Genomic DNA, 53,400 nt, shown 5'->3' on the forward strand with positions numbered 1-53,400 from the left:
GCCGAACGAGGTGCCCTGCGCCGCCGCCTCGGTCAGCGCCGCCACCACCCGAGGATGGGCGTGCCCGAGGATCATCGGCCCCCAGGAGCAGACCAGGTCCACGTAGCGGTTGCCGTCGGCGTCGGTCACGTACGGCCCCTGCCCGGACACCATGAACCGGGGGGTGCCGCCGACCGCGCCGAACGCGCGCACCGGCGAGTTGACCCCGCCCGGCACCACGGCCCGAGCGCGTTCGAACAGCTCCTGCGACCTCTGGCTGCCCACCGGGCGCCCTCCGCTTCGCTCACTCACCGCACCAGGGTACGGCCCGCCCCCGGCGCCTCGGGATCGGTGCCCGGGCGGCGCGAGAGGCCCATGGGAGCCTAGTCGAGGGCGTCGGCGAGCCGGTCGAGCACCCGCAGCGGATCGGGCAGGGCCTGCCCGGCGGGCGGGCGCAGCCAGGCGACCGCGCCGCCGCCGGGCAGCGCGGACGGCGGGGCGAGCACGTAGCTGTCACGGCAGTGCCAGCGCAGCCCCGGCGTGTCGTCGATGGTCTCGGGGTCGCAGTCGAGCTGACAGGACCACCACTCGTCCTCGTCCTCCGGCGCGCCCCTGGTCGCGACGAAAAAAAGGACCCGGTCGCCTCTTTCGGCGACCGGGCCGGTGGGGACGCCCGCGGCGTCCATGCTCGCGAGGGCTTGCAGGCCGGCGGCGTGCGGCACGTCGAATACGTCGAACACCCTGCCGGTCGGCAGAATCACGTTCGCCTCGGGCTCGCGCTCCCACCACCGCCGCAGCACGGCCGGATCGGTCGTGGCCTGGAGGCTCCAGGCGGGCGACAGCGGGTGCGCGCCCGGGTCGGGACAGCCGACGCGGTCGCACGAGCAGGCCCGGCCTCCCTTGCGCAGCGGATGCGCACCCGGGATGATCGGCCAGCCCAGCTCGGCGTATTCGAGCACCGCGCGGCTGACCTCCGCCGACCCATGCCTGCGCCGTTTCGAACGACGAGTCAGCGGAACCCCCACCATGCACGCTCCTCCCCGAGCCTCCGCCGGCCCTCACTCCTCTACCGCGAGCACGGTCCTCAATCCGGCGGATGACATCAGGATAGGACCCGCGCCATCTCTGTGGCCCAGTAGGTCAGGATCAGATCGGCTCCGGCGCGGCGGATCGCGACCAGCGACTCCATGATCGTACGCTCGCGGTCGAGCCAGCCGTTGCGCGCGGCGGCCTCGATCATCGCGTACTCGCCGCTGACCTGGTAGGCCGCGACGGGCACGTCCACCTGGTCGCGGACCTGGCGGATCACGTCGAGGTAGGCCATCGCGGGCTTGACCATGACCGCGTCGGCGCCCTCGGCGAGGTCGAGCCGCACCTCGCGCAGCGCCTCCCCGATCGGCCCGGCGGAATCCTGCTGGTAGCCGCTGCGGTCGCCGAACTGAGGCGCGCACTCGGCCGCGTCGCGGAACGGGCCGTAGAACGCCGAGGCGTACTTGGCCGAGTAGGCGAGGATCGGCACGTGGGCGAAGCCGGCCCCGTCGAGCGCGGCCCTGATCGCCGCCACCTGGCCGTCCATCATGCCGCTCGGCGCGATCATCTGGGAGCCCGCCGCCGCCTGCGCCACCGCCGCGGAGGCGTAGCGTTCCAGCGTGGCGTCGTTGTCCACCTCGCCGGATTCGGTGAGCACGCCGCAGTGGCCGTGGTCGGTGTACTCGTCCAGGCAGGTGTCGGAAATGACGACCAGCGCGTCGCCGACCTCGGCCGCCAGGTCGCCGAGGGCGAGCTGCAGGATGCCCTCCGGGTCGTCGGCCGCCGAGCCGCGCGTGTCCTTCACCGCCGGTACGCCGAACAGGATGACGCCGCCGACGCCCGCCGACGCGGCCTCGTGCGCGGCCTTGCGCAGCGAGTCGCGGGTGTGCTGGACGACGCCCGGCATCGAGGCGACCGGAGCTGGCTCGGCGATGCCCTCCTTGACGAACATCGGCAGGATGAGCTGGGACGGGTGCAGGCGCGTCCCGGCCATCATCCGGCGCATCGGGGCGCCGCGGCGCAGCCGACGCGGTCGCGCGACCGGAAACTCGGCACTCATTCGAGCCTCTCCCTCACCTTTGTCGCTGGGTTTGTGGCTGGGTCTTGTCGCTGGGTTGGTGGCTGGGTTTGTGGCTGGGTACGGCTACTTGGCGCGCCGCCGGGCGCCCCGCCGCGTCTGGGACGGCCTGCGGGGCGTGTCCCCGGCGGCGAGGGCCGCCTGCCGCTGCTTGGCGCCGTACTCGGCCAGGGCCGCCGCCAGAGCCGCCGCGGACGGTTTGTCGGCCATCACATCGACCCGGAGCCCGAACTCCTCGGCCGTCTTGGCGGTCTGCGGCCCGATGACCGAGATGACCGTCACGTTGTGCGGCTTGCCGGCGATGCCGACGAGGTTGCGCACGGTGGAGCTGGAGGTGAACAGGACCGCGTCGAAGCCGCCGCCCTTGATCGCCTCCCGGATCGGCGCGGGCGGCGGCGCGGCGCGCACGGTGCGGTAGGCGGTGACGTCGTCGCACTCCCAGCCCATCTCGGTGAGCCCGGCCACCAGCGCCTCGGTGGCGATGTCCGCGCGCGGCAGCAGCACCCGGTTGATCGGGTCGAGCATCGAGTCGTACGGCGGCCACTCCTCAAGCAGGCCCTCGGCCGACTGCTCCCCGGTGGGCATCAGGTCCGGCTTGACGCCGAATTCGACCAGGGCGCGGGCGGTGGTCTCCCCCACGGCGGCGACCTTGAGCCCGGCGAAGGCGCGCGCGTCCAGCCCGTACTCGTCGAACTTCTCACGCACCGCCTTGACCGCGTTCGTCGAGGTGAACGCCACCCACTCGTAGCGTCCGTTGATCAGGCCCTTGATCGCCCGGTCCATCTGCTGCGGCGTACGCGGCGGCTCGACCGAGATCGTGGGCACCTCGACGGGCACCGCGCCGTAGGAGCGCAACTGCTCGGTGAGCCCGGCGGCCTGCTCCTTGGTACGCGGCACGAGCACCCGCCAGCCGAACAGCGGCTTGGTCTCGAACCAGGACAGCCGGTCCCGCCCGGCGACGGCGTCGCCGACGACGATGATCCCGGGCTCGGTCATCGCCGCGTGCTTGAGGTCGGGGCCGAGCCGGCCGAGCGTGGAGACGACGGTGCGCTGCTCGGTCGTGCTGCCGTCGACGGTCACCGCGACGGGCGTGCGGTCGGACCGGCCCCCGGCGATCAGCGCCTTGGCGATCGGCACCGCCTCGTCCACTCCGTGGTAGATCACCAGCGTGCCGTCGAAGTCCGCGTGCGCCGACCAGTCCTCCACCCGGGTCGCGTCCACGACGCGGAACTCCGGCGCCGTCGCCGCCGCCGGGATCCCGGCGTACACCGGCACGCCGGTCGCCGCGGGGACGCCCGGCACGATCTCGAACTCGATTCCCGCCTCGGCGCAGGCCGCGACCTCGTCGGTCACGTCGGAGAAGAACATGGGATCGCCCGAACACAGCCGGACGACCATGCGGCCCGCCTTGCCCGCCTCCAGCATCCGGGCGAACGCCGCCTCGGCGCCCTCGGCGAGGTCGGCGACCTCGACACCGGCTCGGCAGTGGCGCAGGTGCGCCTCCTGCGCGGCGCGGTCCAGGACCACCAGGTCGGCCTTGGCCAGCAGGTCCGCCCCACGCAGGGTGAGCAGGTGGGCGTCGCCCGGTCCCGCACCGACGAACGCGACGATCTGACTACCGGAGCTCAATGGTTCCGCTCCCCCATCAACGTGCCGGCCCCTTCGGCGATCATGGCCGCCGCGCAGGCGCGGCCCAGATCCATGGCCGCCTCGGCGGGTCCGGCGGTGGACTTGCGCACCGACCGCGTGCCGTCGATCGCGATCACGGCGGCGGTCAGGTTCAGTGGGTCTTCTCGGTGTGCTTGCCGTGCATCGTGTGCTTGCCGTGCATCGTGTGCTTCCCGTTCGAGATGTGCCTCTCGTTCGAGGTGTACTTCCCGTTCAAGCAGCGCGAATGCGCCCACCGGAGCGGCGCACCCCGCCTCCAGAGCGGCGAGCACGGCCCGCTCGGCCGTGACCTCGGCACGGGTCGCGGCGTCGTCGAGCACGCCGAGAAGCTCGATCAGGTCGGCGCGGCCGGCGAGGCACTCGACCGCCAGCGCGCCCTGCCCGGGGGCGGGCAGCATCTCGTCGACCTCGAAAATCTGGGCGATCTCGCCGTCCCGGCCGAGGCGGTTGAGCCCGGCGGCGGCGAGCACGATCGCGTCCAGTTCGCCCGAGGCGACCTTGCCGATCCGGGTGTCGAGGTTGCCGCGGATCGGCACGCACTCCAGGTCCTCCCGCAGCGCGAGCAACTGCGCGACCCGGCGCGGCGACCCGGTGCCGATCCTGGCCCCGCGCGGCAGGTCGGCGAGCTTCGCCCGGCCGATCAGGACGTCGCGCGGGTCCTGGCGGGGCGGCACGGCCGCGAGCGCGATCCTCGGGTCCGGCGCGGTGGGCAGGTCCTTCAGCGAGTGCACGGCGAAGTCGATCTCGCCCGCGATGAGCCTCTCGCGCAGCGCGCTCACGAAGACACCGGTGCCGCCCAGTTGGCTGAGCGCGCCCTTGGTGACGTCGCCGACCGTGGTCACGCCGACCAGTTCGACCGCGCGCCCGGTCAGCTCGGTGAGCCGGTCGGCGACCTGCCGGGACTGGGTGGTGGCCAGCTCGCTCCTGCGTGTGCCCAGTCTCAGAGCGTTCATGGCGTCTCCTCGCGTGTACGGCCCGCCGCCGTCGGACGCAGGCCGGCGGACCCGGTACGGCACCGCACGCCGCGAAGACGTGTACCAAGAACGGCGACGACCAAGCCGTCACGCGCATACCCCGCGCCGCCGGGGCCCGCCTGCGCCCCCCGCAGCCATCGGGGCCCGCGGGACCCGCGGGGGCTCGGGGACACGGGTCGTACGGCCGGTCGGCGACACGCCGGGAGAGCCGGCCCACGGGGGCCGGCGTCTCCGGGTCCAAGCCAGAACCTCAAGGCTACTCCAGATCGGCGCGCGGGTCGTTCGGGCGGGGGACGCCCGCCTCCGGGATCCCGCGCTCGGGGACGTCGGCCCGCGACACCGCCTCGGGGGCCATCGGGTCCAGGTTGAACAGCTCGCGCAGCGCCTGGGCGTACTGGTCGCCGCCCGGGGAGGCCGCCAGCCGCTTGACCCGCACGGTGGGCTCGTGCAGCAGCTTGTCGACGACCCGCCGCACCGTCTGGGCGACCTCGTCGCGCACGCGCCCGTCCATCTCGGGCAGCCGGGCGGCGAGCCGCCCGAGCTCGGCGTCCACGACCCCGGCCGCCTTGCTCCGCAGCGCGACCACCGTCGGGGTCACGCGGGCGGCCCGCGCCGCCTCGAGGAAGGCGGTCACCTCGTCGGCGACGAGGCGCTCGGCCGCCGCGATCGCGGCGCCGCGCCCGCCGTCCCGACCGGCCGAGCCGACGCCGGCCTCCTGCATCGACTCCAGATCGACGAGGGTGACGCCGGGCAGCAGCCGTACCGCCGGGTCGATGTCGTGCGGCAGCGCGAGGTCGAGCAGGAACAGCGGCCGGTCGGGGACGCGCCCGCGCACGGCCGCGCTCACCATGTCGACGGTGACCACCAGGGTGCCCGCGCCGGTGCACGAGACGACCAGGTCGGCGTCGGCGAGCTCGCCGGCCACGTCGGCGAACTCGACCGCCCGGCCGCCGACCGACTGGGCGAGTTGCAGGGCCCGGTCGTAGGTCCGGTTGGCGATCACGATGTCGGTCACCCCGGCCCGCACCAGGGTCGCGGCGGTGAGGGCGCTCATCGACCCGGCGCCGACGACGAGGGCGTGCCGTCCGGCGAGCGGGGCGGCGAGCACCTTCTCCGCGAGGTCGAGGCCGACGCCGATGAGGGAGGCGCCCGCCCGGTCGATGCCGGTCTCGGTGTGCGCGCGTTTGCCCACCCGCAGGGCGTACTGGGCGAGCTCGTTGAGGGTAGTGCCGACCGTGCCCTCCTGCTGGCCGAGCCGCAGGGCCTGGCGGACCTGGCCGAGGATCTGCGCCTCGCCCACCACCATCGAGTCCAGGCCGCAGGCGACCGTGAACAGGTGCTGGACGGCGCTGTCCTCGTAGTGCACGTACAGGTGCCGGGTGAGCTGCTCCTGCGGCACCCCCGAGTACCTGCTGAGCAGGTCGGTCACGGCGCACACGCCGCCGTGAAAGCGTTCCACGTCGGTGTAGACCTCCACCCGGTTGCAGGTGGAGATCACCATCGTCTCGGCGACGTGCTCGTCCTGCTGCACGTCGTGTATGAGCTTCTTCAGCGCGTCCCCGGCGACCGCCACCTTCTCCAGCAGCGCCACCGGGGCCGTGCGATGACTGATTCCCACCACCAGCACGCTCACGGCGTCTCCTCCGTCACCGCCGCGGCCGTGCGGTCGTGCCTGCCGGCGCGTCGCCTAGCCTCGCTCACTTCGCCCCACTCACTGCGTTCGCCTCCATACGACCGTGTCGCGGTGACGTGCCCGCTTTGGTCGGCCCGCTCATCGCGTCGCCCTCCGCGGCGCTTCGCCGAGCCCGCTCTTCTCATGTCCAGTCTGCTCGCGTCCGCTCATCACGCGTCCGCTCAGCATGTCCATTTCGGTCCATCCGTCCTCCGACGCCGCGCCCTCGCGCTCGGCCTTGCGCTGCTCGTGGAAGGCGAGGATCTGCAGCTCGATCGAGAGGTCGACCTTGCGCACGTCCACGTTCTCCGGAACCGAGAGCACGACCGGGGCGAAGTTGAGGATGCTGGTGACGCCGGCGTCGATCACCCGGTCGCAGACCTGCTGGGCGGCCGGGGCCGGGGTGGCCAGCACGACGATGGAGACACCGCGCCTCTTGATCACCGCCTCCAGGTCGTCGATGTGCTCGACGACCAGGCCGGCGATGCGGTCGCCGACCACCTCCGGGTCGGCGTCCACCAGGGCGGCGACGCGGAACCCGCGGGAGACGAACCCGCCGTAGTTCGCCAGCGCGCGGCCGAGGTTGCCGACCCCGACGATGGCGATCGCCCAGTCCTGGGTGAGGCCCAGCTCGCGAGAGATCTGGTAGATCAGGTACTGCACGTCGTAACCGACGCCGCGGGTGCCGTACGAGCCCAGGTGGGACAGGTCCTTGCGGAGCTTGGCGGAGTTCACGCCGGCGGCCACCGCGAGGTCCTCCGAGCTGACCGTCGCCGTCCCGCGCTCGGCCAGGCCGTTGAGCGCGCGCAGGTACAACGGCAGCCGGGCGACGGTCGCATCCGGGATGCCACGGTCGCGCGGTTGCGGGGTTCGGCGTGTCACTTGCCGGAGCTCCTGGGGGACGGGCGGCCGGTGCGCCCCGGCCGCTCTCGCGGATGCGACGGATGTCGAGGTGAAGGCGCAGACATCCAGGTTAGTCCCTTTGTGAAGGGACGCACAAAGTGACTGCACCTGTCCTCACCGTCCTGGAGGATGTCACCTCAAGGGTCCCAGGCGTGCCCGCCGGTCGCGCGCGCGGCCGGCGCCAACCCCCGTACGCTTGGCCTATGGCGTCCCGCGAGCATCACATCACCCTGTACGGCAAGCCCGGCTGCCACCTGTGCGACGACGCCCGCGCGATCATCGAGCGGGTCGCGGGCGAACTCGGCGTTACTTGGGAGGAACGCGACATAACGGCCAATGAGGACGATTACGCCAAGTACTGGGAGATGATCCCGGTCACCTTCATCGACGGCGTCCAGCACGATTTCTGGCGCGTCGACGAGGCCCGCCTGCGCGCCGCCCTCACCGCCTGAGGGATCTGCGGGCGGCCCTCCCCCGCCGCCGCGGCGTCCGTGATCCCCGGAAGATCGTCAGATGCGGAAGGCGGTGGGGAGGGGCGCCACCTTGGCGCTGTTGACGTTGAGTTCGATGACGTTGGCGGCCAGCACGTGGGCGACCCGCTGGCTGGCGAAGCGCGCCATGTGGGGCTGGCGCTGGTGCTCGTGGTAGGCGACCTCGTCGCGGTAGAGCTCGTACACGATCCGCTGCAGCGGCGCGGACTTGACCGAGTGGCAGACGAAGATCAACGTGTCGGGCTCGCTGCGCTTGACCGCCTCGATGGTCTCGGCGGCGAGCCGGTCAAACGCCTCGCCGGAGCCGTCCATCAGGGTGAACACGGTGAGCAGGCCGTAGATCCCAGGGGCGATCCCGCCGTCCATCGGGTCCGGGGTCGGGGCCGGGGCGACATCCCGGGCCATGTCCCGTACGTCCCGTGCGGCAAGATCGGCGGCCGCCTCCCGCGCGGCGAGATCGGCCGGGGTGAACAGCGCGCCGGTGGCGGGCATGTCGATGTCCGGGCCGACCGGTCCCATGGGCCCCACCGGGCCTTTCGGGCCCGTCGGCGCGGCGTGGCGGGCGCCGTTGGGCGGGGTGACGGCCATGTCGGGCGGCGGGGGGACGGGGGACATCATGCCGCCTGTCGAGGGGCCGGTGAACGGGCCTGACCGCATCCGCGCGGCGTAGTCGACCTCGCCGGTCTCCCCCGCCCGGTACTCGGCGACCAGGTCGCCCAGACCGGAACGGCGCGGCGGGGGGCCTCCGGGCCCGCCCGGAACGCCGCCCGGACCCGCCGGGCCGCCGGGACCCGCGTGCGCGCCCTGAAGGCCCGCGGGGCCCTGCGCGCCCGCGAACGGCCCGCCCGCGACGGGTTGCCGTGGCTGTTCGAAGAAGCCGCGTTCGGTCGGGGCACCCACCGGCGACGGCGGCGCGGCGGGGTGCCCGAACGGTCCGGCGGGCTCGGCCGTACCCGGGGGCCCGAAGCCGCGTTCCGGTCCGCCCACGGGCCGCGCGCCGGGCGGGCCGCCGGGACGGCGCTCGCGGGCCGCGTCGGGGGACTCGCCCAGTCCCTGCTCGAAGGACCGCGCGGGTTCGTCCCGCCGTCCGCGGCGCTGCGGGGGCTCCATCGGCCACTCCTCGTCCTCGTCGTCGTCTTCCTCGTCCTCGTACGGCGCCAGCGGACGGGCGACGACGTACCAGACCGCCCCGGCGGCGGCGGTGAACACCAGCGCGCTGGCGATGCCGGGCACCGGAAACCGTATCGAAGCCTCCAGCCCGATGCCGACGGGAACCAGCACCACCAGGGCGTGCATGTTGTCGGCGTCGAGATCGTCGCCCTTGCGCCAGCGCAGCAGGGAGACGATCAGGGCGATCAGCAGGATGAGCAGGACGATGCCGTGCGTGCCGGTGATCAGGTACTTGGGCAGGACATCCCAGTGCTCTTCGCCCAGGGGCAGCGTCTTGTCCATCGTGCCGGCCCCCTTGACCGGGTCGAGCACGAGGATCACGCTCGCGACGATCGTGAAGGCGATGCCGAACAGCCAGGTGACGAACTTGGCCGGTACCTTGAGGGCCAGGAGCTGGACCACGCCGAGGGCGAGCCACAGCGGGGCGAGCAGCGCGCCGGTGAGCTGATGGATCCGGAAGGTCACCGTGCCGAAGCCGACCAGGTGCCCGGTGGCGATCACGCCCAGCGAGACGCAGAGCGCCGCCGTCGACACCGCCCATGCGATGAGCCAACCCTCGCGATCGTCCCGGACGCGCCCGATCAGGACGCCGGTGGTGATCGCCGCGAGCAGGGCGCCGGCGAACGCGGTGACAGCGACGAGAACTTCCATGGTGGGACCAATGCTGCCGGACATTACCGCCCAACCGGTAGCCGATGTCCGGACTCGTGACGGTGAAACCGGTGCCGGTGGCGGGCCGGCGGGGCGTCGGGCCACGCCGCCGAGCACGCGAATCCCCCGATGGGACCCGATGGGAACGGTCCTTCGCATGGTCACGGTTGGGCGAAGCCCAGATAACGGGAGAAGTAGATTGTGTTATTTAGTGAAGGTTCCTAGAGTAAGCCAACGCCGTTTCCCCTTCCCCCACGGGATACCGGATGTCGAACACATGGCCGTTCGCCGGGCTGGCACCTCCCGCACATGGAGTGGTCACACCCGTACGAAACGGCAAAAGATCCTCGCGTGATCATGCATCACCCGACGTCAGCAGGCTGCGCATCCTCGTCCTTCGCGCCAAGACAGGCGACGCGGAGGCCTTCGGCGCGCTCTACGACCGCTACCTGGACCTGGTGTACCGGTACGTCTACTTCCGCGTCGGCTCGCACACGCTCGCCGAGGATCTGACGAGTGAAACGTTCCTGCGGGCCCTGCGCGGCATCGCCGACTTCACCTGGCAGGGCCGCGACTTCGGCGCGTGGCTGGTCACGATCGCCCGCAACCTGGTCACCGACCACTTCAAATCCGGCCGCTACCGTCTGGAGGTGACCACCGCGGAGGTGCTCGACACCCCACTGGACGGGCCGCACATCCCGGAGAACGCCGTGGTCAACAACATGATCACCGAACGGGTGCTGCGGGCGGTGCGGGAGCTCGGGCCCGATCAGCAGGAGTGCGTCATGCTGCGCTTCCTGCACGGCATGACGCTCGCCGAGACCGCCCTGATCATGGGCAAGAACAGCGGCGCCATCAAGGCGCTGCAGTTCCGCGCCACCCGCGCCCTCGCCCGCGCGCTGCCACGGGAGCTGCACCTGTGAATGTGAGGTGAGTGTCGTCCGGCACGTAACCCGCGGCGCGGCCCCTCGTTGGTTGTTGTGCGGGAAATCACCTTCCGGGGGCGGGAGCGTTCATGGACGACAGGCGGCCTTCACGATGCGGGTTGGGCGGGCGCGGGAGCGCCCGGCACGCCCGCCGTGACGCCTCCCACGACCCTGACCTCCAGGATCCCGCCTTCAAGGACCCAACCTTCCGGGACCCGACCTTCAAGGACCTCGCCTTCAAGGACCCGGCCGCCTCCGCTGCGCACGAGACGGCCGCCTCCGCCGTGCACGACCCGGCCGCCGGGCTCCCCGGCGCGTCCCGCGACGACCCGGCCGCCCGCATCATCGCCCGGCTCGCCGACATCGGCAGCCGGCTCGGCGCGCAGCCCCGCCAGGAGTTCCGCGCGCGGCTGCGGGAGAGCCTGCTCAGCGCGCACGAGAGCGGCCGGCAGGCCGCCGGGCGGCACGCCAGGCCCGCCGCCCGCGCCGCCGTGCCCCCGCCGCCCCCGATCCGGACGTCTTTGCTGGTACGGCTGCGCCCGGCCGTCCTCGTCCTCACCTTGGTGGCCGTGACGCTCCTGACAAGCTGGGGCACGCACCGTGCGGTGCCCGGGGACATGCTCTACCCGCTCAAGCGGGGCGCGGAGTCGGCGCTGGTCAAGCTGAGCATCGACGCGACCTCCCGGGCCGAGCGGGAGCTGGCGACCGCGCGCAACCGGGCCGCGGAGGCCGCCAAGCTGGCCGAGGATCCGAAGGCCAAGAAGCTGCTGGACGCCACGATCGACGACATGGCGTCCTCGACCCGCTCGGCGCTCTCCACGCTCACGCGCGTGAAACCCCGCAACACCGGCAATAGCCGAAAAATCCGTCGCTTCGCCACTGAGCAGCGCAACGTGGTCGAACCAATACTTCCTTCGCTCAAGGGAAGCAGCAGGGAAAAGGCCAACGCCTACCTCCACCTGATCCAGCGCTACGAGGCCCCCTAGCGGCAAGCGCCACGCTGCTGGCCGTACCGATTTCGGCTACCTAGGGCCGTTAAGCTGGATTGCCATGAGACGGCTATGGCGACGACGGGAACGCGCGGAGCTGGCGGGAGAGGTGGCGGCCGCCGCCGCCCGGCCGGTGCCCAGCGCCAACCCCGACCCGACCGCCGCCGCGTTCTTCGACGTGGACAACACGATGATGCAGGGCGCCTCCATCTACCACTTCGCGCGGGGGCTGGCGGCACGGGGACTGTTCACCACCAAGGACCTGCTGTTGTTCGCGCTCGGCCAAGCGATCTTCCGGATCCGGGGCAACGAGAACCCCGAGCACATCGCCAAGGCCAAGGAGACCGCGCTCGCCTTCGTCGCCGGCCTCAAGGTCGAGGACGTCATACGGCTCGGCGAGGAGATCTACGACGAGGAGATGGGCTCCCGCATCTGGTCCGGCACCCGCCAGCTCGCCCAGAACCACCTCGACGCCGGCGAACGCGTCTGGCTGGTCACCGCCACCCCCGTCGAGCTCGCCCAGGTGATCGCCCGGCGCCTCGGACTCACCGGCGCGCTCGGCACGGTCGCCGAGACCCGCGACGGCATCTACACCGGACGCCTCGTCGGCGACCTGCTGCACGGCCCGGCCAAGGCCGAGGCGGTGCGGGCACTCGCCCGGCACGAGGGCCTGGACCTGGCCCATTGCTCGGCCTACAGCGACTCGGCCAACGACCTGCCGATGCTGCGGCTGGTCGGCAACCCCGTCGCGATCAACCCCGACGCCGAGCTGCGCGAGGAGGCCAGGGCAAACGGCTGGGTGATCAAAGATTTCCGTTCCGGACGCAAGGCCACCATGGTCGGGCTGCCCATCGCCGCCGGTGTGGGCGCCCTCGCGGGCGGCATCGCGGCCGGCATCGCATTACGACGGCACTACCGCTCGGTCTGATCGCTACCGGTCGGCGACGCGGGCCCTCGGGCGGGACTCACCACCCCTGATCCCGGCAATCCAGCAGGTTAACCGCACAGCGCCCGGGCGTCGGGACTCGCCAGGGCTAGGCCTAATCCCGGCGGTCAAGCAGGAAGCCGACGCAACCCCGACCACCGCGTCACGACGTCACCGCCGCTGAGCCCGGTCCCCGCGTCGAGCAGGAGGCGGGCAACGCGGGCCAATCGCGTCAGAACATCACCGCTGTCGAGCCCGATCCCGGCAATCCAGCAGGAAACCGCGCAGCGCCCGGTTCACCACGTCGGGACGCTCCAGCGCGAGCAGGTGCCCGGCGCCCGCGACCACCGTCAGCACCGCCTCGGGCAGCAGGTCGGCGATACGGCGGCTGTGCATCGGCGGGGTCAGGCGGTCGCCTGAGCCCACCATGATCATGGTCTGGGCCCTGCGGAGGGCCGACAACAACGCCGGATCCTCACGGACCAGCAGATCGTGCAGATGCCCGGTCATCGTCTCGGTGGGCGTGGCCTCGACCCGCTCGTAGACGAACCGGAGGTGGTCGCGCTTGGCCCGGGCCTTGGAGGCCCCGCATCGGGGATCGCCGCCGACCCCTCGTGCGCCGGGTCGGGCGGCCGTCGTCCCCACATGCGTCTCGGGAATCGAGCAGGACCCTGGAGCGGAGGCCCGCCCCCGCCACGCGCCCCGCCCGTACCGCCCGGCGCCCTCATGCGCCACGTCACCCCGGTCAAGGCCCCGATCGGGACCACGGTCGAGGTGCAGCGGGATGACGGGGGCGATCCGGGCCCCGGACTCGCCCGAATCCGGCGGACCCGCGACCGTACGCCATCGCGCCGGCACGAGCGCCTCGTACGCCAGGCGCCCACAGGACGGGCTCAGCAGGACCGAGCCGACGATCCGGGAGCCGAAGAGCTCGGGACGGCGGGCCGCCAGCGACATGATCGCCACACTGCCCATCGCGTGCCCGGCGACGACCACCGGCACCCCGTCCGGCACCGTGCGCTCGACGACCGCCGCGAGGTCGTCGCCGAGCCGGTCCACGGTGAGCGAGCCGTCCGGCCCCGGCGCGGAGCCGCCGTGGCCGCGCTGGTCGTAGAAGACGAGGGTGGCCGTGCCCGCGAGGGCCCGGCGCTGGAATCGCCACGCCTGCCGGTTCAGCACCCAGCCGTGCGCGAACACCACGGCGTATTCCGGCGACGGGCACTCGTCCACGTCGGCGGCGAGCCGTACGCCGTCGTCGGTGGTGACGCCGACCGTCGTGCCGCACCGGTCCCGACGGGCCCGGCGGGGGGAGACGCCGATCTCGGCGCCCGTCAGCAGGCCGGCCAGGGCGATCTTCCGCCCGGAATGGCGCGTGCTCCTGGTTGCCTCCACGCCGCCGAACTTACCGAGGCAAAGCACTCGCCGTAGGACGATTCAGAAGAACGGCGGGAATGCATGCCCCCTGCGCAGCCTAAGAGCGTTGAGCTGCTGCTGAATGATCTCCCGGATGTGGTCGGTCAGATTGAAGACCGTCATCGGATCGTCGGCCTCCTCCGGCTCGAACTCGTCGGTGCGCACCGGCTCGCCGAACTCGATCATCCACTTCGACGGCAGCGGAATCATCCCCAGCGGCCCGAGCCACGGGAAGAACGGAGTGATCGGCAGGTACGGCAGGCCGAGAATCCGGGCCAGGAACCGCAAATCCCCAATCTTTGGATAGATCTCCTCGGCCCCGACGATCGAGCACGGGATGATCGGCACCCCGGCGCGGATCGCCGACGCCACGAAGCCGCCCCGGCCGAACCGCTGCAGCCGGTACCGCTCGGAGAACGGCTTGCCCACGCCCTTGAAGCCCTCCGGAAACACCCCGACCAGCTCGCCCTTGCGCATCAGCCGGTCGGCGTCCTCCGGGCAGGCGAGGGTGTGGCCGCTCTTGCGCGACAGGTGCCCGAGCACCGGAAGCTGGTAGACCAGGTGCGCGCCGAGCAGCCGCACCGGCCGACGCGCAGGATGGTCGTCATACAGCGCCACCTGCAGCATCAGCGCGTCGACCGGCACGGTGCCGGAATGGTTGGCGACCACCAACGCGCCCGAGTCGAACGGCACGTTGTCCATGCCGACGGTCTCGACCCGGAACCAGTGGCGGTAGAGCGGCCGGAGCAGCTCCAGGATGACCTTGTCGTTGAACTCCGGGTCGAACCCGAACTCGTCGACCTCGTACTCCCCGGCGACGCGGCGGCGCAGGAAGGCCAGCGCCTCCGCGAGGTCGTCGGCCGCGCTCACCGGCCGCCCTCCGCCCGGCCCCGGCCCGCCTTGCCGCCGCCCACACCGACACCGCTCAACCAGTCGATCAGTTTCACCGGCAGCCCCTGGGTGAGGTCGTGCGACCGGATGAAGTCGTCGAAGGCGGCGGCCGTGCTGAACTTCGGCTTCCAGTCCAGCTCGGCGCAGACGCGGCCGGTGTCGACCGCGCGGCCATGGCTCATCAGGGCCAGTTGTTCGGGCGAGAACTCCATCAGGCCGACGCTCCTGGCCAGGTCGCCGAGCACCCGGAAGGCCGGCGAGGGCACCGGGATGGTCGGTTTGCCGGCCCGCCGTACACACTGGGACAACAACATGACGCCGTCACCCGCCACGTTGAACGTCCCCTTGTGGTCTTCCATGGCGGTACGGCGCAGCACCTCGATCGCGTCGTCCTCGTGGACGAACTGCAGCCGAGGATCGAAGCCGAACACCGTCGGCAGGACCGGCTGAAGAAAGTAACGGGTTATCGGAGAGTCGACGCCCGGTCCCATGAAGTTGGCGAAGCGCAGCATGGTCACGGTCACGTCCGGACGTCGCCGGGCGAAACCGCGCACGTACCCTTCGACCTCGCACGCGTCCTTGGCGTACCCGTGCACGGGCGGCTCGTGCGGCTCGGTGTCCTCGGTGAACATCGCCGGATCATGCGGTGAGGAACCGTAGACGGCCGTGGTGGAACGCACCACCACGCGGGAGACCGTCTCCGACCGCTGGCAGGCGGCCAGCAACTGCATGGTCCCGATAACGTTGTGCTCTTTCATGGAGGAACGGCCGGCCCCCTTGCTGGGGGCGCTGACCAGGCTCATGTGCACGACGGTATCGATGTCGGCCGCCGCGATGACCTGAGCGATGTCAGGACTGCGCAGGTCCACCCGGACGAACTCGGTCCCACCGAGCTCGTACGAGGGCGGCGGCACCGTGTCGACTCCGATGACCCGGGTGACCTCCGGGTCCGCTGCGAGCATGCTCGCCAACCGCGCGCCGATATGACGGGAGACCCCGGTGACGAGCACGGTATGGGTCATCGACGCCTCGCAGACTCCGCTCGCTTACTTCTTGTTACGTCGCTGGATGCGAGTGCGCTTGAGCAGCTTGCGGTGCTTCTTCTTGGCCATGCGCTTCCGGCGCTTCTTGATCACAGAGCCCACGGGACCCCCAGGTGAAGATAGTTGCGAAGATTCGGCGCGTGACACACACCGACCTCACAGCCTACCGGCGATCCCGGGTCGATCGCCCATTGGGGCTTCCCCTGTGTCGTCTCAAATCCGGCAACGGGACTGCTTAGTGCACCCGGACAGGCAAGTCTCTTCCCTCGCACACCTCTTCTCAAACAGGCGAATTTTGTCCATTGGCGTCTCCCGAAAGAAAACGCGAGGAGCCGCCCTTCTCCCGGAGGCGGAGACGAACGCCCGGAGATCCGCCCCGGCCCACCGATGATGCGATCGCCGTGGACGGCTTCGCCGTTGACACCGTGAGAGCCGCCACAGCACCGTCCGGCGACGACCCCGCCGACAACGATCATCGTCCGGTTGCGGCAACAACCACGCCCCCACCCCAGGACCGCCCCGGCCTGCGGCGACGATGCGATCGCCGTGGACGGCTTCGCCGTCGACACCGAGAGAGCCGCCGCGACACCATCCGGCGACGACCCCACCGACAACCCGATCATCGTCCGGTTGCGGCAACAACCACGCTCCCGCCACAGAACCGCCCCGCTCCGCGGCGACGATGCGATCGCGCACGATGCGATGGTCGTGGGCGGTCTCGCCATCGACACTGAGAGAACCGCCGCAGCAATGTCCGACGACGACCCCGCCGATAACCCCATCATCGTCCGGTTGCGGCAACGACCACGCCGCGCCGCAGAACCGCTCCGGTTCGCGGCGCCGGCGTGCGTTTTCACGCTGATCCCCGTTGATCCTCGTAGATCCCCGTCGTTGAGGCCGACGACAGTGCCCACCGCCCTGGACGCCGACGACGGGTCGCCGCCGTGGGCGACCGCTGGGTTCGGCCGCCCTCGACATGACCCGCGCCGCCGTCCCGCCGGGATGCTTCCGGCCGGTGGGCTCCTTCACGGGAACCGCTGTCGTCGCCTCTGTCGTCGTTCGACGCCGGCGTGCCGTCACGCCAGCGTCCCCTTGGGCCTCAGCCGCTCATCCAGCCTCGATGAACGCGTCTCTGAGGTACTCGTGTACCGCCTGTTCGGGGACTCGGAACGATCGCCCGACCCGGATGGCCGGCAACTCGCCCGAATGCACGAGCCGGTACACAGTCATCTTGGACACTCGCATGACGGTGGCCACTTCCGCCACCGTCAGGAACTTCACCTCGCTGAGAGGTCTTTCGCCTGCACCCATCGGACGCCTCTTCCGCACGTGTTTCCGGGTTATCCCCACCTGTGCCATTGCTCACGCACGTGTACTGCTGTCAGCGTAAGTCGCGACTCCGACTGAGCAAACCCCCTATTCCACCAAGCAGTCGCGGCCCGCGCCACCGAAACGCGCAAAGTCGCTGGCAGCAACAGGTTTGAGCCCCCCGCCGTGATCACTGGAACGAACCAACTGTCTCCCATAAGACACGTCTGGCATCACAAAAAAGTTGGCAACCAGTCGACGAGCTCGGGCAAACGGGGGCGCGAAACCAGGGTTCCGGCATGTCCGGATTGGGACGACAGACGACTCAGAGGTCACGCGTGACGCGATGGATCAAGTACTCCGTAAGCGGACGGTAGTACCGTGGAAGCACGTTGTCGTCTAGCGGCACGGCTACGGCGATCTTTCCCTCGGCCTCGCCGACGAACAGAGCCGGATCGTTACTGTCGGCGAACCCGACCGTCTCGACGCCCGCCTCGCCCGCCGCGCCCGCCCAGCCGTGGTCGGCGATCACCAGATCAGGGCGAGGCTCCCCGAGCCGGTCGAGCTCGGCGAGGATCGCCCGCATCGGCCCGGGATCATGGGTGTGCACGAACGCACCGCGGTCGTCGAGCATCGCCACGTCGTCCAGGTAGCGAATGTGGCGCTTGCGGCCGAACCCGCCGCCGGCGTACACGCGGCCCTCGGCCGGGGCCATCAGGGTCGCGCCGTGCTCGGCCGCCACGCGGGCCAGCGCCATGTGGATGGTGAGCAGTCCGGTGGGATGCCCGGTCGCCACCAGTACGCGAGGCGAACCGCCGCCGCCGAGCACCTCGGCGACGCGGTCGGCCATCGCCTCGATCGCGTCGATGGTGCGCTCCGGGTCAATGGTGTCCTGCCCCTCGCGATGCTCCGGATCGGCCACCACCCCCGCCGCCTTGGCCATCAAAGCCAGCACGTCGGCGTAGGTCCAGTCCTCGGAAATGTCCAGGCCGAACAGGTAGTGCGGGTCCCGCAAGGCGAGTGAGCGGTAGTGGTCAAGGTTGTTCTCCCGGGAGGTGGCGACGTCTCCGGCGATCCTGGTGCGAACCAGGTGCTCCCGCAGTTCCTCCCGCGTCATCACGCGGTTACTCCCAGCCCGCCTCGGCCTGCTCGCGGCGCCCATGCCCACTCCCGTCCGCTCCTTCGGTCGAGCCCACCTCGCCGCAACGTCGAATCCGCCCCGCTGCGGTTAGCCCACTCCACGTGAGCCCGGTCACCCAGCCCGATCGACCCAGCCGATCGAACCCGATCAGCCCAACCAACCCTGTCCACCGACAGGCCCGGCCGACCCACTCGACGTCAGCCCGGCCCGGCCACCTTGGCCCAGCCGACCGACCCCGATCAGCCCAACCAACCCTGTCCACCGACAGGCCCGGCCGACCCACTCCACGTCAGCCCGGCCCGGCCACCTTGGCCCAGCCGACCGACCCCGATCAGCCCAACCAACCAACCCTGTCCACCGGCAAGCCGGTTTGCCCACTCCGGTCAGCCCAGGCCGCCCTAGCCCGGCCGATCAGACCCGATCAAACCAACCAAACACCCGATCGACCCGATAAGTCCGGCCAAGCCCGGTTACCCCGGCCCGACCGGCCCAACCGAATAGACCTGATCGACCCAACCAACCCTGTCGATCCAACCGTCCCGGTCAGTCCGGTTGGTCTACCGGGCCGGTCTGGTCGGACCGGTGGCCTCAGCCCGCTCGGTCCGGTGGATCGAATCCGGCTCACCCCGATCGGTCCACCTGATCCGGTCGTCCTGGCACGTCCGTCGCGGGGTCCGGCCCTATCCGTCCCGACTACGGAAGCGGATCAAGGCCGTGCAGCGGAAAGACCGCGTTGCGCGTCGCCATGATCGCCCTGTCGACCGGGTCCGCCGGGTCATAACCATTGGAGATATCACGAAATTCCGGATTTCGACCATCTGTCATGGTCAGCGGCGCCGTCTCCCGGGTCCGCTCCCCCACCAGCCGCCGCCACTCGTCCGGAGTCGCGGTACGCGGATCCAGCGGATGACCGGAGGCCTCCGCGATCAAGTGGGTCCACACCCGGGGCACCACCTGAACCAGCTCATAGCCTCCGCCGCCGGTCGCGAGCCACCGACCGCCCGCCGTCTCATGCGCCAGCCGATGCAACGCCTCGTACGCCATGCGCTGCCCGTCCACCGACAACATCAGGTGCGCCAGCGGGTCGAGCGCATGGCTGTCGCATCCCTGCTGCGAGACCAGCACTTGAGGGGCGAACGCGCGCAACAGCGGCGGCACTACCGCATGGAAGGCACGCAGCCACCCACTGTCGCCGCAACCTGCCGGCAGCGCCACGTTCACCGCGGTGCCCTCCACACCGGTCTCGGACGGAAAGCCGGTGCCGGGAAACAGGGTGCGCGGGCTCTCGTGAATGCTGATCGTCAGCACCCGCGGATCGTCGTAGAAGATCGCCTGTACGCCGTCACCGTGATGCACATCGACGTCCACGTAGGCGACCCGCTCGGCGCCATTGGCGAGCATCCAGGCGATGGCCACCGCCGGATCGTTGTACACGCAAAAGCCGCTCGCGACCGCGGGCATCGCGTGGTGCAGCCCCCCGGCGATGTTGAGCGCGTGCTGCGCCTCGCCGTTCCACACGGCCTTACCCGCCGCCAGCGTCGCCCCCGCCACCAGCGCCGATGCCTCGTGCACCCCGGCAAACGCCGGATTATCGGCGGTCCCGAGCCCGCAGCGCAGGTCGGGCTCCCCGGACCGCGACACTCCCTTGACCAACTCGATGTAGTCGCGCTTGTGTACCAACGCCAGATCGTCGTCGGTGGCGGGTGCACACCCGGCCATCTCGACCCGGTCGAGCACACCCAACCGACCCGCGAGCGCCATCGTCAACTCGACGCGCACCGGCGCGAGCGGATGGTCGGGACCGAAGTCGTAGGCGACGAGTGCGTCATCCCATACAACCCGCACCGAATCACTCATGTCGTGACGGTATCGCACCCCCAGGAAACACCCCGTTCACCCCCCGCTACCCACCCTTAACAGCGATGCAGGCCACCGCGATACGTCCGCCTCACGACAGAAAGGCGCCCGACACCGCTCCGGCATTCCAAACCATCCTTGATCGCCTACAGCGTGACCCGCACGACGGCATGACCTGCACAACCCCCACGACCACACACGACCTGCACAGCGGACACAAGCCGCGCACCGACATGACGGCACAAGCCCGGCCACGGCGTGCGCAGGGTAGTCAACCTGAGCTTCCCCTGACGAGTAGGAGTCCCCGAGCCCGACATACGAGCCGCCCGTTGCCACCTCCACCCCGCTCAGCGCCCGCGGCACCGGAATCTCCCCGCGAGCTCCATACTGAGGACAGCCCACCGTGGAACCCGCGCATATCAGCGGTTAATAGACACCGGCGACGAGCCCGGCACCCGCGAGTAGCACCCCGACTACGGCAGTGAAGAAGGGGGCGCACGGCCTTCGGCGACCAGTCCGCCGATCCTCGACCCGCACGACGTGCACGACCCGCACAACCCGCATAGCCGACACGACCCGCACGACCGTACCGGCGCCTGGCCGCGCCTCCGGGCGATGTGCCATCTAGGGGGTCACCGGCTGGAGCGGAGGTGGGTCGGCCGTTATCCCCGCCGGGCCGTGCACCGGATTCGGCTAGGGCGCCCGGCCCGACAAACGCGGCACCTGGTCCACCACTTAGTCCACCGCCTAATGGGAGCTACCGGGTCGGTGGCAGACTCGGTAGCTCCGATGAGACATCCCTAGAGGTTGGATGTTTGGCCCGCCCGCTCCGGCGTCCCAGCCCGGACGCGGCGCGCCCGCACAACCGGCACGACCCGCACAACCGCATGACGGCACAACCCGCACAGCCAGCGACGACCTGCACACCCGTTCGACCGCCGCGACCGGCACGCGAGATGTGGCTGCCGGCATCGATCGCTCATTCCGCCCGCAAGGCCACCACTGGGTCCAGACGCCCCGCCCGGCGGGCCGGGGCGACGCCGAAGAACACGCCCACGGCGACGGAGACGCCGAAGGCGAGCGCGATCGACCACCAGGTGATCGCGGCGGGCACCGGGGAAAGCGCGTTGATCAACAGGGAGCCGCCCACGCCGATGAGGATGCCGACCGTTCCGCCGATGGTGGTGAGCAGCACCGCCTCGATGAGGAACTGGCTCAGCACATCCCGCTGACGCGCCCCGAGGGCCTTGCGCAGGCCGATCTCGCGGGTGCGCTCACGCACGCTGACCAACATGATGTTGGACACGCCGACTCCTCCGACCAGGAGCGAGATACCGGCGATGGCGGCCAGCACGCCGGTGAGCATGCCGAGCACGGTGCCGATCGTGCCGAGCAACTGGGTCTGAGTGACGGCGGAGAACCGCTCGCCGGGGTAACGCTCCGACAGCGCCTCCAGTACCCGGCTCTGCAGCGCGTCGATCTCGTCAGGTCCGGGCGCGCCCACGACGATGCCGTTGATCCGGGTGAGCCCGATCAACCGCTGCGCGGTGGTCACCGGCACGTGCACCTCGGCGTCGCGGGTGACGCCGAAGGTCTCGCCGATCGTTTCGTAGACGCCCACGACCCGAAACCGCACCCCCGAGATCATCACCTGGCGCCCCACCGGATCGACGGCGCCAAACAGCTTGGCCGCCACTTGCGACCCCAGGACGGCCACGCGCCGACGGGTGTCCACGTCGGTCTCGCTGAGATAGCGGCCCCGCCGCAGCGGGCGCGCGAAGATGTTCGGCACGTTCTGATCGGTCCCGGTGATCGTCGCGAACACCTCGGTGCGCCCGACCCGAACCGGCTCACCGGAACTGGTCGAGACCGTGACCCGAGACGGGTCGCCCACGACCCGGCGCAGGTACTCCACATCCTGCAGGGTCAGCCGACTCTGCGTGGGCACCGCGCCCAGACCGACCTGCCCCTGCACCACCAGAATGATGTTGGTGCCAAGCCCCGAGATCTCCCGCTCGATCGTCTCCTTGGCCCCGCTGCCGATCGCCACGAGCACCACGACCGCCGACACCCCGATGATCACACCAAGCATGGTGAGCCCACTGCGCAGCCGGTTGACCCGCAGCGACTCCAGCGCCATCCCCAGCGCCTCGCCAACCCTCATGCCCGTCCCACCCACATCGACGCCCCCGCACACGCGTCAACCAACCGCCGCCCCGCCACCCCCGCAGCCTCGCCCACCGACCACCGCCCCACCACACACGACGACACATCCACCAAAAGCCGCCCGGACAACCCCGCACGCGCCCACACCAACCGCCGCCCCGCAACCCCCGCAGCCTCGCCCACCGACCACCGCCCCACCACACACGACGACACATCCACCAACCGCTGTGGCAACGCCATCGGCCTTTTGGGCGCCTGCGTCCACCGTCTGGCCGTCGCTCGCGGCATCGGGCGCGCATTCGCCGACCGGGACATCGGCGTTTCCGTCTCCGCCTTCATCCGTCTGCCCGCACGTCCGCCTCGACGAGGCCGTCGCGTACGTGGATCTGGCGGCGGGCGCGGTCGGCCACCTCGGCCTCGTGAGTGACGAGGACCACGGCGACGCCGCGTTCGGAGTTGAGGCGTTCCAGGATGGCCATGACCTCCTCGCCGTTGCGGGTGTCCAGGTTGCCGGTGGGCTCGTCGGCGAGGACCACCTGGGGGTCGCCCACCAGGGCGCGGGCGATCGCCACGCGCTGCTGCTCGCCGCCCGACATCTGCGAGGGCCGGTGGTCCAAGCGGTGGCCGAGGCCGACCGCTTCGAGCGCCGCCCTGGCCAGGGCCCTGCGCCGTGACCTGGACACGCCTCGGTAGACCAGCGGCAGGGCCACGTTGTCGATCGCGGCCGTCCTGGCCAGCAGGTGGAAGGACTGGAAGACGAAGCCGATCGTGCGGTTGCGCAGCTCGGCGAGGCCGCTGTCGTCGAGCGTCGCGACGTCCACCCCGCCCACGCGCAGCGAGCCGGAGGTGGGCCGGTCGAGGCAGCCGAGCAAATGCATGAGGGTGGACTTGCCCGACCCTGACGGGCCGACGATCGCCACGAACTCCCCTTGGTCGATCGTGAGCGTCACCCCGCGCAGGGCGTCCACCGATACCCCGTCCAGGCGATAGGAGCGGGTCAGGTTCACCGCCTCGAAGGCCGGAACGGACGGGGTCGCGGACTCGGCGGTCACGGCGGTCTCGGTCACGGCAGCGTCTGGCCTTGCCGCACCGTGTCGGCGCCCTTGACGACGACACGCTCGCCGACCTTCACCCCGTCGGTGATCTCGACGACGGCGTCCCCCTGCGCACCGAGCTTGACCACCCGGCGCTCGGCCGTGGCGGTCTCGCCCGAGCCGCGCACCACCCAGACCACGCTCTCCCGGCCGCTGGAGACGATCGCCGAGGCGGGCACGGACACCGCGTCCGGCACGTCGCGCACGGTGAGGCGCACCACCGCGCTCATGCCCGGTTTGGGCACCGGCGCGGGGCTTCCGTCGTCGAAGGTGCCCTTGCCCAGCTTGAGCCGTACGGCATAGCTCACCCCGCCGGTGGTGCCCTCCTTGGGGGTGACGCCGACGCCGGTGACCTGCGCCCGATAGGTGGCCCCGGTCACCGCGTCCAGTTCGGCCTCGGCCTGGACGCCCTCGCGTACCAGGAGCACGTCGGTCTCGTCCACGTCCGCCGACAAGGTCAGCTTGGAGACGTCGGTGACCGTGACGATGGCGTCGCCGGCCGAGACGGGGACGCCGGTGGCGATCACGCCGCCGCCGTTCGAGCCGCCGACGCCGGGCAGCGCGCCGCCTCCGGCCAGGGCGCCGGCCTGGCCGGCGAGCCCGGCCGGCAATTGCCCGGCGAGCGCGCCCAGGCTCGCGCCGCCCCCGCCCGAGGCCCCGCCCAGCGTCACCACGCCCGCGAACGGCGCCCTGATGACCAGCCCCTTGACGGTGGACTCGGCCGCCTTCACCGCGGCCTGCGTCTGCGCCCGGGAGGCCGCCTGCAGCGACGACATCGAACTGGACAGCCCGCCAAGGCCCGCGCTGAGCTGACCGGTCACCTGGGAGAGCAGCCGGTTGACCGACCGCGACAGGTTTCGGGTGATCTCCGCCAGGGCGCGCTGGTGCGCCTTGTGCTGGCTCTCGGCGGCGTCGATGGCGGCCAGGAGCTGGTTGCGCACGTTCTTGTCGTCGACCTTCCGCGCGGCGGCGCGGGCGCGGGCGAAGTCCTTGCGGACCCGCTGGTCGAGCCTGGCGGTGAACCTGCCGCCGGTGAGGCTCGCGCTGCTCAGCCGCAGCCCTCCGGCGGAGGGCAGCGCGCCGAAGGACACCGGGCGGGAGGCCTGCCGGTCCGCGTCGCGGGCCTGTTTGAGCTGGTCCTCGGCCTGGGGGGAGTCGATCTTGGCGAGGATCTCCCCCTTGTCGACCTTGTCGCCGTCCTGGACGTACAGCTTGGCGATCGTGCCCTGGGCGGGCGAGCGCAGCGTGGCGGTGGCGCGCGCGCCGACCGTCGCCGGAGCCTCCACGATCTCGCTCACCGCGGACCGCCCCACCTGGCCGATCTCCACACTGGGCGCCTCGTCGGCGGTGCAGCCGCCGACGGCGGCCAGCAGCCCGACGAGCGCCATGAGCAGCGGAACCTTACCGCGCGGGTACATCACCCGGCCCATCGTAAAGGGCGGGTAATGACTTCGCGCGCGTCCCGCGTTTCCTGTGGATAACCGGTCGCTCTGTGGATAACCAGCGCGCGCGGCTCCGGACCGACCGTCCCGTGCGTACGGCTCAGCCGCCGGCGAGCTCGCGTCCCCGGTCGCGGGCGGCCTCGATGGCGTCGAGGAAGGCGGCGCGCACGCGGTGGCGCTCCAGCTCGGCGATCGCCGCGATCGTGGTCCCGCCCGGCGAGGTGACCGCCTCGCGGAGGATGACCGGGTGCTCGCCGGAGTCGCGCAGCATGATGGCCGCGCCGACGATCGACTGGATGACCAGCTCAAGCGCGGCGGCGCGGGGCATGCCGAGCAGGATGCCCGCGTCGACCATGGCCTCGACGAGGTAGAAGAAGTAGGCCGGGCCGCTGCCGGACAGCGCGGTGGCGGCGTCCTGCAGCGACTCGGGGAGGCGCAGCACCCTGCCGACCGGGGAGAACAGCTCCTCGACGCGGCACAGGTGCTCCTCCCCCGCGTGCCCGCCCGCCGAGATGACGCTCATCGCCTCGTCCACCAGCACCGGCGTGTTCGACATCACCCGCACCACCGGCACCCGCTCGCCGATGCGCTCCTCGACGAACGCCGTCGGGATGCCCGCCGCCGCGGAGATCACCAGCGTGCCCGCGGGCACATGCGGCCCGATCTCGTCCAGCAGGCGGGCCATGTCCTGCGGCTTCACGGCGAGGATCAGGGTCCCGGCGGTCTTGGCCGCCTCGACGTTGGACACCACGCGCACGCCGTACCGTTCGGCGAGGGCGTCCCCCCGTTCCTTGCGGCGCACGGTCGCCATGACCCGGCCCACGTCGAAGCCCGCGCGCAGCAGCCCCGACAGCAGGGCCTCGCCCATCTTCCCGGTTCCCAGAATCGCGATCGGCACGGCCACACCCTACAAGCGTCGCGGCAGGTGGCCGCACCAGGCCGGGCCGTACGGCGCCGCGCATCCCCACGTTTCGGACGAGCGGCATCCCCTGCCGCGGGAGCACCTCATGCGAGGACCTGGCCGCAGCGTCGCGGAACCCCGCGCGGAACCCCCGCGCGGCGCCCCTAGGCGCCAGAACCACCGAACCTCGACGCGTTGCCGCAACACCCACCGCGACGCGTTGCCGCAACACCGAACCGCCGAACTGCACGTGGTTGCCGCAACGCGTTGCCGCAACGGCGGCACATGCCGCGCCCGGTACGCCGCGGGTGGCGCCGACGGTAGCGAAGGCGTCGGCAGTTAACCATTCGCACATGCCCCCAAATGAACCGTCCGGGTGCGAACTATCGTCATAAGGGCTATGCGAAGGATTCGCCTCGCCGTCCCGGCCCTGCTCACCGCCCTGGCCATCGCCCCGGTCGCGGCCTGCGGCGGCGGTTCGAGCCCGACCTCTTCGGCGACGACCGGTCCGGAGCGGCCGACGGATGTCGTGGCGACCACGCCCGCCTCCGGTACTCCCACCCCCGGCCCCTCCCCTGCCACGCCCAAGGGCGGCACGCTCAAGCCGCACAAGATCCCTTGGACGAGCGCCGAGCCCTCGGCGGACGGCAGAACCATCCGGGTCGTGTGGTCCTCGGGGGTGGAGCCGTGCTACACCCTGGACCGGGTGGAGGTCTCCGAACGCGCCAAGAGCGTCACCATCACCCTGTACGAGGGGCCGTTGCGCGCCTCGCCCGACGTCGCGTGCATCGAGATCGCCATCGAGAAGGTCACCGAGGTGCGGCTGTCCAAGCCCCTGGGCGACCGGAAGATCATCGACGGAGCCCGCTGACCCCGGCCCGTGCGGTCAAGGCCCCGGCACGACGCAGTCCGTTACGGGCCCTCACCTGCGGGCCCTCACCTGCGGGTCTCGTCACGGACTCGACGGGGTACGTCCCGGTGAGCCGGTAGCGCCGAGGAATGTTGGAGGACTCGGGCAGGACGCCGAGCCGCCGGCCCGCGGGCCGCGGAGTAGGCGGTGAAGGCCGCGACGCGACCCGCGTGTTCGTAGCCTTCCGCGGGAATAGCACCGCGCGCAGAAGGGTTGAGTCGGTTAGGCTCAAGACGTTTGACAAAGCCCGATGGCTCCGTAAGATTGAGCCTATCCGACTCAACTTTGACTACAAGGACGTACTCATGGCACGTGCGGTAGGTATCGACCTGGGGACGACCAACTCCGTCGTCTCGATCCTCGAGGGCGGTGAGCCGACGGTCATCGCCAACGCTCAGGGCTCGCGGACCACGCCGTCCGTGGTCGCCTTCGCCAAGAACGGCGAGGTGCTCGTCGGCGAGGTCGCCAAGCGCCAGGCGGTGACCAACGTCGACAGGACGATCCGGTCGGTCAAGCGCGAGATGGGCAGCAACTGGACGAAGGAGATCGACGGCAAGAAGTTCACGCCGCAGCAGATCAGCGCCTTCGTCCTGCAGAAGCTCAAGACGGACGCCGAGGCGTACCTGGGCGAGAAGATCACCGACGCCGTCATCACGGTCCCGGCGTACTTCAACGACGCCCAGCGCCAGGCCACCAAGGAGGCCGGCCAGATCGCGGGCCTGAACGTCCTGCGCATCATCAACGAGCCCACCTCCGCCGCCCTCGCCTACGGGCTGGACAAGGAGAAGGACCAGACCATCCTCGTCTTCGACCTCGGCGGCGGCACCTTCGACGTCTCGCTGCTCGACGTCGGCCAGGAGGACGGCCACGGGTTCGTCGAGGTCAAGGCCACCAGCGGTGACAACCACCTGGGCGGCGACGACTGGGACCAGCGCATCGTCGACGAGCTGGTGACCCGGTTCAAGAACGCGCACGGCGTCGACCTGTCCAAGGACAAGATGGCCCTGCAGCGGCTGCGCGAGGCCGCGGAGAAGGCCAAGATCGAGCTGTCCGCGCAGTCGGAGACCACGATCAACCTGCCCTACATCACCGCCTCGGCGGAGGGCCCGCTGCACCTGGACGAGAAGCTCACCCGGGCGGAGTTCCAGCGCCTCACGGCCGACCTGCTTGAGCGCTGCAAGGGCCCGTTCCACCAGGTGATCAAGGACGCCGGCATCAAGCTGTCCGACATCAACCACGTGGTGCTGGTCGGCGGCTCGACCCGGATGCCCGCCGTCACCGACCTGGTCAGGGAGCTGACCGGCGGCAAGGAGCCCAACAAGGGCGTCAACCCCGACGAGGTCGTGGCGATCGGCGCCGCGCTCCAGGCCGGCGTGCTCAAGGGCGAGGTCAAGGACGTGCTGCTGCTGGACGTCACCCCGCTGTCGCTGGGCATCGAGACCAAGGGCGGCATCTTCACCAAGATCATCGAGCGCAACACCACGATCCCGACCAAGCGCTCGGAGGTCTTCACCACGGCCGAGGACAACCAGCCGTCGGTGCAGATTCAGGTCTACCAGGGCGAGCGCGAGATCGCGGCGTACAACAAGAAGCTGGCCACCTTCGAGCTGACCGGCATCGCCCCCGCGCCGCGCGGCGTGCCGCAGATCGAGGTCGCCTTCGACATCGACGCCAACGGCATCGTGAACGTCTCCGCGAAGGACCTCGGCACCGGTAAGGAGCAGTCGATGACCATCACCGGCGGCTCGGCGCTGCCGAAGGAGGACATCGAGCGCATGATGCGGGAGGCCGAGTCCTACGCCGAGGAGGACAAGAAGCGGCGTGAGGAGGCCGAGATCCGCAACAACGCGGACTCGCTGGCCTACCAGACCGAGAAGTTCCTCCGGGAGAACACCGACAAGATCCCGGCGGACGTGAGGACCGAGGTCGAGGACTCCCTCTCCGAGCTGAAGAAGGCGCTGGAGGGCACCGACACCGCGACGATCCGCACGGCGGCGGAGAAGCTCGCCACGGTCAGCCAGAAGATGGGGTCGGCGATCTACGCCCAGCAGAGCGCCTCCGGCGACGGCGCCTCCGGGCCGACGGCCGGCGCCTCCACCTCCCAGGACGGCAAGGACGAGGACGTCGTCGAGGCGGAGATCGTCGATGACGAGCCTAAGCGGGAGGGCGGCAACAAGTGACCCCGCGCGAGAACGGTTCTGAACAAGAGCCGGTGATCCGCGACAACCGCAAGATCGATCCTGAGACGGGGCAGGTCCGCGAGCGGGCCATGCCGGATCCGGGGGACATCCTCGACTCCGCCCCCGAGACGGAGGCGGAGTCGAGGGGAAAGCCGGAGAAGAAGCCGGACGGTCCGACGATCGCCGAGGATCTCGCCACCCAGCTCGCCGAGCGTACGGCGGACCTGCAGCGGGTCACGGCGGAGTACGCCAACTACCGCAAGCGCGTCGAGCGCGACCGGGTCGCGGTGCGCGAGCTGGCCGTGGCGAACGTGGTCAGCGAGCTGCTCCCCGTGCTGGACGACATCGGCCGGGCACGCGATCATGGTGAGCTGACCGGCGGCTTCGCCAAGGTGAGCGAGTCGCTGGAGGCCGCCGTGGCCAAGCTGGGGCTGGTCTCGTTCGGCACGAAGGGCGACCCGTTCGACCCGACCGTGCACGAGGCCCTCATGCACAGCTACTCCTCTGAGGTCAGCGAGACCACCTGCGTGGAGATCCTCCAGCCGGGCTACCGCATCGGCGACCGGATCCTGCGACCGGCACGGGTGGCCGTCGCCGAACCGGACGGATCCGAGCCGGCGCAGGCGTCGCAGCCCGAGGCCGAGGCGTCGGGCGAGACCGCCGAACCGGCGGACGGTTCCGCGGACGAATCCGCCAAGCCGGCCGAGCCCGGCGACAACTGAACCAACCACCTCCCTTGATCCCCTTGCCGCGAAGGACGCGATAGATGAGCACCAAGGACTACCTGGAAAAGGACTACTACGCCGTCCTTGGTGTGCCCAAGACCGCGACCGCAGAAGAGATCAAGAAGGCGTATCGCAAGCTCGCCCGGAAGTACCACCCGGACGCCAACCCGGGCAGCTCGGCGAACTCGGAGAGCACCGCCAAGTTCAAGGAGGTCTCCGAGGCGTACGACATCCTGTCGGACCCCAAGCGGCGCAAGGAGTATGACGACGCGCGGGCGCTGTTCGGGTCGGGCCTCGGCGGATTCGCCGGGGCCGGCGCCTCGCGCGGCGGCCCCGGCTTCCCCTTCGACCTGTTCGGCGGGGGCCAGCCGGGCGCCGGCGACCGCATCGGCGACCTGTTCGGCGGGCTGTTCAACCGCACCGGCGGTGGTCGCACCACCACCCGCCGGGCCCGCCGGGGGCAGGATGTCGAATCCGAGGTCACGCTGTCGTTCAGCGAGGCGGTCGAAGGCACCACGGTGTCGCTGCGGCTCACCAGCTCCTCGGCGTGCCAGGCCTGCGGCGGCACGGGGGCGAAGGCGGGCACCACGCCGCGCGTCTGCCCCACCTGCGAGGGCACCGGTGCGGCGAGCCGCAACCTCGGCAGCTTCGCCTTCTCCGAGCCGTGCCGCGACTGCCGCGGCCGGGGCCTGCTCGTCGACGACCCCTGCCCGGTCTGCGACGGCAGCGGCCGGGGCAAGAGCACCCGCACCATCCAGGCCCGCATTCCCGCGGGCGTGGCCGACGGACAGCGCATCCGGCTCAAGGGTAAGGGCGCCCCGGGCGAGAACGGCGGCCCGCCCGGCGACCTGTACGTCCAGATCCATGTGCAGCCGCACGGAGTGTTCGGCCGGTCGGGGGACAACCTCACCATCACCGTGCCGGTGACCTTCACCGAGGCCGCCCTCGGCGCGGAGATCAAGGTGCCGACGCTGGGGGGCCTGCCGGTCACGCTGCGCATCCCCGAGGGCACGCCGAACGGCCGCACCTTCCGGGTGCGCGGGCGCGGCGCCGCCCGCAAGGACGGCACCAAGGGCGACCTGCTGGTCACCGTGGAGATCGCGGTCCCGCCGCACCTGGACGACCGGTCACGCGCCACGCTGGAGCAGTTGCACGACCCGAAGGCGGGGGCCGATCTACGAGCTGACCTGATCAAACAGGCCCAAAGCGAGTAGCCCAGGGCGAGTAGTCACGAAGGGAGGCGACGAGGGATGGACGCCAACTACTTCGACATCTCCGACGACACACCCGTCTACGTCATCTCGGTGGCCGCTCAGCTCTCCGGGCTGCACCCGCAGACCCTGCGGCAGTACGACCGGCTCGGCCTGGTGAGCCCCGGGCGCACCGCCGGTCGTGGACGCCTCTACTCCACCCGCGACATCGTGCTGCTCCGCGAGGTGCAGCGGCTCTCCCAGGAGGAGGGCATCAACCTGGCCGGCATCAAACGCATTCTGGAGCTGGAGACCGAGAACCTCCGGCTGCGCGACGAACTGGCCCGCCTGCGCGGCGAGCTCACCCTGATGCGCGCGCTGATCCGCTACGAACTACCGCCGGCCTGATCGGGGACATACGCGATGGATTACAAGCTGACGCAGAAGAGCCAGGAAGCGCTTTCCGGCGCGGTCCGGCGCGCGGCGGCCGAGGGCCACCCCGAGGTCTTCCCCGCGCACCTGCTCGCCACGTTGCTCGCCCAGACCGGCGGCACGGCCGTACCACTGCTGGACGCGGTCGGCGCCGACTGGAAGAAGGTACGCGCCGAGGTCGAGCGCCTGCTCGACGGGCTGCCCAAGGCCCAGGGCGCCACGGTCAGCGCCCCGAGCAGCTCCCGGCAGCTCCTGGTCGTGATCAACACCGCCGCCGCGCGCGCCAAGCAGCTCGAAGACGAGTACGTCTCCACCGAGCACCTGCTCGTCGGCCTCGCCGCGGACGGCGGCCAGGTCGCCGACCTGCTCAAGGGCCAGGGCGCCACGCCCGCCGCGCTGCTGGAGGCGTTCGAGAAGGTGCGCGGGCACACCCGCGTCACCAGCGAGAATCCCGAGGACACCTACCGGGCGCTGGAGAAGTACGGCGTCGACCTGACCGAGCGCGCCCGCGCCGGCAAGCTCGACCCGGTGATCGGCCGCGACACCGAGATCCGCCGCGTCGTGCAGGTGCTGTCGCGGCGTACCAAGAACAACCCGGTGCTGATCGGCGAGCCCGGCGTCGGCAAGACCGCCGTCGCCGAGGGCCTCGCCCAGCGCATCGTCGCCGGGGACGTGCCCGAGTCGCTGCGGGGCAAGCGGCTCGTCGCGCTCGACCTGAGCGCGATGGTCGCGGGCGCCAAGTACCGCGGCGAGTTCGAGGAGCGGCTCAAGGCCGTGCTCAACGAGATCAAGCAGAGCGACGGCCAGATCGTCACGTTCATCGACGAGCTGCACACGATGGTCGGGGCGGGTGCCGCCGAGGGCGCGATGGACGCCGGCAACATGCTCAAGCCGATGCTCGCCCGCGGCGAGCTGCGCATGATCGGCGCGACGACCCTCGACGAGTACCGCGAGCGCATCGAGAAGGACCCGGCGCTGGAGCGCCGTTTCCAGCAGGTCTACATCGGCGAGCCGTCGGTCGAGGACACCATCGCCATCCTGCGCGGCCTCAAGGGCCGCTACGAGGCCCACCACCAGGTGCAAATCTCCGACAGCGCCCTGGTCGCCGCCGCGACCCTGTCCGACCGCTACATCACCTCCCGGTTCCTGCCGGACAAGGCGATCGACCTGGTCGACGAGGCGGCCTCCCGGCTGCGCATGGAGATCGACTCCCGTCCGGTGGAGATCGACGAGCTGCAGCGCGTGGTGGACCGCCTGAAGATGGAGGAGCTCGCGCTCGCCAAGGAGACCGACGAGGCGAGCCGGCAGCGGCTGGACAAGCTCCGCGAGGAGCTCGCCAACCGGCAGGAGGAGCTGGGCGCGCTGGTCGGCCGCTGGGAGCGGGAGAAGGCCGGGCTCAACCGGGTCGGCGAGCTGAAGAAGCAGCTCGACGAGGCGCGGTCGAGCGCCGAGCGGGCCCAGCGCGACGGCAACTTCGAAGAGGCCTCGCGCCTGATGTACGCCGAGATCCCGCGGCTGGAAAAGGAGCTCGCCCAGGCCAGCGCCGCGGCCGAGGAGGCCGAGAGCCAGCCCATGGTCAAGGAGGAGGTCGGCCCCGACGACATCGCCGAGGTGGTCTCCTCGTGGACCGGCGTGCCCGCCGGGCGGCTACTGGAAGGCGAGAGCGCCAAGCTGCTGCGCATGGAGGAGGAGCTGGGCAAGCGCCTCATCGGCCAGCGTCAGGCCGTCACGGCCGTCTCCGACGCCGTGCGGCGGGCCAGGGCCGGCGTCGCCGACCCCGACCGCCCCACCGGCTCGTTCCTGTTCCTCGGCCCCACCGGCGTGGGCAAAACCGAGCTGGCCAAGGCGCTGGCGGAGTTCCTGTTCGATGACGAGCGGGCGATGACCCGCATCGACATGAGCGAGTACTCCGAGAAGCACAGCGTCGCCCGCCTGGTCGGCGCGCCGCCCGGGTACGTCGGGTACGAGGAGGGCGGTCAGCTCACCGAGGCCGTGCGGCGCCGCCCGTACACGGTGGTGCTGCTGGACGAGGTGGAAAAGGCCCACCCCGAGGTCTTCGACATCCTGCTCCAGGTGCTCGACGACGGGCGGCTCACCGATGGGCAGGGCCGTACGGTGGACTTCCGCAACACGATCCTGATCCTCACCTCCAACCTGGGCTCGCAGTACCTGGTCGATCCCAAGCTGGACGGCGAGGCGAAGCGGGATGCCGTGCTCGCGACCGTGCGGTCGGCGTTCAAGCCCGAGTTCCTCAACCGGCTCGACGACGTGATCGTCTTCGACGCGCTCGGTTCTGAGGAGCTGTCGCAGATCGTCGAGCTGCAGGTGGCACGCCTGGCGCGACGGCTCGCCGACCGCCGGCTCACGCTCACCGTGACCCCGGCGGCCCGCGACTGGCTCGCCCTGACCGGCTACGACCCCCTGTACGGCGCGCGCCCGCTGCGCCGGCTGGTCCAGTCGGCCATCGGCGACAAACTCGCCAAGGAGTTGCTGGCGGGCGAGATCCGCGACGGCGACAAGGTGGTCGTCGATGTCGACGACACCAGCGACGCGCTGACCGTTCGCCCCGCGACGTCCGAGGACGCCCCGGCGTTCCCGGCGTCGGTCAACTGAGGGACGCCGATTGGCAAGGTCTGTGCCACCTTTGGGTTAACCGCCGACCGCCCCCTGTGGACGCTGCTAGCGTCCTGCGACTGTCAGATGACACAACGTGATCAGGGGGCGGAATGTCGAAGAACGCATGGAGCTTCGGGTGCCGGTTCGTCGCGGCGGCCGCGCTCGCCATCGGCGCGAGTTGCGCGGTGACGGGGACGGCCGCCGCGAACGACGGCGGCGAGGTGCGCACCGGCTGCCAGAAGACCTCGGCGCGCTCGATGGGCTCGACGGGGCCCAAGGGCTCGGCCGTCTCGACCGGCTGCCGCAAGCGGAAGAAGAAGGACCGGCGCCCGGACCTCACGGACCGCCGCAACCGCTACGACCGTCCGAGCCACGGCCAGTGGCAGGAGCAGCGCGAGACCCGCATGCAGGACACCCTCGGCAGGCTCCTCAGCGTCCAGAGCCTCAACCTGGGCAGCCAGAGCGGCGGCCTGCCGCTCGCCGACGGCTTCGGGTTCGCCGCCAGCCGGGGCATCACCCGGCAGGTGACGATGCGCCTCGACCCGACGCTGCGCACGATGCCGGGCTGGTCGTCGTCGAGCGTGCTCTCGCCGCTGCCCGCCGACGGCACGATCCTGGCCGGCCGCGTCGTCAACGCCAGGGAGCCGCAGTCCGCCCTGACCGCGGAGGTCAGCACCTCGGTGCGCACCGTGACCGAGACGACCTCCAAGATCACCCGGTCGGACTTCGGCAGCCTGCTGAGCACCGCCGACCGCGGCGACCTGCTGACCCCGGCCTCGAGCATGCTCGGCTCGAACGCCCGCAGGTCCGTGCTGGGCGGCGTGCCCGTCCTCCGCTGACTCCGATGCCGGGCACCGGACCCGCGCTCCGCCGTCGCGAGCGGAAGCGCGGGTACCGGCGGCGGCCGGTCAACCGGCCATGAAAGGCCGTTTCATGACCGGTCGCCAAGCCCCTCGTTCACCCCGGCCGTCCTCGACGGCTCGCCCGCGCCATGAGCACTCCTGAGCGACCCTGAGCGCACCCGACGGCCGTCGGAGGTCAGCTCAGGGTCGCGTCCAAGAGCGCGTCGAGATCGTCCTCGGGCAGGCCGAGGTCGACGCGAATCCGGTAGCGGGTGCGGAGCAGGGTGTCACGGACGCCCCCGTCCTCCGTACAGGACCGCACGCCCCTCGTGGCCCACTCCAGCGCCCCGTGCAGGTCGCCGTAGGCCACGAGGGTCTCGGCGACGCTCAAGGACGTCAACGGATCGACGGACGGCTCGCCCCGGATCGCCTCGATGATCTCCCGCGCCTCGTCGGGACGATCGAGCTCGAAGAGCGTGTCGGCCATGCCCGCGCGGGGGTCGACACTGACGTCGCCGCCGTCGTCGAGCGCCCGCTGGAATCGGTCAAGCGCCATCGCCGGCTGCCCGGCCTGCCGCCACTCCTCCGCCGCGAGCAGGAATATCGCCGCCCGGGAGACCTCTCCGGACTCGTACGCGTGCGCCAGGAAGTCCAGGCGCCGCGCGAGCGTGTCGTGGTCGTCGGAGAGCAGGGCATGCTCGAGAAGTCGATCAAGCTGCTCACGTGTCACATGCGCCACACCACCGAGCGTACCCAGCGGACCTGGCATTTGCTCGGACATTGACCCGACACGCACCGGACACCCGCACGATACCCGCCGGCCGTCCCGAGGACGCCTCCACGTCGCCTTTCCCGGCGCCGTCCCGACCCTTCGGTCACACCGCCGCGCGGAGCTGATCGGCGAGGTAGCCCCTGACCAACCGCTTGGCCTCGGCGATGATCTCGGGATCGCCCTGCGGGTCATGGCGGAAGGCGAGCTTGAGCACCGCGTCCCCGGCCTCCACCGCCACGATGAGGGCCCGGTCGAGCTCCTCGCTGTCGGCCAGGCCGATCTCGGCGAGCAGCAGGGCGCGCAGCCGTCCGGCGATCACCGCGTTGTTGTCGGCCACCGAGTCGAGCAGGTGCAGGTCGACCACGTCCCCGAAGCGCAGCGAGCCGAACCCGGGCACGGTGCGGCGCATGTCCACGTAAACTTCGATGATCGCGTCGACGGCCTCCCAGGTCGAGTGGAACTCCTCGCCCATGAAGCGACGGCCGACCCTGGCCATGAACTGCTCGACGTTCCGTACCGTCAACGCCCTGCTGATGGCCCGCTTGTCGGGGAAGAACTGGTAGACCGAGCCGATGGCGACGCCGGCGCGCTCGGCGATGCGCGTGGTGGACAGCGCCTCGTAGCCGACCTCGTCGAGCAACTCGGCGCAGGCGTCGAGCATGCGCTCGACCCGGCGGGCACTGCGCCGCTGGCTGGGACGACGTCGGAGCGGAGTGATCTCGAGCTGAGCTAGTTCGGTCGACGGGCTGGACATTCCTCCATCTTGCCCGTTCACCGCCGCCAAGTCAGGCGGTAGCGAAGAGTGGCCGGTTAGCTCCTATCCGGAATCAAGGCCTGCGCATGTCCGCAACGCCTTCCAGTCGCGAATCGCCTGGGTACGGGCCGTACCGGTGAGCGGAACGGGCACGCCCCCGTTGATCCGGGCCGGGGTCCACGTGTCCTTGAGCACCTTGCGGCCGTTGATCGTCAGGGTCAGCACGCCGGTGGTCCCGGTCTCCGGGCCCCAGTTGTAGAAGACGAAGTTGCCCATGCCGTAGTTGACGTACCGGCCGCTCAGGTAACCGCTGCCGAGCAGGATGTGCGCGTGCCCGCCGACGATCACGTCGGCTCCCGCCCTGATCAGCTTCACCGCCAGGTCACGTTGCATCGGCGTGGGGCACCCGACCAGTTCGGTACCCCAGTGCAGGTGGACGATCACGGTGTCGGAGTTGCGCCGCGCGGCGCGCACGGCGGCGAGCAGCCGGGACTCGTTCTTCGCCGAGGCGAGGCCGCCCTTGGTGTCGGTCGCCGTCCAGGACTGGATGAACTCCGCGTCCAGCACCTGCGTCGCCGCGATGATCGAGACCCGGTTCCCATTGATCACCTTTCGGTACGGCCGGTACGCCTCGGCGGCGTTGCGCCCGATCCCGATCACGGGGAACCTGCTGCGCTTGATCGCCGCGAGCGAGTCGCGCAGCCCGGTCTCCATGTAGTCCATGCCGTGGTTGTTCGCCATCGACGCCACGTCCACCCCCGCCGCCTTGAGCGCGGTCAGCGCCGACGGCGGCGCGCGGAACGTGTACTGCTTGCCCGGCGCGGGGGTGCCCCCGGTCGTGATCGCGGTCTCCAAATTGATCATCGACAGATCGGAGGCCCGCAGCACCGACGCGATCGGCCCGAGCGCGGTGCGGGGGTTGTTCAGCCGGGGCCGCAGCAGGCCCTCGAAGTGCACGTCCCCGCCGAAGGAGATCGTGTACGGCCGGCGCTGCGGCTTCGGCTTGGCCGTCGGCGACGGGTCGGCCGCGGCTGAGTTCCGCACCCGCCGGGGCTGCGAGTCCGCGTCGGACTGCCCGGCGCTGCAGGCCGGCGCCGCGACCAGTACGGCGAGCAGTCCCGCGAGCAGCCCCTTCGACACCGGGGCGCGCAGCACCGAACGGCACGGGCCCCGCAGTGGGGGGAGCGGCGCCCTGGGGGCGGCATGACGGGGGCTTTGCCTTCTCATTGCTACCGAAGCATGCCATCGAACCAGGACATCTGGCGACATCTTCGGACCAAGAGCTGCCCGGAGCACTCTGTCCGGGACAGTGCTGGTGTCTCGCCTTGCCGTACCGCCCGCCGGCCACCGCGTTCCTGAACCGCTTCACGACGAGGGCCCCGTCCGCCGGACGGGGCCCTCGCGGTGCTCTGGTGCGTCAGCCGCCGATCTCGCCCTTCCGGACACCGCTGACGAAGGCACGCCATTGGGCGGGCGTGAGCATGAGGACTCGGCCGTGCCGGTCCTTGCTGTCCCGGACACCCACGCGACCATCGGCGAGAAGAGCGACCTCCACGCAATTGCCGTTGGCACTGCGCACACTCTTACGCCAGGCGGCCCCAGATATACCCATAGGCGACATTGGCGACCCCTCACCCGCTAAAGCAGCATAGATGCAACTTTCAGGATGAAGGTGATTGATAGGACTTGCAAGGTTTGGCCCTAGCACGCCCTAATCCGAGCTCCCAGGGAGCACGGGAGCAAGCGGCCGAAGCACAAGCACGGCCGACACGGTCCCCACCACCACCGTTCACAGGCGCCTTCAGGAAGAACAACCTCGCCCTCCGCTGGGTGGCAGCACAATGACCGTTCTTGCTCAGCGGCCGAACTCGCCGCTCTTCACACCTCCGATGAAGGCGGTCCACTCCCCCTGCGGGAAGATCAGGACCGGGCCGTTCTGGTTCTTACTGTCACGGATGCCTACATGGCCGCTCTGAAGCCGTGCGACCTCGACGCAGTTTCCGTTGGTGCTCCGCGAGCTCTTCGCCCACACAGCGTCACGCGTATCTATGGTGTACATGGTTAACTGTCTTTCGATATGTCCCGATATGCCCCATCGCACATCTGGTCACCAGGATCACTATTACCAGCGTTCCAACGCTTTCTGTATTAGCCGCCTGGACGACTCCTCATCGAGTGCCATGTCCATGAGGTGTTCGAATGCCCGTTCGTAGGCGTACACCCGCTCCGGATCCTCGACGTAGTGCGCCCCAAAGAAGTCCTCTAGGTACACCGTGTCGGGAAAGTCGGGCAGGGTGAGGTGAACGAACGGCCCAGTCGGCATCGATGGAGGCGTCTCCTGTGGGAGAATCCGCATCTCCACATGATCGAGCTCAGAGATTTCGATCAACTTCTGGAGCTGCCCCCGCATCACGGCGGAGTCGCCGAACTGGCGCCGCAGGACCGATTCCTCGAACACCGCGAGCAGCGTCACCGGGTTCGCCTCGAGCAACAGAATCTTCTGTCGCATCATGCGAGCCTCGACGCGGGCGCGCAGCCAGCTGTGCGGCACCTGGATGATCTGCTGGTTGTGCTCCATCACCGCACGGGCGTACTCCTGAGTCTGCAGCAGGCCCGGCACGATCTGGGATTCCCAGTTCCGCACCGTGGTGGCCTCCACCTCCAGCCCCAGCAGTGGAATGAGATCCGCTTGCAACGCCCCGCGGTACTCTTCCCACCAGCCCTTCTGGGCGGCGCCCCGGCGCAACTCCAGTAACTCGCGCCGCACGTCGCGATCCGCGCCGTACAGCTCGAGCAATGCCTCGACGTCACGTGCGGTGGGCAGCGTCTTGGCGTTCTCTATCCGGCTCACCTTCGCCGTCGACCAGTTCAGGCGAGCCGCCACCTCGTCGCCGATCATTTCGATACGTTCTCGTAGCCTGCGAAGCTCTCGCCCCAGACGACGATGGCGCAGGGTCGGACTCCCGCGCTCGGGCATCCCGACCCACCCCCTCCGGGTTGTATGAGGTCAGATGCAGGACGACGACTCTGTCGGCCGAGGTCTACGGGTATCGCCTGCAACTTGCACGGATAGATACACCGCAAAGACTAGAAGGATTTTCGCGGCGCTTGCAAGTTTCCTTGCACCGCCTATTGCTCCGCAAAACTTCCTGAGCGACCATCAGACTACGGGGAAGGGTTCCGACGAAGTGGGAAGGCAGCCGATGATCATACGGCAAACGGCCTCCTCCACCCCGGGGGTCACAGGAGCACCGATGTGTACGACTGCGTCTCAGTCCGGCAACGGCGCCGCTTCCCCTCACAGCGTTCACCGTAGGGAGGCGTATCGCCACGGAAAGGACACGATCCGCTAGCGACGGCGTAATAGTCGCATCCGCGCATAAGAGTGCCGGGCCGACAGTTCGCGGCTGTCGACCCGGCCACCACGAAAGCTCCTGCGTACGAAGCCACGGAAAGGAGTCGTGGTTGTCTTGTTCCACGGTACCCCTGGACCCACACTAAGCAAGACCCTCACGCGCCGGATCTCGGCTTTTGTCGGGCGACTCGACCGGTCGCTCTGCGTCGACCAGGACTGGTGGGCGCACCTGCTCGGTTGGAAGGTCACCCGGATCGGCTTCGGGGCACGCGACTATCGCGACCCGAGGTTCGACATCCTCCACCTGATCAGGGAGGTGGACGGCGGTGTCCGGACGTAATCCGCGCTGGAACCCGCACCCGCCGATCGAGAATCCGCCGCCACGCCGGGCGGGCCTGCTGGTCCGGCTCTGGCGCCTGCGCACGGAGATTCTCCTGCTGGCCTGCCTCACGCCCATCGCCGTCACGGTCACGACCGCGGTGGCGAACGGCGCCTGGTGGTCGCCCGCGCTGGTCGGCGGCACCCTTCTCGCCCTCGCCGCGCCACGCCCCGTACGCGCCTGGTTCATCGCGCGTTTCTGGTGCGTGGTCTCCCGGCACCGCATGCAGCGGTTGTTCATCGAACTACCGCTGCACACCCGCAAGGGACGCCTGCCCCTGGTGTTGTGGATCACGCCGACCCGCGAGGGCGAGAAGGCGCTGATCCTGTGCCGGGCCGGGATGTCGGCGGACGCGTTCGCCGCCTTCACCGCGGAGTTCGAGGCCGCCTGCTCGGCGACGGAGGTGCGATTCGCCAAGCACGCGCGCCGCCCGCAGTTCGTGACGATCGACATCGTGCGGCGCTCCCCCGGCTCGGGGACCTCGGTCCCCGGACTGGAGACGATGTACGGCTACAACTGGATCGCGCTGGAACGCGACCCCAAGGAGCCTGCCCATCGGTGGGAGGCGACCACCCCCTTCCCCGTCCCCGAGCAGATCGTCCCGCTACTGCCCGAGAAAACCCGGTAGCGCGTGCAATTTCATGACCCGGGAGGTAATCGCCTCCCGGGTCTTTTCCTGGGACGCTCAACACGGTCACGATGAGTTCGCCGCTTGAACCCAGGGAGGCCGCCATGCCCACCGTCCACCGGACCTGCCCGCTCTGCGAAGCCGTCTGCGGCCTGCGCATCACCCTCGACGACGACGGCCGCGTGACGGACGTGCGGGGCGACCCCGCCGACCCGCTCAGCCACGGTTTCATCTGCCCCAAGGGGGCCAGCCTGGGCGCGCTGGACGAGGATCCCGACCGGCTGCGCGCCCCGATGGTCCGCGAGGGCGGCGAGTGGCGCGAGGTCACCTGGGCGGAGGCGTTCCGGGCCGTCGAGCGGGGGCTGACCGGGGTCGTCGAACGGCACGGGCGCGGCACCCTCGGCATCTACCTCGGCAACCCGAACGTGCACACGGTGGCCGGCACCCTGTACGTCCCGGCGGTGGCCCGCGCCCTCGGCACCCGCAACGTGTTCTCCGCCGGCACGGCCGACCAGATGCCCAAGCACGTCTCCGCCGGCCTGATGTTCGGCCATCCGATGACGATTCCGGTGCCCGATGTGGACCGCACCGAACACCTGCTCATCCTCGGCGCGAACCCGCTGGAGTCGAACGGCTCGCTGTGGACCGCCCCCGACCTGCCCGGCAGGCTCAAGGCGCTGCGCAGGCGGGGCGGCAGGCTCGTGGTCGTCGATCCGCGCCGCACCCGCACCGCGGCGCTCGCCGACGAGCACGTGTTCATCCGGCCCGGCACCGACGCCTACCTGCTGTTCGGCATCGTGCACACGCTGCTCGCCGAGGACCTGGTCGCCCCGGACGTCGGGACGCGCCTGCCGGTCAACGGGCTGGAGGAGGTGCGCGCGCTCGCGGCGGACTTCCCGCCCGAGACGGTCGCGGGCGTGTGCGGGGTGCCCGCAGCCCGGATCGTACGGCTCGCCCGCGACCTGGCCGCCGCCCCCCGCGCCGCCGTCTACGGCCGCATGGGCACCAGCACGGCCGAGTTCGGCACTCTGGCCCAGTGGCTCATCGACGTCGTCAACGTGCTCACCGGCAACCTGGACCGTCCCGGCGGGGCGATGTTCGCCCGGCCCGCCGCGGCGGTCCCGCGCAGCGGCCGGCCGTACCGGACCGGGCGCTGGCGCAGCCGCGTGCGCGACCTGCCGGAGGTGAACGGCGAGCTGCCGGTCGCCACCCTCGCCGACGAGATTCAGACCCCCGGCGAGGGCCAGATCAAAGCGCTGATCACGATCGCGGGCAACCCCGTGCTCTCCACCCCGCACGGCGACCGGCTGGACGACGCGCTCGGCGGTCTGGAGTTCATGGTCAGCGTCGACCCCTACGTCAACGAGACGACCCGGCACGCCCACGTGATCCTGCCGCCGCCCCGGGTGCTTCAGTCGCCACACTACGACTTCACGCTGCTCAACTTCGCGGTGCGCAACTACGCGCGCTACTCCCCGCCGGCGCTGCCGCTGGAGCCGGGCCGCCCGGCCGAGACCGAGATCCTCGCCCGGCTCGCGCTGATCGCCGCGGGACAGGGCGCGGACGCCGACCCGGCGGCGTTGGACGAGTTGCTCCTCGACCAGACGCTGCGCCGGGCGGTGCAGACGCCGGGTTCGCCGGTGGCGGGCCGGGACCCGGCCGAGCTGCGGGCGGAGCTGACCGGCGCCACCGGGGTCGAACTGCGGCTGGACGCCATGGTGCGGTTCGGGCCGTACGGGCTGTCGCTTGAGGACCTGCGCAGGCACCCGCACGGGCTCGACCTCGGCCCGCTGGAGCCGATGCTCCCGGACGCGCTGACCACGGCCTCGGGCCGGATCGAGCTGGCCCCGCCCGAGATCGTCGCCGACGTGCCGCGGCTGCGCGCCGCGCTCGGCCGCGAGGTGCCCGGCCTCGTGCTGATCGGTCGCAGGCACCTGCGCTCGAACAACAGCTGGATGCACAACATCGCCCCGCTGGTGGGCGGCTCGAACCGGTGCACGCTGCACATCAACCCGCAGGACGCCCGGCGGCTCAGGCTGAACGGCGAGGCGGTGGTGCGCTCGGCGGCGGGCGAGTTGCGGGTCGCGGTGGAGCCGACCGACACGATCATGCCCGGGGTGGTGAGCCTGCCGCACGGCTGGGGTCACGCCGGATCGGCGCAGCCGGTGGCGGCCAAGCACGCCGGGGTGAACGTCAACGCGCTCACCGACGAGACCGTGGTGGACGTGCCCTCCGGCAACGCGGTGTTCAACGGGGTTCCGGTGACGGTTCACCCCCTAACCGGCTGATTCGTGTTCTTTCCCCTGTCTCCGGGTACGTGCCACCGGAGGTCGATAAAAGGGGGCGAGATATGTCGGAGGCGGTCAAACCCCGCCGGGGACGGCTCCGCGCGTCGCTGGAGCGCATCATGCCTGCCATCAACCTGCCCGACAGGCTGGAGCGGAGCACCACCCTGGATGGTCCGATCAAGCAGCTCACCGGGTTCGTGCGCGGCAAACTCGGGCCCGGCCGGCTGCGCGACCTGCTGCACGGGGTGCCCATCGGCCACCCGCTGCACCCGATGCTGGCCACCGGCACCCTCGGCTGCTTCGTCGCGGTCGGCGTGCTGGACCTGACCGACACCGATCCGCGGGCCACCCGGGTGCTGCTCGCGGCCGGGGTGGGCGCGACGCTGCCCACCGCCCTGGCGGGCGCCACTGACTGGTCGATGCTCCACCGTGAGCAGCAGCGGGTGGGCCTGGCGCACGCCGTCACCAACGTGACCGCGCTCGGTCTTTACACCGGCTCCCTGCTGCTGCGGCTGGCCGGTTACGAACGCGCGGGCCGCGCCCTGGGCTTCGCGGGCCTTGGCGCGGCGGGGCTCGGCGGCTACCTGGGCGGCCACATGTCCTACCGGCAGGCGGCGGGCGCCAACCACGCCGAGTCGGTCACCCACCTGGTGCCCCTGGGCTGGCACGATCTGTGCCGCCTGCCCGACCTGCCGGAGGGCCGCCCGGTGACCCGCCGCCTGGGCTACATCGAGCTGTTCGTGCTGCGGCACAGCGGCGGGGTCAGCGTGCTCGCCGACCGCTGCTCGCACCTGGCCGGGCCGCTCCACCAAGGCAGCATCGTCACCGAGAGGGGCGAGCGCTGCGTCTGCTGTCCCTGGCACGGCAGCACCTTCCGCCTCTCCGACGGCGCGGTCGTGCACGGCCCGGCCACCGCGCCGCAGCCGGCGTTCGAGACCCGCATCCGCTCCGACGGTTTGGTGCAGGTGAAACCCACGCATCTGTGATCAAAGCCGGTACGGCGCGGCAGGAAGCGCGACCCTGCCACGCCCGCCACGGCAGTGCCCGGCCCCACGACGCCGACCGGGGACATCAGCCCGGGCCTCGGCCGCCACCGGGTCCGGCGGCTTTTCGAGAACGGCCTTCCCGTGGCGGCCCCGCGCGGAAGCGTACGCGGAGATCCCGGTCCGTTGACCTGCGACCGATGCTGCGACTGCTCGTCCGGGCGCGCGTCAATCCTTCCCTTGGGCGCGCCTGTCGTCGGCGGGGTGCTCGACGAGGGCGAGGATCCGGTTGGACATGAAACGGGCGGTACGCACGATGCCGCCGCCCCGGGTCACCTCGCTGACCTCGACGATGCCACGGCCGGTGGTCACCTCGACGCGGCGACCGGCCCTGGTGGCGACGACCTCGTAGGTGCGCGGGGTGCCGCCCGCGTCGATGACGATCTCTACCCGATCACCCTTCACAAAGGGACAATACCCACTATTTGGATAGATTATCCGTACACCAGTTTGATAATCGCCACGACCCCGATGCACGCGATCACCACGCGCAAGGCGAACGCGGGCAGCCGCCGCCCGATCCGCGCCCCGAGGAATCCGCCCACCGTCGAGCCGACCGCGATCAGCAGCGCGGCGGTCCAGTCGACCTCGGCCAGCAGGATGAACAGCACGGCGGCGACCGTGTTGACCAGGAAGGCCATCACGTTCTTGGCCGCGTTGAGCCGCTGCAGGCCGTCGTCGAGGAGGATGCCGAGCAGCGCGATCAGGATCACGCCCTGCGCGGCGCCGAAGTAGCCCCCGTACACGCCGGTGCCGAGCACGCCCAGCCACAGCAGGAGGCCGCCGTGCGCGTCGGCGGTCCGCCGCCGGGAGGCGAGCCACCGGTTGATCCGCGGCTGCAGCACGACCAGCACGCACGCGATGCCGATCAGCACCGGCACGATCACCTGGAACGCCTCCTCGGGCAGCCACAGCAGCAGCAGGCTGCCCACGACCGACCCCAGCACCGAGGCCGCCCCGAGCCGGATCAGGCGCGAACGCTGCCCCGCCAGCTCCGCCCGGTAGCCGATCACGCCCGCGAGGTTGCCGGGCACCAGGCCGACGTTGTTGGACACGTTCGCGACGATCGGCGGGAACCCCAGCGCCAGCAGCGTCGGAAAAGTGATCAGTGAACCGGAGCCCACGATGGCGTTGATTCCGCCCGCCCCCACCCCGGCCGCGAGGACCGCGGCCACTTCCCACGGCGTCACGAATCTCCCCTTACCTGGCGATATCCGGCAAGCGTAAGGGGCACCCTGGGGGCGGCCGACGGGTGGGTGCGCCTAGAGCGCCCGCGCGTACCACCGCCCGCCCGGCCCGCGCTCCAGGCTCAGCGGCAACCCGAACGTCTTGGACAGGTTCTCGGCCGTCATCACGTGCTCGATCGGCCCCTGGGCGACCACGGACCCGTGCCGCAGCAGCAGCGTGTGCGTGAAGCCGCTCGGCACCTCCTCCACGTGGTGCGTCACCAGCACCATCGTCGGAGCCTTCGGGTCGGCGGCCAGCATCGACAGCCGCTGCACCAGGTCCTCCCGCCCGCCGAGGTCGAGCCCCGCCGCGGGTTCGTCGAGCAGCAGCAGCTCGGGGTCGGGCATGAGCGCCCGGGCGATCTGGACGCGCTTGCGCTCCCCCTCCGACAGGGTGCCGAAGTGGCGGCGGATCAGGTGCGCGCAGCCGAGCTGGTCGATCAGCTCCACCGCCCGGGTGACGTCGTGGGAGTCGTACTCCTCGTTCCATCGCCCGAGGATCGCGTACGACGCCGTCAGCACCAGGTCGATGACCTTCTCCTCCGCCGGGATGCGCTCGGCGAGCGCCGCGCTCGCCAGCCCGATGCGCGGCCGCAAATCGCGGACGTCGGTACGGCCCAGCTGTTCGCCGAGCAGTTCGACCGTGCCCTCCGACGGGTACAGCAACGCCCCGGCCACCTGCAGCAACGTGGTCTTGCCCGCGCCGTTCGGCCCGATGACGACCCAGCGCTCGTCCTCGTGAACGGTCCAGTCGATGCCTCGCAGCAAAGCGGCGCCGTCTCGGCGAACGGCGACGTCCTGTAGGCGTAGCACCTGACCGCCCATTCGCGACCCCCTCCGTGTCCATCCCGGCGTGCGACCCCAGGCTAGTGGTCCCGGCCGGTGCATCCCGGCCCGCCTTGTGAGCAGGTGCGTCCAAACCTATCGTCGCCGCACCGCATATCGTTGACCGGTGTGCTCCGATTCACCGATCTCGGCGACCCTGGTCGCTTGGGGTAACGCCTGGCTCGGCGGGCACGTCGGCCTCGACGAGGCCGTCGATCGCGTCGAACGGGCGGGCGGGCCCCAGCTCGTCGCCACCGCCGCGCCGGCCGCCGATCACCGGCACGATCCCTCGGCGCCCCCGCCCGTGCCCGGCGTGGCGCCGCCGGGCGCCGAGGTTCCGCTGCGCGCCTTTCTCGCCGAGCTGCGGCCGCACGGCCTGCGCGCGCTCCGCCTCGCGCTGCCCGTGCCCGGCGACCCGCTGGGCCTGACCGGGCCCGCCGCGTTCAACGCCGGCGCGATCGACGCCGGGGAGGCGGCGATCGCCGAGTTGGCCGATGGCTGTGTCGGGCTGATCCCGGCCCCCGATGTGCGTGGCTCGTCGTACGCGGGGGTGCGCTGGAGCGCCATGACGGCGGCCGTGGCCGTACCGGATCTGCCGACTCTCGGGGAGGCGGAGCGGGAGTTGCATGAGGCGATGCGCTCGGCCACCGAGGCGCTGTCGTCGGTGCACGGCCCGGCGGGCGAGCGGCCGACGCTGCGGCACGGCGAAGGGCTCGCGCCCGGCTATCCGCCCCGGGCGCATCGGGTGGCCGCGCTGTGTTCCCGGCTGGCGGCCATCCTCGACGCCGCCGACGACCGCGGCCTCACGGCGGGGCAGATCGCCGCCAGGAGCCAGGCGCTGCGCGACCTCGACCGGGCCGTACGGCGCGCCCGGCTCGCCTGCCACCACGCGCACGGCATTCGATGACGACCGGTGGCGACCGATGGCGACAAGAGCCGGCACGCCAGGCCGCGCCGGACCGCGTTGAGGTCGGCCTGAGTGCGATTTTGGTCTCCGCGATCACCCTGCATGCGCGGGCGGCGTCGCCGGAGACGGACGAGCCGTCCCACGCCGAGCGTTTCGCGGTGCCCGCCGCCAGTTCGGCAAACGCAACCTAATCATGCCATGAAAGCCGTTTTGTAGGGGTCTTCGGCGACTTGCGAATTTCCGCCGCCCAAGCCTGCCGCGATGCGGGAGATGAGCAACCGGTTCAAAGTCTCACATATCCCATATATCACTATTGACACAATTCATGGTTGAATGCTCGCGCTCGCTGGGGCTGTTCCCTATCGCGTGCCCCCGGTCCCCCTGGAGACAATTCATGCGCAAGAGCATTGCGAAGATCGCCACGACGGCGTTGGCCGCTCCGGTCGTCGGCGCTCTCCTCCTCACCGGCGCGCCGGCGTCCGCGGCGGCATCGTCCGCACCCGCCGCCGCGCCCGCCGTCAAGGCCGAGCCGTACAACCGCTTCACCGTATCGGTGAAGTACCCGCGCAAGGTCCGCAAGGGCGGCGCGATCACCTACGTCATCCGCGCCGTCAACCACGGACCCTACGCCGCCGACTATTACTGGCTCGGCGGCAAATTGCCCAAGGGCACCACCGGAACCGTGTACTACACCGGCCCAAAGGGCACGAAGTGTGACTTCGACTCCGACGGCTTCTGGTGCTACCCGCCGAAGGTCCTCGAGGTCGGCGACCAGGACTTCCTCATCCTGAAGGTCAAGCTCAAGCGCGGCACCACGGGCACCGCGACCGCCAGGCTGGGCGCGTTCTCCGCCGACGTTCCCACCGGAGCCGAGACCCTGGACAAGGATCTGCTCCTGGAACTCGGCATCAAGACCCACTACTGGTGGAAGACGGTCAAGACCAAGATCACCCGCTGACGGCCGCGGCTCGGCGTCGCGACGCCCGCGTCTCCCCGCCCGGAACGCGGGCGTCGCCATGCCGGGGGTCGTTTCATTCCCGTCGCCCCGGCGCGACCTACCGGCTTGTCCAAACCGGGCCTGTCCGGCCGGCCGACCGGCGGACCAAGCCCGGAGGGACCCCTCGCGCGCGAGCATGAATCACCGGCAGATACCGTTATTGGTGGTCATGAACATCGACCGAGATCCCAAAGAATCCCACGAAACCGGGCGGACCGTGTGGCCCGCCGGGCTCCGCATGGCCTAAGGAAGCCTCGCCGAATGAATCAGCGCACCCTCCTGATCACGTTGACCGGTCCGGACCGACCCGGGGTGACCGCCCGGCTGTTCTCCATCCTGGCCGACTTCCCGGTCACGGTCGCCGACATCGAACAGGTGGTGATCCGCGGCCGGCTCACGCTGGGAGTGCTCGTCGCGTACGCCGGCGGCCCGTCGACCGGCACCGGCCGGACGATCGGTGCGCTGTGGACGGCCATGGAACAGGCGGCCGACGACCTCGGCATGGAGATCGAGCTCGCCACCGGCACCCGGACCAAGGAGAAGCGGCGCCGCGGCCGGCTGCACGTGACCGTGCTCGGCATGCCGCTGCAACCGGCCGCCATGGCCGGGATCGCGGGCCGGATCGCCGCCGCCGGCGCCAACATCGACCGGATCGAACGCCTCGCCCACGACCCGGTCACCTGTATCGAGATGAGCGTCTCCGGGGCCAACCCGCACACCCTGCGCGCCGCCCTCGCCACCGAGGCCGCCCTGCAGCGGGTGGACGTGGCCGTGGAGCGCGCGGGCCTGCACCGCCGCGCCAAGCGCCTGGTCGTGATGGACGTCGACTCCACGCTCATCCAGGCCGAGGTGATCGAGCTGCTGGCCCGGCACGCCGGCGTCCAGGACCAGGTGGCCAAGGTGACCGCCTCGGCGATGCGCGGCGAGCGGGACTTCGCCGAGTCGCTGCGCGATCGGGTGGCGCTGCTCGAAGGCCTGCCCGAGGAGGTGTTCGAACGCGTCCGCAAGGAGGTCGTGCTCACCCCGGGCGCCCGCACGCTGGTGCGCACCCTCAAGCGGCTGGACTATCGCTTCGCCCTGGTCAGCGGAGGCTTCACGCAGATCACCGACCATCTCGCCGAGGAGCTGGGCATCGACTACTCGGTCGCCAACACGCTGGAGGTCGTGGACGGCAAGCTCACCGGCCGGGTGACGGGCGAGATCATCGATCGGCCGGGCAAGGCGCGGGCGCTGGTGCGGTTCGCCGAGCAGGCGGGCATCCCGATCGCCCAGACGGTCGCCATCGGCGACGGCGCCAACGACCTCGACATGCTCGCCGTCGCCGGCATGGGCATCGCCTTCAACGCCAAGCCCATCGTCCGCAAGGCCGCGCACACGGCCGTCAACGTCCCCTACCTCGACGCCATCCTCTACCTCCTGGGCATTTCCCGCGAGGAGGTCGAGGCGGCCGACGCGGAGGACGCACGCGCCGAGGCGACGCCCTGACGTTGCGGCCGGGCCTCGTCGGCCGGGGTACGCCCGCGTGATACGTGATAGAGGCCGCCTGGGGCCGTCCGGAGTCCCCGCGTACGTCGTCGGCGCTCCGGACGCCGTCAGCGGCGTCAGCGCCTCTCCCGCGCTTGTCGGTCGCGGGGCGATGACGTCCCGCGCCGGAGATCCGCCGATTGCGTCTCTCGGCTGGCCGATAGGACGGGCCTCGCCCCGGTCAAGGCCGGAGGAGTGAAGCCCCGCTCCCAGCCGCCACCCGGACCCATTAGCGACCGACGATCTTCTCCGGCAGGGGCAGAGGTGAAGCTCTGATCCAGGCATTGCAGGGCCTAACCGACGAATTTCGGAGGTGGCGGCACTAGATGCGGCCGTCCTTAGGGGTCCAGCGGGCGGCGGTGCGGCCTTCACCCGGCCACAGGTGTTCCCACGAGGTGTCGGTCTCGACGACCGCGAAGGCGCACGTGGGGAAGCCCGGGTCGTCGTCGGCAGGCGTGCCGGTGAGGCTGAGGAACAGTTCGTGAGAGCCTGGGTTGTGGGCGACCAGCAGCAGGGTGGCCACGTCGGGGTCGGTGCGCTGGATCAGGGCGAGCAGGTCGTCGGGGTAGGCGAGGTAGATCTCGGGCTCGTGGTACACCCGCGCGTCGGGCGCGAACTCGGCCAGGGCCAGCTCAGCGGTCTGCCGGGTGCGCACCGCGGGAGAGCAGAGGACCAGATCGGGGACGAGGCCCATGCCGCCGAGCACCGTCCCCGCACGGCGGGCGTCACGCTCGCCGCGGCCGGTGAGCGCGCGATCGTGGTCCAGCTTGCCCGGCACCTGCTCGGCCTTCGCGTGGCGCAGGATGATCAGTCTCTTCATTCGCCATCCGTTCGCCGTCGAGGCGGTCGCCGTCGGACCGCCGCCCTCACCGGGAGAGACGTCCTCCCCTGCCTTGTGACCAGCATAGGGAGGCCAGGACGTCCGTACGGCTGCCGCCCCGCGTTGGGGCGGCAGCCGTACCAGCCGTCAGTGGTCTCCAGCCACGGAAACGCCCGCGGCCGGCGACGTCGCGATCAGCTCGCGACCGGCTCCGGGGTGCGCTCCTCGTCGCTGCCCTCGGCGGGGGCGACGCTCGACGAGCGGCGCTTGGCCACCAGGATCGCGCCCACCACGACGATGACGGCGATCACGGCCACGACGAGCCGGAGGCCGACGTTGTCGGCCCAGATCACCACGGCCGGGGCGATCAGCAGCGCCACGAGGTTCATGACCTTGATCAGCGGGTTGATCGCCGGGCCCGCGGTGTCCTTGAACGGGTCGCCGACGGTGTCGCCGATGACGGTGGCGGCGTGGGCGTCGGAACCCTTGCCGCCGTGGTGGCCGTCCTCGACGAGCTTCTTGGCGTTGTCCCAGGCGCCGCCGGAGTTGGCGAGGAACACCGCCATGAGCGTGCCCGCCGCGATCGCGCCCGCGAGGAACGCGCCGAGCGGCGCGTATCCGAGGGCGAAGCCGACCGCGATCGGGGTCATCACCGCGAGCAGACCGGGCGTGGCCAGCTCACGCAGCGAGTCGCGGGTGCAGATGTCCACGACGCGGCCGTACTCCGGCTTCTCGGTGCCGTCCATGATGCCGGGCTTGGTCCTGAACTGCTCGCGCACCTCGAACACCACGCGACCGGCGGCGCGGCCGACCGCGGAGATCGCCAGGCCGGAGAACAGGAACACCACGGCCGCGCCGACGACGAGGCCGACCAGCACGTTCGGGGCGTCCACCGACAGGCTGAACACCGCTCCGGTGCCGAGCTCGCCCTCGACCGCCGTGCGGAACGAGCCGAACAGCGCGGTCGCGGCGAGCACCGCGGTCGCGATCGCGATGCCCTTGGTGATCGCCTTGGTGGTGTTGCCGACCGCGTCGAGCGAGGTGAGGATCTGCGCGCCCTTGCCCTCGACGTCGCCGGACATCTCGGCGATGCCCTGGGCGTTGTCGGAGACCGGGCCGAAGGTGTCCATCGACACGATCACGCCGACGGTGGTGAGCAGACCGGTGCCGGCCAGGGCCACCGCGAACAGCGCCACGGTGACGTTGCCGAAGCCGAGCAGGAACGCGGCGTAGACGGCGGCGCCGATGAGCAGCGCCGAGTAGACGGCCGACTCCAGACCGACCGAGATGCCGGAGAGGATGACGGTCGCCGGGCCGGTGCGGGAGCTTTCGCCGATCTCCTTGACCGGGCGGCGGTGCGTCTCGGTGAAGTAGCCGGTGAGCACCTGGATGGCGGCGGCGAGCACCAGACCGATCAGCACGGCGCCGATCGCGATCAGGCGCGGGTCGTACGTCAGGGCCTGGATGGCCGGGCTGGCGCCGTCCAGCTCGGCGAAGGTGTCCGGCAGGTAGAGGAAGGCGGCCCCGGCCACCAGCACCGCCGAGACGATCGCGGAGATGAAGAAGCCGCGGTTGATGGCGGTCATCCCGGAGCGGTCGCCGCTGCGCGGCGCGGTGGTGAAGATGCCGAGGATCGCGGTGAGCACACCGATCATCGGGACGATGAGCGGGAACACCAGGCCCTCGGTGCCGAAAGCGGCCTTGCCCAGGATGAGGCTGGCGACCAGCATGACGGCGTACGACTCGAACAGGTCGGCGGCCATGCCGGCGCAGTCGCCGACGTTGTCGCCCACGTTGTCGGCGATCGTCGCGGCGTTGCGCGGGTCGTCCTCGGGGATGCCCTGCTCGACCTTGCCGACCAGGTCGGCGCCGACGTCGGCCGCCTTGGTGAAGATGCCGCCGCCGACTCGCATGAACATCGCGAGCAGCGCGGCGCCGAAGCCGAAGCCCTCCAGCACGGTCGGCGCGTCACCGCGGTACACGAGCACCACGATGGCGGCTCCGAGCAGGCCGAGGCCGACGGTGAACATGCCCGCCACACCACCGGTGCGGAACGCGATCCGCATCGCGGAACGCTCAGGGTCGCCCCCGCCGCCCGTGTCGGCCCCGCGCGCGGCGGCGGCCACGCGGACGTTGCCGCGAACCGCGAGCCACATGCCGACGAAGCCGGTCAGCGCCGAGAACCCGGCGCCGATGACGAAGAAGACCGAGCGGCCGATCCTGATACCGGTCGTCTCGGCGGGAAGCAACAACAGAACGAAGGGGATGAGTACGACGAAGATGAGAAGTGTCATGAACTGCCGCTTCAGGTACGCGGAAGCTCCCTCCTGAACGGCTCGCGCGATGTTCTGCATGCGCTCGGTGCCTTGCCCGGCGGCCAGTACCTCGCGTACCAGCCCACCGGCTACGGCGAGAGCGATCAGAGCCACCGCGGCCACCACGATCACGATCGTGAGGTGGGAGCCGCTCAGGGCTACCGCTGCCTCCTCGGCAGCGGCTAGATAAGGCCCAGACATCCGTCCTCCTCGGCCAGACGGGTTGCTTGTGCCCTGGGCGCGCTGTGCCTAACGGGTGTGGCGGGCCTGCTTCCGCGCACCCTGGGCGATTGGCAGTGCCGCTTCCAGTTGCGTCCGCAGACCTCCCGCAGTGCGCGAGCGCTTCGCGGGACAAAACCTTGGCCGGTGCCGGGAGTCTACGCACGGTCGCGGCCGATATGAAGCCTCGGGGGGGTATGCAATCACAGGCGAGATCGATCAGTGACCGGATCTTTACCGTACGCCGCAGATGATTTGACCAAGATCGGGAAAAGACGTCCGACCAGCTCACCCGCTAATGGATGCAACTATACAGGCATTTGACCCCATCCAGATCCCACTCGCGCCCCTCGACCAAGACCGCCGCCCCCGGCCGCTTCCCGACACGATCCGGCAAAGCCTCACACCTTGACCAACGCCCTCACCGAAGCGCCGCCCGCCACGCCGCCAAGCACGAACGCGATACACACCGCCGATAGCCGATTCGGGAAGAGTTACCGAAACATTCACCGCGCAGCCGCACAACCACGCCCTGGGCCCCCAAGCCCACACGAGCAACCACCCGCACCACGAAAGACCCCGACACCCTCGAACAGGGCGGGAGCGCACATACCCGCCCCGAGAACCGGGAGAGCCACCGACCCACCCGCCACGCCGCCAAGCACGAACGCGATACACACCGCCGATAGCCGATTCGGGAAGAGTTACCGAAACATTCACCGCGCAGCCGCACAACCACGCC

47 protein-coding genes and 1 pseudogene (1 of these 48 only partly in view) are annotated in these 53,400 nt (G+C 70.7%); 18 read left to right on the forward strand and 30 right to left on the reverse strand.

The window, feature by feature from the left end; all coding sequences use genetic code 11:
- The 7 genes from hemL to AB0K60_RS26775 form a co-directional block, all read right to left on the reverse strand.
- Positions 1–264, reverse strand: the beginning of a protein-coding gene (hemL, locus tag AB0K60_RS26745; RefSeq protein ID WP_364060866.1) for a glutamate-1-semialdehyde 2,1-aminomutase. The gene continues 1,029 nt to the left of window position 1, outside the view; 264 of the gene's 1,293 nt are visible here — the first part of the coding sequence; its start codon is at positions 262–264; its stop codon lies beyond the left edge, outside the window.
- A gap of 98 nt (positions 265–362) precedes the next feature.
- Complete coding sequence (locus AB0K60_RS26750; RefSeq protein ID WP_364060608.1) at positions 363–1,007, reverse strand: bifunctional DNA primase/polymerase; 645 nt, start codon at positions 1,005–1,007, stop codon at positions 363–365.
- A gap of 74 nt (positions 1,008–1,081) precedes the next feature.
- Positions 1,082–2,068: a porphobilinogen synthase gene (gene hemB / locus AB0K60_RS26755; RefSeq protein WP_364060611.1), complete on the reverse strand. Its 987-nt coding sequence runs from the start codon at positions 2,066–2,068 to the stop codon at positions 1,082–1,084.
- Between the two features lie 84 nt (positions 2,069–2,152).
- The gene (locus AB0K60_RS26760) at positions 2,153–3,715 is read right to left on the reverse strand and encodes a bifunctional uroporphyrinogen-III C-methyltransferase/uroporphyrinogen-III synthase (protein WP_364060614.1); all 1,563 of its coding nucleotides are present in this window, start codon (positions 3,713–3,715) and stop codon (positions 2,153–2,155) included.
- Positions 3,712–4,707 carry a hydroxymethylbilane synthase gene (hemC, locus tag AB0K60_RS26765; protein WP_364060617.1) on the reverse strand — a complete coding sequence of 332 codons (996 nt, stop codon included), beginning with the start codon at positions 4,705–4,707 and terminating at the stop codon, positions 3,712–3,714. Before hemC ends, AB0K60_RS26760 begins: the two co-directional genes overlap by 4 nt.
- A 277-nt stretch (positions 4,708–4,984) precedes the next feature.
- Positions 4,985–6,361: a glutamyl-tRNA reductase gene (locus AB0K60_RS26770; protein WP_364060620.1), complete on the reverse strand. Its 1,377-nt coding sequence runs from the start codon at positions 6,359–6,361 to the stop codon at positions 4,985–4,987.
- A 138-nt stretch (positions 6,362–6,499) separates the two neighbouring features.
- Positions 6,500–7,282, reverse strand: coding sequence for a redox-sensing transcriptional repressor Rex (locus AB0K60_RS26775; RefSeq protein ID WP_364060623.1), 783 nt, complete (start codon positions 7,280–7,282; stop codon positions 6,500–6,502).
- A 224-nt stretch (positions 7,283–7,506) separates the two neighbouring features.
- Between AB0K60_RS26775 and AB0K60_RS26780 the strand changes: the two genes are divergently transcribed.
- On the forward strand, positions 7,507–7,755 hold the full coding sequence (locus AB0K60_RS26780) for a glutaredoxin family protein (protein ID WP_364060626.1): 249 nt from the start codon (positions 7,507–7,509) through the stop codon (positions 7,753–7,755).
- A gap of 57 nt (positions 7,756–7,812) precedes the next feature.
- Here AB0K60_RS26780 and AB0K60_RS26785 read toward each other — a convergent pair whose 3' ends face one another.
- The gene (locus AB0K60_RS26785; RefSeq protein WP_364060629.1) at positions 7,813–9,615 is read right to left on the reverse strand and encodes an antibiotic biosynthesis monooxygenase; all 1,803 of its coding nucleotides are present in this window, start codon (positions 9,613–9,615) and stop codon (positions 7,813–7,815) included.
- 266 nt (positions 9,616–9,881) lie between these two features.
- On the opposite strand from AB0K60_RS26785, the gene AB0K60_RS26790 reads away from it, so the two are divergent.
- The 3 genes from AB0K60_RS26790 to AB0K60_RS26800 all read left to right on the forward strand — a co-directional run bounded on the left by AB0K60_RS26790 (position 9,882) and on the right by AB0K60_RS26800 (position 12,458).
- The gene (locus AB0K60_RS26790) at positions 9,882–10,538 is read left to right on the forward strand and encodes a sigma-70 family RNA polymerase sigma factor (RefSeq protein WP_364060632.1); all 657 of its coding nucleotides are present in this window, start codon (positions 9,882–9,884) and stop codon (positions 10,536–10,538) included.
- 92 nt (positions 10,539–10,630) lie between these two features.
- Positions 10,631–11,527 (forward strand): DUF5667 domain-containing protein, encoded by an 897-nt coding sequence (locus AB0K60_RS26795; protein WP_364060635.1) that lies wholly within the window; start codon positions 10,631–10,633, stop codon positions 11,525–11,527.
- Positions 11,528–11,591: 64 nt separating this feature from the next.
- On the forward strand, positions 11,592–12,458 hold the full coding sequence (locus tag AB0K60_RS26800; protein WP_364060638.1) for an HAD-IB family hydrolase: 867 nt from the start codon (positions 11,592–11,594) through the stop codon (positions 12,456–12,458).
- A 237-nt stretch (positions 12,459–12,695) separates the two neighbouring features.
- Here the strand turns inward: AB0K60_RS26800 and AB0K60_RS26805 are convergent, their stop codons facing one another.
- The 11 genes from AB0K60_RS26805 to proC all read right to left on the reverse strand — a co-directional run bounded on the left by AB0K60_RS26805 (position 12,696) and on the right by proC (position 25,714).
- Entirely contained in the window at positions 12,696–13,847 is a 1,152-nt protein-coding gene (locus tag AB0K60_RS26805; RefSeq protein ID WP_364060641.1) for an alpha/beta hydrolase, read from the reverse strand.
- A 42-nt stretch (positions 13,848–13,889) separates the two neighbouring features.
- Complete coding sequence (locus AB0K60_RS26810; protein WP_364060644.1) at positions 13,890–14,738, reverse strand: lysophospholipid acyltransferase family protein; 849 nt, start codon at positions 14,736–14,738, stop codon at positions 13,890–13,892.
- The gene (locus tag AB0K60_RS26815; protein WP_364060647.1) at positions 14,735–15,781 is read right to left on the reverse strand and encodes an SDR family oxidoreductase; all 1,047 of its coding nucleotides are present in this window, start codon (positions 15,779–15,781) and stop codon (positions 14,735–14,737) included. Before AB0K60_RS26815 ends, AB0K60_RS26810 begins: the two co-directional genes overlap by 4 nt.
- Before the next feature lie 24 nt (positions 15,782–15,805).
- A complete protein-coding gene (locus tag AB0K60_RS26820) occupies positions 15,806–15,904 on the reverse strand; it encodes an AURKAIP1/COX24 domain-containing protein (protein ID WP_182446382.1) in 99 nt (32 codons plus the stop codon).
- A 1,005-nt stretch (positions 15,905–16,909) separates the two neighbouring features.
- On the reverse strand, positions 16,910–17,113 hold the full coding sequence (locus tag AB0K60_RS26825) for a helix-turn-helix domain-containing protein (protein ID WP_364060651.1): 204 nt from the start codon (positions 17,111–17,113) through the stop codon (positions 16,910–16,912).
- Between the two features lie 322 nt (positions 17,114–17,435).
- On the reverse strand, positions 17,436–18,227 hold the full coding sequence (locus AB0K60_RS26830; protein WP_364060869.1) for a phosphatase: 792 nt from the start codon (positions 18,225–18,227) through the stop codon (positions 17,436–17,438).
- A 717-nt stretch (positions 18,228–18,944) separates the two neighbouring features.
- Positions 18,945–20,108, reverse strand: coding sequence for an acetoin utilization protein AcuC (locus tag AB0K60_RS26835; RefSeq protein WP_364060654.1), 1,164 nt, complete (start codon positions 20,106–20,108; stop codon positions 18,945–18,947).
- A 979-nt stretch (positions 20,109–21,087) separates the two neighbouring features.
- On the reverse strand, positions 21,088–22,272 hold the full coding sequence (locus AB0K60_RS26840; RefSeq protein WP_364060657.1) for an ABC transporter permease: 1,185 nt from the start codon (positions 22,270–22,272) through the stop codon (positions 21,088–21,090).
- A 337-nt stretch (positions 22,273–22,609) separates the two neighbouring features.
- On the reverse strand, positions 22,610–23,341 hold the full coding sequence (locus AB0K60_RS26845; RefSeq protein ID WP_364060660.1) for an ABC transporter ATP-binding protein: 732 nt from the start codon (positions 23,339–23,341) through the stop codon (positions 22,610–22,612).
- The gene (locus tag AB0K60_RS26850; RefSeq protein WP_364060872.1) at positions 23,338–24,786 is read right to left on the reverse strand and encodes a biotin/lipoyl-binding protein; all 1,449 of its coding nucleotides are present in this window, start codon (positions 24,784–24,786) and stop codon (positions 23,338–23,340) included. The genes AB0K60_RS26845 and AB0K60_RS26850 overlap by 4 nt, the downstream gene beginning before the upstream one ends.
- A gap of 124 nt (positions 24,787–24,910) precedes the next feature.
- Positions 24,911–25,714: a pyrroline-5-carboxylate reductase gene (gene proC / locus AB0K60_RS26855; RefSeq protein WP_364060663.1), complete on the reverse strand. Its 804-nt coding sequence runs from the start codon at positions 25,712–25,714 to the stop codon at positions 24,911–24,913.
- A 397-nt stretch (positions 25,715–26,111) separates the two neighbouring features.
- Between proC and AB0K60_RS26860 the strand changes: the two genes are divergently transcribed.
- From AB0K60_RS26860 to AB0K60_RS26890, 7 genes and pseudogenes are all read left to right on the forward strand, one after another.
- A complete protein-coding gene (locus AB0K60_RS26860; RefSeq protein WP_364060666.1) occupies positions 26,112–26,582 on the forward strand; it encodes a hypothetical protein in 471 nt (156 codons plus the stop codon).
- Positions 26,583–26,926: 344 nt separating this feature from the next.
- Complete coding sequence (gene dnaK, locus AB0K60_RS26865) at positions 26,927–28,801, forward strand: molecular chaperone DnaK (RefSeq protein WP_364060669.1); 1,875 nt, start codon at positions 26,927–26,929, stop codon at positions 28,799–28,801.
- Positions 28,798–29,523 (forward strand): nucleotide exchange factor GrpE, encoded by a 726-nt coding sequence (gene grpE / locus AB0K60_RS26870; protein WP_364060672.1) that lies wholly within the window; start codon positions 28,798–28,800, stop codon positions 29,521–29,523. Before dnaK ends, grpE begins: the two co-directional genes overlap by 4 nt.
- Positions 29,524–29,567: 44 nt before the next feature.
- Positions 29,568–30,740: a molecular chaperone DnaJ gene (dnaJ, locus tag AB0K60_RS26875; protein ID WP_364060675.1), complete on the forward strand. Its 1,173-nt coding sequence runs from the start codon at positions 29,568–29,570 to the stop codon at positions 30,738–30,740.
- 36 nt (positions 30,741–30,776) lie between these two features.
- Positions 30,777–31,064: pseudogene (locus tag AB0K60_RS26880) on the forward strand (helix-turn-helix transcriptional regulator); the annotation flags it as partial.
- A gap of 75 nt (positions 31,065–31,139) precedes the next feature.
- On the forward strand, positions 31,140–33,761 hold the full coding sequence (gene clpB, locus AB0K60_RS26885; RefSeq protein WP_364060678.1) for an ATP-dependent chaperone ClpB: 2,622 nt from the start codon (positions 31,140–31,142) through the stop codon (positions 33,759–33,761).
- Between the two features lie 113 nt (positions 33,762–33,874).
- Entirely contained in the window at positions 33,875–34,603 is a 729-nt protein-coding gene (locus tag AB0K60_RS26890; RefSeq protein WP_364060681.1) for a hypothetical protein, read from the forward strand.
- 199 nt (positions 34,604–34,802) lie between these two features.
- Here AB0K60_RS26890 and AB0K60_RS26895 read toward each other — a convergent pair whose 3' ends face one another.
- The 6 genes from AB0K60_RS26895 to AB0K60_RS26920 form a co-directional block, all read right to left on the reverse strand.
- Positions 34,803–35,345, reverse strand: coding sequence for a tetratricopeptide repeat protein (locus AB0K60_RS26895; RefSeq protein WP_364060684.1), 543 nt, complete (start codon positions 35,343–35,345; stop codon positions 34,803–34,805).
- 136 nt (positions 35,346–35,481) lie between these two features.
- Positions 35,482–36,132, reverse strand: coding sequence for a TetR/AcrR family transcriptional regulator (locus tag AB0K60_RS26900; RefSeq protein WP_364060687.1), 651 nt, complete (start codon positions 36,130–36,132; stop codon positions 35,482–35,484).
- A gap of 63 nt (positions 36,133–36,195) precedes the next feature.
- The gene (locus tag AB0K60_RS26905) at positions 36,196–37,287 is read right to left on the reverse strand and encodes a CapA family protein (RefSeq protein WP_364060690.1); all 1,092 of its coding nucleotides are present in this window, start codon (positions 37,285–37,287) and stop codon (positions 36,196–36,198) included.
- Positions 37,288–37,549: 262 nt separating this feature from the next.
- Positions 37,550–37,753: a DUF397 domain-containing protein gene (locus AB0K60_RS26910; protein WP_364060693.1), complete on the reverse strand. Its 204-nt coding sequence runs from the start codon at positions 37,751–37,753 to the stop codon at positions 37,550–37,552.
- A gap of 234 nt (positions 37,754–37,987) precedes the next feature.
- Positions 37,988–38,191: a DUF397 domain-containing protein gene (locus AB0K60_RS26915; RefSeq protein ID WP_364060696.1), complete on the reverse strand. Its 204-nt coding sequence runs from the start codon at positions 38,189–38,191 to the stop codon at positions 37,988–37,990.
- A 63-nt stretch (positions 38,192–38,254) separates the two neighbouring features.
- Entirely contained in the window at positions 38,255–39,109 is an 855-nt protein-coding gene (locus AB0K60_RS26920; RefSeq protein WP_364060699.1) for a helix-turn-helix transcriptional regulator, read from the reverse strand.
- A 493-nt stretch (positions 39,110–39,602) separates the two neighbouring features.
- On the opposite strand from AB0K60_RS26920, the gene AB0K60_RS26925 reads away from it, so the two are divergent.
- From AB0K60_RS26925 to AB0K60_RS26940, 4 genes are all read left to right on the forward strand, one after another.
- Positions 39,603–39,827 carry a hypothetical protein gene (locus AB0K60_RS26925; RefSeq protein WP_364060702.1) on the forward strand — a complete coding sequence of 75 codons (225 nt, stop codon included), beginning with the start codon at positions 39,603–39,605 and terminating at the stop codon, positions 39,825–39,827.
- Positions 39,814–40,494 carry a hypothetical protein gene (locus AB0K60_RS26930; protein WP_364060705.1) on the forward strand — a complete coding sequence of 227 codons (681 nt, stop codon included), beginning with the start codon at positions 39,814–39,816 and terminating at the stop codon, positions 40,492–40,494. The genes AB0K60_RS26925 and AB0K60_RS26930 overlap by 14 nt, the downstream gene beginning before the upstream one ends.
- A gap of 104 nt (positions 40,495–40,598) precedes the next feature.
- A complete protein-coding gene (locus AB0K60_RS26935; protein ID WP_364060708.1) occupies positions 40,599–42,782 on the forward strand; it encodes a molybdopterin-dependent oxidoreductase in 2,184 nt (727 codons plus the stop codon).
- Between the two features lie 62 nt (positions 42,783–42,844).
- Positions 42,845–43,768, forward strand: coding sequence for a Rieske 2Fe-2S domain-containing protein (locus AB0K60_RS26940; RefSeq protein WP_364060710.1), 924 nt, complete (start codon positions 42,845–42,847; stop codon positions 43,766–43,768).
- Positions 43,769–43,993: 225 nt separating this feature from the next.
- On the opposite strand, the gene AB0K60_RS26945 is transcribed toward AB0K60_RS26940, so the two are convergent.
- The 3 genes from AB0K60_RS26945 to AB0K60_RS26955 all read right to left on the reverse strand — a co-directional run bounded on the left by AB0K60_RS26945 (position 43,994) and on the right by AB0K60_RS26955 (position 45,876).
- On the reverse strand, positions 43,994–44,230 hold the full coding sequence (locus AB0K60_RS26945; protein WP_364060713.1) for a hypothetical protein: 237 nt from the start codon (positions 44,228–44,230) through the stop codon (positions 43,994–43,996).
- A 29-nt stretch (positions 44,231–44,259) separates the two neighbouring features.
- On the reverse strand, positions 44,260–45,015 hold the full coding sequence (locus tag AB0K60_RS26950; protein ID WP_364060716.1) for a sulfite exporter TauE/SafE family protein: 756 nt from the start codon (positions 45,013–45,015) through the stop codon (positions 44,260–44,262).
- A gap of 72 nt (positions 45,016–45,087) precedes the next feature.
- The gene (locus tag AB0K60_RS26955; RefSeq protein ID WP_364060719.1) at positions 45,088–45,876 is read right to left on the reverse strand and encodes an ABC transporter ATP-binding protein; all 789 of its coding nucleotides are present in this window, start codon (positions 45,874–45,876) and stop codon (positions 45,088–45,090) included.
- Positions 45,877–46,003: 127 nt separating this feature from the next.
- Here AB0K60_RS26955 and AB0K60_RS26960 point away from each other — a divergent pair, with 127 nt between their 5' ends.
- The 3 genes from AB0K60_RS26960 to serB all read left to right on the forward strand — a co-directional run bounded on the left by AB0K60_RS26960 (position 46,004) and on the right by serB (position 49,265).
- On the forward strand, positions 46,004–46,783 hold the full coding sequence (locus AB0K60_RS26960; protein WP_364060722.1) for a hypothetical protein: 780 nt from the start codon (positions 46,004–46,006) through the stop codon (positions 46,781–46,783).
- Between the two features lie 394 nt (positions 46,784–47,177).
- Positions 47,178–47,741 carry a hypothetical protein gene (locus AB0K60_RS26965; RefSeq protein WP_364060725.1) on the forward strand — a complete coding sequence of 188 codons (564 nt, stop codon included), beginning with the start codon at positions 47,178–47,180 and terminating at the stop codon, positions 47,739–47,741.
- Between the two features lie 300 nt (positions 47,742–48,041).
- Positions 48,042–49,265 carry a phosphoserine phosphatase SerB gene (gene serB / locus AB0K60_RS26970; protein ID WP_364060728.1) on the forward strand — a complete coding sequence of 408 codons (1,224 nt, stop codon included), beginning with the start codon at positions 48,042–48,044 and terminating at the stop codon, positions 49,263–49,265.
- 361 nt (positions 49,266–49,626) lie between these two features.
- On the opposite strand, the gene AB0K60_RS26975 is transcribed toward serB, so the two are convergent.
- Positions 49,627–50,124: a histidine phosphatase family protein gene (locus AB0K60_RS26975; RefSeq protein ID WP_364060731.1), complete on the reverse strand. Its 498-nt coding sequence runs from the start codon at positions 50,122–50,124 to the stop codon at positions 49,627–49,629.
- Between the two features lie 194 nt (positions 50,125–50,318).
- The gene (locus tag AB0K60_RS26980; RefSeq protein ID WP_364060734.1) at positions 50,319–52,640 is read right to left on the reverse strand and encodes a sodium-translocating pyrophosphatase; all 2,322 of its coding nucleotides are present in this window, start codon (positions 52,638–52,640) and stop codon (positions 50,319–50,321) included.
- Positions 52,641–53,400 lie beyond the last annotated feature (760 nt).

The sequence above is a fragment of the Thermopolyspora sp. NPDC052614 genome (genome assembly GCF_040678635.1).
Taxonomy (GTDB): Bacteria; Actinomycetota; Actinomycetes; order Streptosporangiales; family Streptosporangiaceae; genus Thermopolyspora.

Excerpts from the sequence above, each read along its gene's own strand:
- AB0K60_RS26860 (WP_364060666.1), top strand. The coding sequence starts at position 26,112 with ATGCGAAGGATTCGCCTCGCCGTCCCGGCCCTGCTCACCGCCCTGGCC.
- AB0K60_RS26800 (WP_364060638.1), top strand. The coding sequence starts at position 11,592 with ATGAGACGGCTATGGCGACGACGGGAACGCGCGGAGCTGGCGGGAGAG.
- AB0K60_RS26790 (WP_364060632.1), top strand. The coding sequence starts at position 9,882 with ATGTCGAACACATGGCCGTTCGCCGGGCTGGCACCTCCCGCACATGGA.
- AB0K60_RS26965 (WP_364060725.1), top strand. The coding sequence starts at position 47,178 with ATGCGCAAGAGCATTGCGAAGATCGCCACGACGGCGTTGGCCGCTCCG.
- AB0K60_RS26795 (WP_364060635.1), top strand. The coding sequence starts at position 10,631 with ATGGACGACAGGCGGCCTTCACGATGCGGGTTGGGCGGGCGCGGGAGC.
- AB0K60_RS26975 (WP_364060731.1), bottom strand. The coding sequence starts at position 50,124 with ATGAAGAGACTGATCATCCTGCGCCACGCGAAGGCCGAGCAGGTGCCG.
- AB0K60_RS26890 (WP_364060681.1), top strand. The coding sequence starts at position 33,875 with ATGTCGAAGAACGCATGGAGCTTCGGGTGCCGGTTCGTCGCGGCGGCC.
- AB0K60_RS26835 (WP_364060654.1), bottom strand. The coding sequence starts at position 20,108 with ATGAGTGATTCGGTGCGGGTTGTATGGGATGACGCACTCGTCGCCTAC.
- AB0K60_RS26915 (WP_364060696.1), bottom strand. The coding sequence starts at position 38,191 with ATGTACACCATAGATACGCGTGACGCTGTGTGGGCGAAGAGCTCGCGG.
- clpB (WP_364060678.1), top strand. The coding sequence starts at position 31,140 with ATGGATTACAAGCTGACGCAGAAGAGCCAGGAAGCGCTTTCCGGCGCG.
- AB0K60_RS26955 (WP_364060719.1), bottom strand. The coding sequence starts at position 45,876 with ATGGGCGGTCAGGTGCTACGCCTACAGGACGTCGCCGTTCGCCGAGAC.
- AB0K60_RS26980 (WP_364060734.1), bottom strand. The coding sequence starts at position 52,640 with ATGTCTGGGCCTTATCTAGCCGCTGCCGAGGAGGCAGCGGTAGCCCTG.
- AB0K60_RS26780 (WP_364060626.1), top strand. The coding sequence starts at position 7,507 with ATGGCGTCCCGCGAGCATCACATCACCCTGTACGGCAAGCCCGGCTGC.
- AB0K60_RS26825 (WP_364060651.1), bottom strand. The coding sequence starts at position 17,113 with ATGGGTGCAGGCGAAAGACCTCTCAGCGAGGTGAAGTTCCTGACGGTG.
- hemB (WP_364060611.1), bottom strand. The coding sequence starts at position 2,068 with ATGAGTGCCGAGTTTCCGGTCGCGCGACCGCGTCGGCTGCGCCGCGGC.
- AB0K60_RS26830 (WP_364060869.1), bottom strand. The coding sequence starts at position 18,227 with ATGACGCGGGAGGAACTGCGGGAGCACCTGGTTCGCACCAGGATCGCC.
- AB0K60_RS26840 (WP_364060657.1), bottom strand. The coding sequence starts at position 22,272 with ATGAGGGTTGGCGAGGCGCTGGGGATGGCGCTGGAGTCGCTGCGGGTC.
- AB0K60_RS26750 (WP_364060608.1), bottom strand. The coding sequence starts at position 1,007 with ATGGTGGGGGTTCCGCTGACTCGTCGTTCGAAACGGCGCAGGCATGGG.
- dnaK (WP_364060669.1), top strand. The coding sequence starts at position 26,927 with ATGGCACGTGCGGTAGGTATCGACCTGGGGACGACCAACTCCGTCGTC.
- AB0K60_RS26785 (WP_364060629.1), bottom strand. The coding sequence starts at position 9,615 with ATGGAAGTTCTCGTCGCTGTCACCGCGTTCGCCGGCGCCCTGCTCGCG.
- hemC (WP_364060617.1), bottom strand. The coding sequence starts at position 4,707 with ATGAACGCTCTGAGACTGGGCACACGCAGGAGCGAGCTGGCCACCACC.
- dnaJ (WP_364060675.1), top strand. The coding sequence starts at position 29,568 with ATGAGCACCAAGGACTACCTGGAAAAGGACTACTACGCCGTCCTTGGT.
- AB0K60_RS26920 (WP_364060699.1), bottom strand. The coding sequence starts at position 39,109 with ATGCCCGAGCGCGGGAGTCCGACCCTGCGCCATCGTCGTCTGGGGCGA.
- AB0K60_RS26900 (WP_364060687.1), bottom strand. The coding sequence starts at position 36,132 with ATGTCCAGCCCGTCGACCGAACTAGCTCAGCTCGAGATCACTCCGCTC.
- AB0K60_RS26850 (WP_364060872.1), bottom strand. The coding sequence starts at position 24,786 with ATGTACCCGCGCGGTAAGGTTCCGCTGCTCATGGCGCTCGTCGGGCTG.
- AB0K60_RS26910 (WP_364060693.1), bottom strand. The coding sequence starts at position 37,753 with ATGTCGCCTATGGGTATATCTGGGGCCGCCTGGCGTAAGAGTGTGCGC.
- serB (WP_364060728.1), top strand. The coding sequence starts at position 48,042 with ATGAATCAGCGCACCCTCCTGATCACGTTGACCGGTCCGGACCGACCC.
- AB0K60_RS26940 (WP_364060710.1), top strand. The coding sequence starts at position 42,845 with ATGTCGGAGGCGGTCAAACCCCGCCGGGGACGGCTCCGCGCGTCGCTG.
- AB0K60_RS26935 (WP_364060708.1), top strand. The coding sequence starts at position 40,599 with ATGCCCACCGTCCACCGGACCTGCCCGCTCTGCGAAGCCGTCTGCGGC.
- AB0K60_RS26815 (WP_364060647.1), bottom strand. The coding sequence starts at position 15,781 with ATGACCCATACCGTGCTCGTCACCGGGGTCTCCCGTCATATCGGCGCG.